We start from the raw sequence: 57,671 nt of genomic DNA, 5'->3' as shown, positions 1-57,671 counted from the left end.
CCGCCCGTCGCGCTGTACGGGTCGGCCGGGGCCGTCGCCGCCCAGGCACTGCGCCGGATCGGGGCCGAACCCGCTCCGTCGGCCGAATCCACCGGAGCGGTCCGTGTGCTCGTCGGAGGCCGCGCCGTGGAGCTCCCGGGAGCCGCGCTGGCCTACCCGGAAGGGCTGCTGCTGGGATCCGTGAGCCCGGTCCGCTGACCGTGCGGGGGCCGCTCGGCCGCGCCCGGCGTGCACGATCCTGAGTACGCTGCTTGACATGAGGGACGACTCCCGAAAGCCCCGGCACACCGGAACAGATCCCCACCCCGCCGTCTGGACCGGCCGGGCCACCAACCGGGCCCAGTGGGTGCTCGCGGTCGCGGGCGCGGCCTGTCTGGCGCTCGGGGTCGAGCTGGCCGTCAGCTCCAGCTGGACCGCCGGGACCGTCGCGCTGATGATGTCCGTGGTCGGCTGTGTCGCCGCCGGACTCCTCATGCTGTTCGGCACCCTCGCCTTCGTGAACGTGGCCGTCCGGATCGACCGGGACGCCCTGGAGGTGCGCTGCGGCCACATGGGCGTGCCCCGCCGCCGGATCCTGCTCACCCAGGTGGTGGGCGTCGATTTCGTCCCCGAGGTCACCCCGCGCCAGTGGGGCGGCTGGGGCTATCGCTGGCGCCCCGAGCAGGGCACGGCCGTGGTGGTCCGCAGGGGCGAGGGCCTGGTGCTCCGGCTCGGCGACGGCCGGACGTTCACCATCACGGTCGACGACGCCGAGGCGGGCGTACGGTTCATCCGCGAACGTCTGCGTCTGACCACGGGCGGCGCGGCGGCCGGAGCCTGACCAGGGGCACTTCCGGACGGGAGGGTCTCCCGGGCCCACAGCCGCCCACCGTAGACTCCGCCGGGTGAGCGCCACCATCACCCCTCTCGGAGCCGCGCAGCCGGTTTCCGCCCCCGTGTCCCGGAGACAGCGCCTCGTGCGACCTGCCGCCGCCGTGATCGCGGGCGTCATGCTCTACCTGAGCTTCCCGCCCCGCCCCTTGTGGTGGCTGGTCCTGCCCGGGTTCGCCCTGCTCGGCTGGGCGCTGCATGGCAGGCGGCTGCGGGCCGGGTTCGGGCTCGGACTCCTCGCCGGTCTGGGCTTCATGCTGCCGCTGCTGCACTGGACGGGCGAAGACGTCGGCCCGGTGCCGTGGCTGGCCCTCGCCACCGCAGAGGCGCTGTTCATCGCGGTCGGCTGTGCCGGGATCGCCGCCGTCAGCCGGCTCGCCTGCTGGCCCCTGTGGGCCGCCGCCGTCTGGGTGCTCGACGAGGCGGTGCGGGCCCGGGTGCCGTTCGGCGGCTTCCCCTGGGGAAAGATCGCGTTCGGCCAGGCCGACAGCGTGTTCCTGCCGCTCGCCGCCCTGGGCGGCACCCCGCTGCTCTCCTTCGCGGTGGTGCTGTGCGGCTTCGGCCTGTGCGAAGCGGTCCTCCGCTTCCGCGCGTACCGCCGTACCGGCGTCCTGCCGCGGGGCGCCGTCGCCGCCGCTGCCGCGACCGTTCTCGTGCCCGTCGCCGGGGCCTTCGCCGCGCTGCCCCTGGTCGATGCCTCCGCCGAGGACGGCACCGCGACCGTCGCCGCGATCCAGGGCAACGTGCCACGGCTCGGACTCGACTTCAACTCCCAGCGCCGCGCCGTCCTCGACAACCATGTGCGCCGCACCGAGCAGCTCGCCCGGGAGGTGAAGCAGGGCAAGGTCCCGCAGCCGGACTTCGTCCTGTGGCCCGAGAACTCCTCCGACCTCGACCCGTACCGTAACGCCGACGCCCGGATCCTGATCGACGAGGCGGTGAAGGCGATCGGCGTGCCCACCGTGGTCGGGGCGGTCGTCGCGCCCGACAGCGGAAACCTGCGCAACACCCTGATCCAGTGGAACCCGGACAAGGGCCCGGTCGACACCTACGACAAGCGCCACATCCAGCCGTTCGGCGAGTACATGCCGATGCGGTCGGTCGCCCGGGTCTTCAGCTCGGACGTGGACCGGGTACAGCGCGAGTTCGGACCCGGGAAGAAGGTCGGCGTCTTCGATCTGGCGGGCACCAGTGTCGGGCTCGTGACCTGCTACGAGGCCGCCTTCGACGACGCCGTACGGGACACCGTCACGCACGGTGGCCAGCTGATCGCCGTACCCAGCAACAACGCCACCTTCGGCCGCAGCGAGATGACCTACCAGCAGCTGGCCATGTCCCGGGTGCGGGCGGTCGAGCACAGCAGGTCCGTCGTCGTCCCCGTCACCAGCGGGGTCAGCGCGGTGATCCGCCCGGACGGGACGATCGTCCAGCAGTCGAAGCAGTTCACCCCGGACGCGCTCGTGGACGAGGTGCCGCTGCGGTCCTCGCTGACGCCCGCGACGCGGATGGGCACGCTTCCCGAAGGCGTGCTCGTGCTGATCGCCGCGGCCGGACTCGGCCTGGTCGCCCTGCGCACGGTACGCGCCCGGCGCGGTCGGTGACCGTCATCCGCACCACGTAGGGTCGGGGCCATGAGCACTCCTGATTTCATCCGTGAGATCCGCGCCACCGCGGGTCAGCAACTGCTCCTGCTGCCGGGGGTCACCGCCATCGTCTTCGACGACGAGGGCAGGGTGCTGCTGGGCCGTCGCACCGACACCGGCAAGTGGGCGGTCATCGGCGGTATCTGCGAGCCGGGCGAGCAGCCCGCGGCCACGGCGGAGCGCGAGGTGTTCGAGGAGACGGCGGTGCGCTGTGTGGCGGAGCGGGTGGTGCTCACCCAGGCCCTGGAGCCCGTGCAGTACGCGAACGGTGACCGTTGCCAGTACCTCGACGTGACCTTCCGCTGCCGGGCGACCGGCGGCGAGGCCCGGGTCAACGACGACGAGTCGCTGGACGTGGGCTGGTTCTCGGTGGACGCGCTGCCGCCGCTGGACGAGTTCGGCCTGTTCCGGATCAAGCAGTCCCTGACCGACGAGCCCACCTGGTTCGAGCCCACCGCCCAGCCGTGAGCGGCACCGTCCGCCGGGCGGGCCGTGCTCACGGCCCCCGCCCGGCGGACGGTGTTCAGGCGGTCCGGGCGTCCGCCGCCGGTGTTCTGGAGCCGTCCGGGTCGGTGGCCGCCGCCCCGATGTCCGCGAGATCCCGGTGCCGGGTCTCCCGGGCACAGCCGACCGCGAGCAGGGTGATCAGGGCCGCGGCGATGACGTACAGCGAGACCGGCGTCGAGCTGCCGTAGTCCGCGAGCAGCGCGGTGGCGATGAGCGGCGCCGGGGCACCGGCCGCGACCGAGGAGAACTGCGCGCCGATCGACGCGCCCGAGTACCGCATCCGGGTCGCGAACATCTCGGAGAAGAACGCCGCCTGCGGGGCGTACATCGCGCCGTGGAAGACGAGCCCGACAGTGACGGCGAGCAGTACGTTCCCGAAGCTCCGGGTGTCGATCAGCGCGAAGAACGGGAACGTCCACGCCCCGACGCCGAGCGCGCCGGCCAGGTAGACGGGCTTGCGCCCGATCCGGTCCGACAGCGCTCCCCACATCGGGATGACCGCGAAGTGCACGGCCGAGGCGATGAGTACCGCGTTGAGCGCCGTCTGCTTGCTCAGGCTTGCTGCCGTGGTCGCGTAGACGAGCACGAACGCGGTGATGACGTAGTAGCTGATGTTCTCCGCCATCCTGGCGCCCATGGCGATCAGCACATCGCGCCAGTGGTGCCGCAGCACGGCCACGAGCGGCATCTTCTCCGTGGCCCCGGCGGCGGACGTGCGCGCCTCGGCCTGGGCCAGCGCGGCCTTGAAGACCGGTGACTCGTCGACGGAGAGCCGGACCCACAGGCCGAGGAGCACCAGGACACCGGAGAGCAGGAACGGGATACGCCAGCCCCACGCCGCGAAGGCGGAGTCGGACATCAGCGCGGTGAGCGCGGAGAGCACCCCGGTGGCGAGCAGCTGACCCGCCGGGGCGCCGGTCTGCGGCCAGGAGGCCCAGAAGCCGCGCCGCCGGGCGTCCCCGTGCTCCGACACCAGCAGCACCGCACCGCCCCACTCACCCCCCAGCGCGAAGCCCTGCACCAGCCGCAACACGGTGAGCAGCACCGGGGCGGCGGCTCCGACGGTGGCGTGGGTCGGCAGCAGCCCGATGGCGAACGTCGCCCCGCCCATCATCAGCAGGCTGATCACCAGCAGCTTCTTGCGGCCGAGCCGGTCGCCGTAGTGCCCGAACACCAGGGCACCGAGCGGCCGGGCGGCGAAGCCGACCGCGTAGGTGAGGAAGGACAGGAGGGTGCCGACGAGCGGGTCGGACTCGGGGAAGAACAGCTTGTTGAAGACCAGGGCTGCGGCCGAGCCGTACAGGAAGAAGTCGTACCACTCGATGGTGGTGCCGATGAGACTCGCGGCGACGATGCGTTTGAGAGAGCGGCTGGTAGACGGGGCGGATGCCGAGGCAGCCATGAACACCACTTCCGGGCGGTTGGCGGGGACGGTCTCGTGTCGCCACACCGTAGGAATGGGCAGGTCAGAGGCACATGTGGCGGGACACCATAGTTCTCGGTCCAGGTGTGCGCGGGGCCACTATGACAGGCACGCCGAGACTGCTTCGAGGACCGAATGGAAGGCTGGCAGGCGCCTGTCAGGATTGCGCTGTGAGGCATGGTTCATCGCCCTGCTGCTGACTCCCGTACTGACTCCCGTACTGACACCTGTGCAGACACCTCTGCGGACTCCCGTGCTGACTCCTGTGCTGATGTGGTGCTGACCTGAAACCGCATGTCAGCCCCCCGGCCTGACGAAGCACTACTGCCCTCGACGTCTGGTCAGGGGTGGCCAGGGGTGGACGATCCGGCCTTTCTCTCCCCCTCCAGGAGCGGCCGTGCATCCTGTTCAGGAGGTCACCGAGGGCGGAGAGGACGCGGAACGGGTCAAGCAGTCGGGTGCGGGTGGCGCATCCCCCGTGAGAGCTACAGGAGCTGTCCATGCGCGGGTGATTCGCGGACGCCGGTGGACTCCTAGCGTGGTCGTCAGGTCGCCGAAGGCGCGACCTACAGGGGAGGCGACCATGGGCACGACGTCCGTCACACGGCACGGCACAGGCTGCGGCCCGGACAAGGACCGCGACGGACGCGACGGCCACGGCGGACGCGACGGCCACGGCGGACGAGGCGGCCACGGCGGACGCGGCGGCCGTTTCGGCCGGATCGCGCGCTCTCCGCTCGGCTGGATGCTGACGGGGATGGTTGGCGTCGGCCTGGTCTCGGGCCTGACGGCGACCGGACCCGGCCCGGTGCCGGCGCTGGGCGCAGCCGCCGCGGTGGCCGTGTACTGGTGGGTCATGCGCCGTGTCGCACGACGTTCCACGCCGGAGACCGCCCGGCACGGGGCCAGCCGGGAGGCGCTGCTCGGCGGCGGGATCGGCCTGGGCTTCATCCTTGTGTCCGCTCTCCTGATCACCGCGTTCGGAGGCTACTCGTTCTCCTGGGCGGGCAACGGCTTCATGCCGGTCGTCTGGACCACGGCCGTGGTGCAGATCGGCGCCGCGGTCACCGAGGAATTGCTGTTCCGTGGTCTTGCCCTGCAGGCCCTGGAGCAGCTGTGGGGCAGCCGGGCCGCCATCGTGATCACCTCGCTGTTCTTCGGTGTCGCCCACCTGGGCGCCCCGGGAGCGAGCGCGTGGGGCGGACTGGCGATCGCCCTGGAGGCGGGCGTTCTGCTCGGAGCCGCGTTCCTGTGGCGGCGTAACATCTGGTTCGTCGCGGGTCTGCACTTCGCCTGGAACACCACGGAGCAGCTGCTCGGCATTCCGGTCTCCGGACACACCCCCGAGGGGCTGTTCACCGTCGGCATCCACGGCTCCACCCTCCTGACCGGCGGCAGCTTCGGCCTGGAGACGTCGGTTGTGCCCGTCCTCATCGGCGTGGCTCTCGCCGTCCCGATGCTTGTCCTTGCCCACCGGACCAGTGGGATCAAGTCCCCTCGACGCACGGGCCGCTGAGACAGGCCGGCTGGAGGAAACAGAAGTGATGTCCCGTCAGGCGCCCTGGAGCCTCCCGCTGCTCCGGGCGCCGCTCGACTGGTGGCAGGAGCGGGACGCCTTCCTCAAGGACGGCATCCTCGCCCTGACGCTCACCTTGCTGGCCTTCGTGCCGACACTGTCCAACCTCGGTGCGCAGATCGGTGATCTGCCCGAGCGGCCGGGGAACGTGCTGAGCGTCGGGCTGGTTCTGGCCCAGACCCTGCCGCTGGCGGTCCGCCGCAGGTGGCCCGCATCCTGTCTGACCGGCGTCGCGGGCGCGTTCGCCGTGCACCAGGCGCTGGGCTTCACGACGACGTCCGCCAGTGTGGGGCTGTATCTGGCCCTGTACTCCGCCGGGGCTCATCAGGTCCGCTTCCGCCACGGTCTGGCCGTCGTGGCGAGTGTGGGCTACGCCGTGCTGGCCATCGTCCTGGACCGCCTCGGCTCACCGCAGTCGATACCGGACTACCTCGCGTTCTGTCTGGTCCTGGCCGGGGTCTGGCTGGTGGGGAGTACGGTGCGCACGCGGCGGACGGAAGAGGCGAAGCGGCGGCGGCTGGCTGCCGAGATGGCCACGGCCGCCGAGCGGGCGCGGATCGCCCGCGAGCTGCACGACGTGGTCACCCACCACGTGACGGCCATGGTGGTCCAAGCCGACGCGGCTCAGTTCCTGCTCACGTCCGCGCCGGAACGCGCCGGCGAGGGACTGACAGCCGTCAGCGACACCGGCCGTCGGGCGCTGACGGAACTGCGGTATCTGCTCGGCGTCCTGGAGGCGACCGGTGAGTCGGCGTCTGAGGACCTGGCAGGTGCGGGCCGGGCACCCGCCCTGGGACGGGTGGGTGACCTGGTCGAGCAGGCCCGCAGGGCGGGTCAGCCAGTCGAGTACAGCGAGCACGGCGAGCGGCGGCCACAGAGCGTGGACGTGGAGCTGGCCGCGTACCGGGTGGTGCAGGAGGCCCTCACCAACGCCATGAAGTACGTGACCGGGAAGCCGACACGGGTCCTGCTCCGGCACGGTGACGAGCACATCGAGATCGAGGTGACCACCGACGGACCCGTCGCCGCACCGGGCACACGGAAGGCGGGCCCTGCGGGCGGACGAGGGCTGGCCGGGCTGCGTACACGGGTGCGGATGCTCGATGGTGAACTGGAGGCCGGTCCCCGGCCCGAGGGCGGGTTCGAGGTCCGCGCCACGATTCCGTCCAGGCCCCTTCAGGAGTGACCCCGTGAGCGATGCGCCGCCACCGATCCGTGTGCTCGTCTGCGACGACCAGGCGCTGGTGCGGACCGGCTACGTCACCATCTTCTCCGCGCAGCCCGACATGGAGGTCGTCGGGGAGGCCGAGAACGGCCACGAGGCGGTTCAGGCCGCGCGGCGGCTGCGCCCCGACGTGGTCGTGATGGACATCCGGATGCCCCTGCTCGACGGCATCCAGGCGACGCGGCAACTGGCCGGTCCCGATACCGAAGGCACGCCGAAGGTACTGGTCGTCACCACGTTCAACGTCGACGCCTACGTCTACGACGCGTTGCGCGCCGGAGCGAGCGGTTTCCTCCTCAAGGACGCGCCTCCGGCGGAACTGGTCAACGGCATCCGGACCGTCGCCCGGGGCGAGGCCCTGCTGGCACCCGCCGTCACCCGCCACCTCATCGGCCGGTTCGCCCAGCATCTGCGACCGGCCGACACCTCCCGGCCGGCCAGACAGGACGTCGTGCGGGCACTGACCCCCCGCGAGCTGGAAGTGCTCCACCTGATCGCCGAGGGGCTGTCGAACGCGGAGATCGCCGCGGCGATGTTCATCACGCCCGAGACCGTCAAGACCTATGTGTCGCGAATCCTGGCGAAACTCGGCCTGCGCGACCGCGTCCAGGCCGTTGTCCTCGCCTACCGGGTCGGACTGGTGCCCGGTACGGCGTGAACCGGCACGGCCGCGCGCCCGGGGTGCAGCGCCGCCCACCCGGCAGACCGGGCGAAGCCCCCGCCTGTCCTTGGCGATCTCCCTGACAGGGAAGCACGGGCTGGAGCCCGGCCCGCGACTGCTCTCACAAACGGTCCTTGGAACCCGTTCTCACCCAGAAGCGGGACGGACCCCCTTCCGGGACTTGCATGACGCGAAAACCCGGACCGGCTCACTGCGCAGATCGCTGGCGGCGCGGTCGCCTCCGCCAAGGCGGGCGTCCTGGTTCAAGGCGGTGTCCTGCGGGGTGAGGCCGGGGCGTAGTCGGTGCCAGGACGGGGGCGTAGGAGTCCGGCGCGGATGCGGGGGTGGAAGGGGCAGGTGCTGGTGGTGCTCTTCTGTACGTGCCGGGCGAGGGCGGTGCGTTTGCGGTCGGTCCATCCGGTGCCGACGCTGCCTGATGGGGGAGTCAGGTACGGGAACTCTCTGCATGCCTCACGCCCCCGAAGCTCTGTGCGGGGTTCCGACGTGCTGCGGAGCGGTATCAGGTCAGGTCGGTGCGAGGGTCGATAGCCCAGTGGTTGGTCTGGAGGACCCGACCGGCGAAGGGCACGTCTTGCTTGCCCAGGAACCGGAAGCCGAGGGCGCGGCAGATGCCGTTGGACGGGGCGTTGGCTGTCGCCTGAAACGCATGCATCAACCCCCATCAGCCGTCGTCGCGGGCCAGCTCAAGCAGCGTGCGGACGCCCTGCTTCCCGGGCCCCCGTCCCTGGTACTCCGGCAGTATCACCCAGCCGATCTCGGAGACGCGCTCGCCGTCTGCGCCGTGGGGCCACAACGTCACGGTTCCCGCTGTGACAGGCGAAAGATTCGATCAAATGATCGCAGCGTCATCCTTTCGGGGGTGGCTGTATGGATACGCGGCAGCGTGCTGGCTGGTAGCGCGATGATCGTCTGCGGCGCGGGACGGTTCGGCTGTCGAACCGGTGGAGCCGCATCGCGCTGCCGACTCATGTTCGTCTCCGAATCCGGGAAACCGCAGGCGTAGTCCACCCGGGCAGATGCACCTGTTCGTCCAAGTGGCGACTGCCGGGGGTGCGGTGGTGTTCAGCGCCGCAGGGTGCGTGTCGAAGAGGCGGCACCTGTTTACGGGGGATTCGCCGACCGGACGTACCTGCAGAGCCTGGTGGACGGGCCCGGCCGGTCGGGCGTGGGCCGGGTACGCATGGTGCCGCTGTCTCTCTGGAGGCCGGGGCGCTCTCACCACCGCAGAGGAGCACGGATGCACCTGATTCCCTCAGAGCAGGAGAAGCTGCTGCTGAGCGTGGCCGGGATGCTGGCCAGCTATCGCAAGGAGCGTGGCGTCAAGCTCAACTACCCCGAGGCGGTGGCGTACATCAGTTGTTGGGTCATCGAGGAGGCACGGGCGGGCAACTACACCGTCGACCAGATGATGAGCGATGCCGACGTTCCCCTGGAGCAGCGGAAGGGGGACACCCAGGGCCGGGGCGAGAGCGTCCTGACCACCGACGACGTCATGGAGGGCGTGCCCGAGATGCTCGACATCCTCCAGGTCGAGGCGACCTTCCCCGACGGGCGCAAGCTCGTCACCCTCTACGACCCGATCCGCGCGCCGAAGCCCGCCCCGCTGCCCGCTCCCATCCGCTGAGGTCAAGTGCCATGCCCTACTTCCAGCCGCTGGCCCCGAAGCCTCCGGTGACCACGCCGGTCACGTGTCCGGGCACGTGCCCCTGCTACTCGGCCCATCACTGCCAGGAGGCGGAACCCGTACCGCCCTCGTCCCTGGACCCGGACCGGTCCCATGACTTCTCCCAGTACAAGGTGGGAGGAGTGTGGGTCAGGAACCCGTCCGCGGTGCGTGTGCTCAACGCGCAGAGCGACAAGGCCGTTGTCTATGTGGTCAACGTCGGTGACCGTGACATCCAGATCGGTTCGCACTTCCATCTGGCCGATGTCAATGAGGACCTGCTGTTCTTCACCGACCTGGACACCGCCACCGAGGCCGAGGCCGTACTGACCGACCCCCAGCGCCTGCGGTCCGAGCAGATCGCTGCGGCCCGCGCGCTGGCGTACGACCGGTCGAAGACGCCGGGGAAGGCACCTTGGGGGTGCCGCCTGGACATCGCTCCGGGGGACTCCATGCGGTTCAGCCCCGAGAACGCGCCCAGCGAGGCGATCGAGGTCGTGCCCATCGGCGGGAGGCGGCATGTGCCGGGCCTGCGCAAGGACAAGCCGGCTGACGACGTCGCTCTCGACTGACAGGGCCCTCGTACACCCAGCTGGAGGAATGCAATGGCGAACATCACCCGCGAGCAGTACGCGAAGTCCTACGGTCCGACGGTGGGCGACCAGGTCCGCCTGGGGGACACCAATCTCTGGATCGAGGTCACCGAAGACCTGACGTTCGGTGGGGACGAGGCGATCTTCGGCGGCGGCAAGACCATCCGCGAGTCGATGCTGCAGGGGACGGTCACCAGTGCGCAGGGCGCCCCCGACACCGTGATCACCAACGTGATCATTCTGGACGTCGCCCCCGCTCTGGAGCGGGGCAACGGCAGTTCCATCGTGCGTGCCGACGTCGGGATCAAGGGCGGCAAGGTCGTCGCGGTCGGCAAGGCCGGCAACAGCGACGTCATGGACGGGGTCACCCCGGGCCTGGAGATCGGCCCTTCCACGGACGTGATTTCCGGCGAGGGCAAGATCCTCACCGCGGGTGCCGTCGACACCCACGTGCACTACATCTCCCCCTCGGCCGTCATGGAAGCACTGTCCACCGGGACCACCACGCTGATCGGCGGCGGTGTGGGACCTTCCGAGGGGTCCAAGGCGACCACCGTGACGCCTGGCCCGCAGCACCTGGTGAACCTGCACCGCAGCTTCGACGACCTGCCGGTCAACGTGATGCTGCTGGGCAAGGGCAACACCGTCAGCAAGGCCGGCCTGGACGAGCAGGCACTCGCGGGCGCTGGCGGTTACAAGATCCACGAGGACTGGGGAGCCACTCCGGCAGCGCTGGACGCCGCGCTGAGGGCCGGGGAGGAATGGGGGCTGCAGGTCACCCTGCACGCCGACTCCCTCAACGAGGCGGGCTTCGTCGAGACCACCCTCGGCGCCATCGACGGGCGCGGAGTCCACGTCTTCCACGCCGAGGGCGCAGGCGGTGGGCACGCCCCCGACATCCTGAAGGTGGCTGCCGAGCGGAACGTCCTGCCTGCCTCCACGAACCCGACGCTCCCGTACACCGCGAACACGGTGGCCGAGCACATCGACATGCTGGCCTCCGCCCACCACCTCGATCTGAGGAACGAGAACGACCAGGCGTTCGCCGACTCCCGGATCCGCTCCACGACCATGTTCGCCGAGGACGTGCTGCACGACATGGGAGCGATGTCCATCACCTCCTCCGACGCCCAGGCCATGGGCCGTATCGGCGAGGTCGTGACCCGCACCTGGCAGGTCGCCCACGTCATGAAGGAGTGGAGCCACAAGACCTTCAAGGACACGAACTTCTTCTACGGTGCCGGTCAGGGGCAGGGCGACAACGCCCGGGCGCTGCGCTACGTGGCCAAGTACACCATCAACCCCGCCGTCGCCCACGGCATCGACGAGTACGTCGGTTCCGTGAAGGAGGGCAAACTCGCAGACCTCGTGCTGTGGGATCCGAGGTTCTTCGCCGTACGGCCCGAGATGGTCATCAAGGCCGGTGCCATGGTGATCGGCAACTTGGGTGACCCCAACGGTTCGGTGTCGACTCCGCAGCCGACCTTCCTGCGGCCCGCGATGGCTGCCGCGATCGCCTGCCGGCTGTCCTACTCGTTCGTCTCCGAGAAGGTGCTCAACCCGCCTTCCGGCACCGACCCGTACAGCTCGGTGAAGGGCAAGGGCGTGTTCAAGGACTCGTTGAAGGACACTCTCGGCCTGCGGCGCGAGCTGAAGGGCGCGAAGCCCGTCAAGGACGTCGAGAAGGCGGACATGGTCTTCAACGACGGGCTGTTCGGCATCGACATCGACCCGGCCACGTTCAAGATCGCGGTGGAAATCCCGGGAGTCGACCCGTCGGAAGGACACAGCCTCACCCGGCACAAGAGCCGAAACGGTTTCTGGTACCTCGACCAGCCAAAACCGCCGAAGAGCCTGCCGCTCACCCAGCGATACCTGCTGTTCTGAGGCCCCGGTGAGCACCTCTCCGCTCCTGCTCGCCCTGCTGGGCGACGCCCGGCTCCCGTCCGGGGGACACACACAGTCCGCCGGTCTGGAGCCGACGTTGCGGGCCGGTATCGCACCCGCCGAGGTGCCCGCGTACCTGCGTACCCGCCTTCGCACCGTCACCCGCGTGGAGGCGGGCACCGCCGTCGTCGCCCGCGCGGTCGCGGGAAGCGGCGGCGACCTGTCCGACGTCGAGGCCGCCTGGGCCGCCCGGACCCCCAGCCCGGCGCTGCGGGCGAACGGGCGGCGGCTGGGCCGCGGGTACCTACGGGTCCTGCAAGGGCTCTGGCCCGGCCCTGTCGATGCCCGCGCACGCACCTGGTCACGCCCCGTCGTTCTCGGCCTTCTCGCACACCGCGCCGGAATGGACCCGGCCGACGTGGCCCGTCTCGTCGGGTACGACGACGCCCAGACGGTGACCGCGGCCCTGCTCAAGCTCGAACCGCAGGACCCACTGACCATCGCGGCGTGGGTGAGTGAACTCCTCCCGGACATCGAGGAGATGGCCGACGAGGTCGCCCTCCTGCGCCTCCCGGAACAGATTCCCGCCCACGGCGCTCCCCTGATTGAGCGCTGGGCCGAGACCCATGACGCCACCACAGAGAGGCTCTTCAGTGCCTGAGAACGCCACTGCCCCCGCCCGTGCCATGCGCCTGGGCGTAGCCGGCCCCGTCGGCACCGGGAAGAGTTCGCTCATCGCGACGCTGTGCCGGGCGCTGTCCGGCGAACTGCGCCTGGGCGTCATCACGAACGACATCTACACCGACGAGGACGCGCGCTTCCTCAGGAGCGCCGGGGTGCTGGACCCCGAACGGATCCGCCCGGTGGAGACAGGCGCGTGCCCCCACACGGCGATCCGTGACGACGTGACGGCCAATCTGCTGGCGGCCGAGGACCTGGAAGCCGACTTCGGCCCCCTGGATCTCGTCATCATCGAGTCCGGCGGCGACAACCTCACCGCCACCTTCTCGCCCGCTCTGGTGGACGCCCAGCTGTTCGTCCTGGACGTCGCCGGCGGCGGTGACGTCGTACGGAAGGGCGGTCCCGGCATCGCCCGCGCCGACCTGCTCGTGATCAACAAGACCGACCTGGGCGAGCACGTGGGCGTGGACGTCGAGCGCATGACGCGCGAGGGGCGCAACGTACGGCAGGGTGCTCCGGTGGTCGCGCTGTCCCGGCACGACGAGGCGTCCGTGCGGCAGCTGACCGGCTGGGTCCGCGACACCCTCGCCCACTACCGCACCGGCGAGCACACCCCGGTCGATCCGGGCCCCATGGCCCCGCACTTCCACGCGGGCCAGGACGGTGAGGAACCCCACGTGCACACCCACGCGCACGGCCAGGATCCGGCGCGTGCAGGGCAGAGCGCGTGACAGGACCGACCCGCCTGAGCGTCGGCCGCACGGGCAGCCGCAGCCGCGTCCACCGCACGACCGGGCATCTGACGGCGCGGATCATGGAGCAGGACGCACACGGCGCCCGGGTGGGCCTGCTCGCCACCCAGGCCCTGCTGCTGTCCGGCGACGACGTCCGTATCGAGGTGGACGTCGCTCCAGGTGCCTGGCTCGACATCGTGGAGACGACCGGCACCGTGGCGTACGAGGGCGACGCACCGTCATCGTGGGCGATTGACGCCACTGTGGGCGACGAGGCGGTCCTGACCTGGGCGGGCAAGCCCTTCGTGGTCTCGGACGGGATCGCCACCCACCGCGACACCCGGATCCGGCTGCACGGCAGCGCCAGGGTCCTGATGCAGGAGAAGATCGTTCTGGGCCGTGCCGGACAGACCGGCGGGGATCTCACCACGTCCCTGAACGCGACGGACGACACCGGGCCGGTGCAGGTGGAGCACCTCGACCTGACCGGGCAGACTCGCGGGATGCCGGGCGTCCTCGGGAACCTTCGCTCCATGGACACCGTCACCGCCCTGGGATGGTCGCCCGAACCGCCCGGCGAGCCGGAAGCCGGCACCACCGGGCCTGGCGAGACCTACTTCCGTCTGGACCGGGCCGGGGCCGTGCTGCGCTGGATCGGAATCGGCCGGTTCCGCGACCGGCTGTGCGACCTCGCCTTCGCCGCCTGGTGCGAGGAGGCCATGCACGGTCACCGGTCCCGGGGCCACCTCGCTGCACGACGCCCGGGCCACGCCGGAACAGCCGGGCGAAGGGCTGTGCCGACGCCGACCGGCCTCCCCTCGCCGTCATCAGCAGCACCAGCAGGCCCGTAGGCATGCCCTCGGCCGACGGCGGGAACCAGCAGAGAATCGCCGGTTCGTGCTGTCGGCCCCCCGCGCAGGTGATCACTCCTGCCTGTCCGGATCGCGCTGCACCCGTACGTAGCCGCCGAGCATCCCGGGAAACGGGCCACGATGAGCAGGCCGATTGCTCCTGGACTCAGGAGGCCAGCAGAGCACAGGCACTGTTCCGCCGTCTTCGGGCCCCAGGTCGGTACGGACGCGGCGCGTCTGGACGGGGTGACGCCACCGCCCGAGAGAAGGACGGAGAAATCCGCCGCTGCCACCTCCACCACCACGTCCGGCTGCACCAGGACGACATCGAGCAGTTCCGTACTGCCCCACCTCTCCGGGAACGTCCCCCTCCCAAGGACGGGGACCGTCGGCCGACGCCAACCAGTCCGCCACGCTGCGCGCCGCCCGGCTGTTCAAGACGGTGCTCCGCCCGACGTACCGCAGGTGCCCGCCGATGCCGTACCGGCCAGCAGCAGGATGCGAGGGGAGGACAGCGGGCCGGACACCGCGCCCACGATCGACTCCGTGGTTTCCCTGACCCGGTACTTGCGCCAGGCCCGGCGGCCTCGGCTGGTTCCTCGCCGCGGGGGCCGTCGTCCCGGTACCCGAAACCGTGGAACGGCGTGGTGCGGCTGCTGGACGACGATGAACTCGGCAACCCCACCGATCTCGCGGCCGTCCTGCAAGTCCTGGCTCGACTCCGCCACCACGGGTGAGATCTTCCCCCGCTCCGAGGGCTGCGGCGCCGTCGTGAAGTCCCGCTACCACGCCCTGGAGCACCTGCGCCAGATCCCCGCCGACGAGGTACTCGCCCGCCACGAACCCAAAGCCGGCCTGAACAGCCTGCTGGACCACCGCGGGTGCCGCACGGGACGGTGGGACGCACTCGGGACGGCTTCCTCCAGCTTGTCGAGCTTCACGCCCTTCTCGGCTTCGCTGAACCTGATCCTGGGCGGCATGCGGACATCCTGCCGCGCCGGGCGGAGGCCGGCAGGGGTCTCATGAACCCGGAGAACACGAGATGGCCCCGATGCCCGGAGCAGGGCCATCTTCGGTGGCTGTTCAGGAAGCGTGCATGTTGCCGGAACGGGGAGCCTCCCGGTAGGCGACGCTGCGCACCATGGACGCGGGCACGATGTACACGTCCCGTTCCCCACCTCTGTTGCCCGGGGCAGGGACGACGTGGAGGAAACCACCCTCGACGGCTACCTCCACGTTGCTGAAACTGGCGAGCTTGTTGTGTGTGGCTCTCGGGTCGGGGATCAGGCGCTCGGCGAGTTCGAGAGTGATGGCTGTGCGCCATTCGAGCTTGCTCATGGGAAGGCTCCTCGCGTGTTCCGGTGTACCTGGTGGTGGTGCTCCGGCGTGTGGGGTAGCCGGGTCGGGGTCAGCGTCACACAGTGCGCTGACACTCGGGCCGGATCAGACGGATCAGGTCACCTGCTCCAGGTGCCGCGGACGGCGGCGGTGGTGAAACCGGGCCCGAACGCGACCAGCGGACCCTGGGCGCCGTCGTGGGGCGGGGCGGTGTGGGTGCGGGCGAGGATGTCGAGCACGGACGCTCCGCCGGGGTTTCCGCTGTCGGCGAGGGACGCGGAGGAGTGGTGGGCGTCGATGTCGCCGAGGCCGACAGCGGTGGTGACGTGCTTCTCGGGCCGTCCGCCGCGGCGGGTCTCGCAGGCTGGCTCCGGCAACAGCGGTTCCGGATCGGATGGGGGGCTTCGAGGGTGGGCGCCCCCCGGGTGGGCGCCAGGCGGGCACGCAGGGCGGTCGTAGAAAGCATCCGCCGGTGGCCGTGCCCGAGGACGAAGGGCTTCCCGCACGCCGGGCAGCGCACGATGCGCTCGGTCTCGACGCCCAAGCGGTACCAGAGGCAGAGGGCCGTCACCTGCGGGAGCTGTTACTGGGCGCCCTTCGGACGCGTGAGCTGGCGGAAGAACTCCCAGCAGTGACCGGTGATCCGGACGAGATCGGCTTGCTTCCCTCTGCCGGGGCCGCCGACGGCCAGCAAGGCTTCGTCCCTCTTCGCTCGCCGGGCGGCGATGTCGCGGTTGTCGTCCTCGGCGATCGCTCGCACGTCTTCTTCGGTCTCCTGCCTTCGTTGGTCGTCTCCGCAGTGGCCAGCCGCGTCTTGAGGTCGGAGACCTCGGCTTTGAGCCGGGCGGTCCGAGCTTCGCGCGGATCGGGGATCGCCCCCGCATGCTGCGGGGCCTGCGGGCGGCGTACGCGCTCGACGCGGAGGTGAATATGCCGACGGGGGCAGGTCTGACGGGGGAACAGCCGGTCAGAACAGCGTCACGGCCAGTGGCGGTCGGGCCCGCGTCGATCGGGCTCGGCCACCAGGGCTCACATTTCGCAGACAGATAAGAGGCGCGCTGGTGGCAGTGGTGAGCGCGGCGGAGGCAAGCACGGCAGCGGCCTCGGCGGCAAGGTGATCAGCGGCACCGGGATCTTGGTGACCCGGCGTGCATCCGGCAGGGCTGGAAGGCATGGAAACGCGGCTGCGACACCGTGCGGGCCCTCGCCGAGCGCCTGACCAGCGCGGCCTGCAAGGGTGGGCCCCATCGAGCGCAGACCGCACCATATATGGGGGCATCATCATGGGTAAACAGCGCATCACCGTCTGCCTGTCACCTGTCGGTCATGACGGGCTGAAGCAGGCGATCGGACAAGCCATGGCCCCCTTCTGGTACGACCGTGAGGACCGCCCTCACCCGGACTGGGTGGGCGAGTGGAGCTACTGGTTCGTTTCCGGGGCGGGCTGTCTCTTCGACGTACTGACCGGCCACGAGGACGACCCCCGGCTGGTGCGGTGCGACGACTGGACCCAACTCCCCGAGGACCTGCCGCCCTCCCGCTGCCACGGCGGCCCGCGCGGCGTCCTCGACTTCGACACGCCCCGCGCCGCCGAGGCCCGCCGGGCGGCCGACACCTGGACGGCGTATCACGCCTTCGCTGACGGCTACCCGCCCGCGCTGCCTTTCCGTCACTTCGCAGAGCGGGCCAGGAGTCTGGAGCCGGACCACGCCAGGGAGGCCACCGTGGCCGCCTTCCGTGAACAGCCCCTGATCCAGGCGATCGAGGCTGACCCCGCCCTGGAAGAGCGGTTCACCTCCGACCCGGTCCTCCACTTCGACGAGGACCTGGAAACCTACGTGACCCGCCATGTGGCTGACGTGCTGCCCACTCCCGCCCTGCTCACCCTCGACGGGCAGTGGGTGGAGGCCGGCGGCCTCGACTACAAGCGGATGTTCAACGCCTACCTGGACGGCTTGCCCGGCGACACGATGGTCGTACGGGTGCTCTACCACTCGTGACGGCTCAGTGACCCGAGCCAGAGGTCCGCCAGAAATAGGGGGTGACTCTGCCGAGGTTTCGTCGTCATCGGCGCTGGCTCCGTCGGCCCCGTAGGCCTCGCCGTCGCGTCCTGCCTCGTCGGCAGGAGCCCGCGCCCCTTGGTGCTCGAAGCCGGAGACGCAGAGGGGGTCGCCGTACGCGACCGGGCGCAGGTCAGGCTTTCCCCTCCTGGGGCGAGGCTGCTCGACCCGGCTCCCGAGAGCCTCCTCATGGCGAACGACAGGCGGCACCCGGCTGGCACAGCCCTTACCCAACCGGCGGCGAATGGGTCGACGTCTCCCGCCCGCCGTCCGCCCGCCGCCGTACAGCGTTCGGGACAGCCCTTAGGGTCTGGCTCATGACCAGTGACGGAGTAGTGGTGGATGAGGCGGTCCGCGCGGCGTGGTACGCCTACCGGGTCCTGGAGAAGCGGACGCCCGCTGAGGAGCGCCAGCAGGCGCAGCAGCGGGTGAAGGCCGCGATGGACTCCGTCGGCCGTGAAGAGGTCTCCCGGGGCACGGTGTTCCTGGTGGGGGTCCTGACCGGGTACCTGATTGCCGAGCCGCCTGGCGGCGGGGATCAGCTTGACCCGCTCGGCGATCTCATCCCTGCCGTGATCCGCCGGCTTCCTTCCTTCGAGCTGGCCGATCCGGAGCAGGTGCCGATGGCCACCGGTGTCCTCATGGCCGCCGCCATGGGCATGGACACCGTGGCCTGGCGCGACCAGTTCGGGAAGATCCCGCCGGAGGAGGCGATGGTCCACGGCTTCGTACTGTGGCTGCTCGCTGACCTCTTCGACTCCCTGGTCAAAAGGCCCGGGGCCATCGACCAGTTGATGCGCGAGACCTTCGAGGCCATGGGCGTCCAGGGCCACTGACGCCGCCGTGATGCCCGGGCCCGCCCGGGCCGGGCGGGCGACCTGGTGGTGCGCGGCGAGCGCGCGGCGGTAGCCGTTCCGCGTCGCCCGGCCGCGCGTACGTGAGCAGTTCGCTGGTCTTCGGGGGCTGGAGCGGGTGGAGGCGGCTGGAGGTGCCAGCCTCCACCTCGAAGACGACGGGCTCCTCGATCCCGGCCTCGTCCAGGACGAGGTTCAGCCAGGCCGACCTGGACGCCATCGCGTTGGACGCCGGGGAGCCGGACGAACTGCTGGTCGTAGAGCTGCTGTGCTGATCCGAGTCCTCAGCCCGAACCGGCGACCAGCGCCTCGCCGAGCGGGGTGCGCCGGTAGAGCACCGATCGTCCGGACCGGGCGCGGGCGAGCAGTCCCGCGCCTCGCAGGATGGCGAGGTGGTCTCCTACCGCGCCAGGTGTCATGGCGAGGCTGCGGGCGAGGTGGCTGGTACTGGCCGGGGCGTCCAGCGCCAACAGCAGCCGGGCTCGGGACCGGCCGACCAGAGCGGTCAGGGAGTCCGGACGGGGGACGCTCTCCTGTTCGTCCCACAGGGCGGCGGTGCCGCGGGCACGATAGACCAAGGTCCTGGGCCAGGGGTCTTCCAGGTGGGCGGCGATATTCGCGACGAAGACCGAAGGGATCAGCAGGAGCCCGTCGCCGGGGAGGCGGACTGTTCCGACGTGAGGGAAGTGGCCGATCTCGATACCGCCAGCTTGCCAGGCGATGCTCTGGTGCATGCTCTCGATGGCCGTGACCCATCCGTGTTCGCCGATCACACCCACCCGGTGCACGATGTCGCGCTCACAGATCGCCCGCAGTTGCGGCCAGTCCGTGGCGAGCAGCTCGTGCCAGGCCTGGTCCATCGCCTCGGCGATCCTGGAGACGGCGTCCGTCGAGTCCAGCACCGCGCGTACGCGGGGATCACGGGCGGACGGGCCGGTCGCGTTGGTGGCGATTTCGTGGCGGGCCGCTTGCAGCGGTGTGGCCCGGATCATGGCCAGGTCGTCTGCCCAGGTCTGGTTGAGGCCGCGCGGGGGCGGGGCGACGAAGTTCGGTCCGCCCCCGCGCGGGGTGTGCAGGGCGAGAGCGGCGTTCAGTTCGCTCTCGCGGCGGAGCCGTTCGAAGGTCGGCAGCAGCCGGGCGGCCCAGGCTCGCGGCAGCGGCCTGTCCTGGCCGGCGAGTGAGCGCAGCAGGAAGCAGAGGTCCAGCGCGGGCGACAGTGCGAAGCGGCTGCGCAGCAGGCCCTCGACGGAGACTTCGAAGCGCAGCACCCGGGCATGCTACCGCGGCACGTCTGTTCCGATTCGTCCAGCGACGAATCATTGGTGAGTGGCGTGGGCGCGCGCCGAGGCTGGGTGTCATGACTCCCCCCGCCGAGCCCACGCAGGGCGACCACCGTGCCACTTATCGGGAGGTGCTGGCCGAGCCGCGATTCCGGCTGCTCTTCTCCACCCGCACCGTCGCGATCACTGCGGACGCGCTGCGGATCACCACGTTCTCGGTGCTGGTCTTCTCGGCCACTGGCTCCGCGCTGCTGAGCGCACTGGCCTTCGGAATCGGCTTCATCCCGCAGCTGTTCGGCTCGCTGCTGCTGGGCTCACTGGCCGACCGGCTGCCGGCCCGCGCGCTCATCACCGGTGGCTACGCCGTGACGTGCGCCGCCGCCCTGCTGCTCGCGCTGGTGCGGATGCCGGTCGCGGCGAGCCTTGGTGTGGTGGCGCTGGTCGCCCTCGCCACACCGGTGTTTCACGGCGCGTCGAGTCGGCTGGTCGCGCAGTCGCTGGAGGGCGACACCTATGTACTGGGCCGTTCGCTGAACAACATCGGCGCCTCCGGAGCGCAGTTGTTCGGTCTGGCGCTGGGAGGTGCGGCCGTCGCGGTAATCGGCCCGCGCCGGGCGCTCGCGGTCAGCGCCGCCCTCTACCTCGGCTGCGCGCTCGCTGTCCGCATCGGGCTGCCCCGGCTGCAGCTAGGAGAGTCCGGCGACACACCCGGCAGCGCCCGGGGCGATGGCGGCACCGCCCGGGCAAGCCTGCGCGGTGCTGGCCTGCTGCTGCGCAAGCACACGGTGCGACGGCTGATGCTGGCCCAGTGGCTACCCGTCGCGTTCGTAGCGGGCGCGGAAGGCCTGATCGTCGCCTACGCGGGAGGACGCCACTTCGCGCCCGGCAGTTACGCGGTGCTGATGGGCTGTCTGCCGGTCGGCATGCTGGTCGGCGACCTGCTGGTGGGCCGGTTCCTACGGCCACTCACCCGGGAGCGACTGGTAGTCCCGTTGACTGCGCTGATGGGACTGCCGCTGGTCGGCTTCGCTGCCGAGCCAGGAGTGGGCGCCTCGTCCTGTCTGCTGCTGCTCTGCGGCTTCGGATTCGCCTACGGTCTCGGCCTGCAACGGCCCTTCCTGGACGCCCTACCGCAGAATGGCCGGGGCCAGGCCTTCGGTCTGCTCGGTTCTGGCAGCATGACGCTGCAGGGCGTCGGGCCAGCCTGCTTCGGCTCGGTGGCCGCAGGCATCGGAACAGGCGGCGCAATCGCTCTGGCAGGCGGCGCGGCGGCGCTTACCGCTGGCTGGATCCTCACCTGGCACCCGCCCGCCTCCCCGGTCCCCGTCCCGGACGAATCAACGGGATCAGGCAACGGCACCGAACAACGTGCGCGTAGTTTTCCTGCGCAGTAACCGTCGTAGGTCGGGGCGGCCGCGAGCCGTCAGGCACCCCACCCCCGCGCCGACGCATATCTGACAGACAGTCATGTCCGGTAACTCATGCGGAGGCCGCTGAAGTCGCGGGGCCGGAACACAGTGGTGGGCAGCCCCGAGCCGATGCGCTCGCCCATGCCGAGACGGAAGGTGCCGTACGGGTTGGAGTTCGACCAGAACAGCGCGGTCAGCCCGCGCCGGTTCTCGTCCCTCAGCTTCTTCGCCCAGGCGCTGGTTCGGCAGGACGTGCTGCACGAGCAGGGTGGTCACGTGTTCTCCGGACTCCGGGCATCGGCGGCCACGCCCGTGGTGGTAGGTCACGTCTGGCCCTCTGTGGCTGTGACGGTGCGGTCGGTGGCGTCGGGGGAGTGCGGGAATGCCGAGGCTCACGGCCGCGGCGCCACGGTTGCCGGTCCGCATCGGCGCGGCCCTGCAGGCGACTGCGTGAGCGCGATCGCGGAGCGCTCGGCCCTTACGGAATGGACGCTGCCCGGTGCCATGCGGGTACGCTGCCGAGCCTTGTCCCGGTGGAGGCCGCGCGTCTTCACCACCGCGCGGGCAGTGAGGTCCTCCGGCAGGCGAGGACGACACCGCTCAGCTCCGACTTCGTGCTCACGCCCTCACCCCCGTGAAACGTCGCTGGTCACCAGGCACAAGACCAGGACTGCCTTCGGACGAAGCGAGACCTGCTGGCGCAGATGATCCAGCCGCATGGCCAGCAGATAATCCCTCCGCATGGGTCCGTGCGGGACGGATGAACCGCACGGCGAAGGGCCTGCGCAAACTGGCTCAGGCCGGGGCCGCAGGGCCGCAAGCTCTCGCTCTCTTCGTGCCCGGCGCCGGGTACGGGCCTGCTTGACCGGCGCCGGTGCGCTGTCCGGTGCGGGTGGTTCAGGGAATGCGCTGAGAGAAAGTTCCCGCAGCGCCCGGTCTGGCCGGATGGACGCCGTGTTGCCCCGCGCGGCGGGCACCTGGCCGCCGCGCGGGGCGAACACGCTGTTTCGCCTGCAGGTGCTGCTGGTTCCGTCAGAGAGCCGAGGATGACGATCCCAGTACCGATGGGTCCGCTATGGCTTGACGTACTGCCACACCAGCCAGCCGAGCGCTCTTTGCCCGCTGGCGTTGGGGTGAAACGACTCGACCTGCCGGGAGAGGGGGCGGATGCCGTTCACCCACGCCGGGTCGCCGCAGGTCTCGTGATTGCTGAAGGAGGCAGAGGGGTCGACGAAGTCGTAGCCGTACTTTCTCGCCTTGGCGGCGAGTACCGCGTTGAGAGTGCTGGCGGCACGGCGCAGCACCTGATGGGTGCTGCCCGGCCAGGCTCCGTCGGCAAAGCACAGGGGCGTGGACTCGGCCTGGACAACGTGCGGGTAGCCCACCACGACCACCTGGGTGCTGACGCTCTTCCGCATGGTGATTCTGTGGAAGAGCTTCTCGATCCTTCCGGGAAGGATGGCCTGGTACTTCCTGGTGATCGTGTTGATCTTCTGGTTGCACGCATCAGTGCGGTGTCCGGGTCTGTTGTCCGGGATCCCCTGCCGCTCGCTGGTGCCCAACGTTCCCGGAAGCCGGGCGGTCGTCCCTCACACGCCTGGGCCAGACCTGCGTGGCCTGGACGTTCAGAACGGTTTCGCCTGTTCCCGGCGTGGGTTGGGAAACGTCGATGGATTGCTCCGCCGAGGTGGCGCCGGGCTCGCGGGTCCGGCGCCCTCCCGTTTCTTCGCTTCCTGCTTTCTGCTTCCTGGCCCGAGGACCGGGAAGTCCGACAGATGCTCCGCGGGCGTTATGGGTCTCCCCGCCACCACTGGCGACCGATCCTGCTGGGCGCACCGTCGAGCCTGTGCCACCCGCGCCAAGCACGGCGAATGACACGTGTACGACGACATCCGTGAGTCCGCTCCGGCACGGAGGAAGGTCTGCGGCCGCTCGGCGATGTCGGGACGATCAACTCCACCTCGATGGGCGGAGCGTTCAGTTCAAGTTGCTCGACCACGTACCGGATGCTGGACAAGGACCCGTACTGGGCGGACTTCTCCCCGTTCACGCACTGCGATGCCTCCAGAACAACCGTGCCTGCACGGTTGCCGAGCCGTAGCAGACTACTGACTGCTGGTGGGGCACAGCATCAAGCTCCCGCCGCGCCCCACCAGCCACACGCCGCGTTCAGAAGGAGGAATCAGCGATGACCGGCAATCTCGCATGGGTAGCCGATGCCTGGCACAGCGCGAAGCTGAATGCCACCGACCTGTACATCACCTGCGCCCGCGGTCTCAGCCCTCAGCAGCTGGCCGAACGGATAGCCGACCACGGACCCGTCAAGGTTGGCCCCGCTCTCACCATCCAGGAAGCGTCGCGCATGGTCGACCTCGCGCGAACCTACTGCGTCGGCCGCATCGGCCAGAGCGGTGACTGGTCATTCATCGTGGAGTGCGGAGGAAGCGAGGGATGGTCCCTCGACCCGGCAGTGTCCCGCGGCGGCGCCGACGTGCTGATACTCGACCCACGGCCGGATGATCCCCCCTCCTTCTTCACATACCTCGCCGACGGCGAGCTGTGCCTGCACTTCGAGTTGGGCTTCGGCTACGCCCCTGCCGGAACCCAGCCCGGCCTGCTACGCCCAGCGCTGGAAGCTGCCGGGGTCATCCCAGGGGAGGAACGCATCGAGGACCAGCTCGGCGAGGACGAGAGTGAGGAACTCTCGCCTCTCGAAGAGAAGCGCCGAGTGCTGAAGATAGCCGGTGACCACTTCGGGCTCTCACTACCCCAGCACGTGATCGAGAACGGGCGGCTTCCCGCCGTGGTCACCCGCACGTCACCTCCGTCGTCCTGGTGACCATGAGCAGGCCCCGCTTCCCGTGTGCGGGACGTCACGACATACGGGCGGGGTGGTGGGACGCAGCGGGCAGGCGTCAGCGGACCCGCAGCGTGGAAACGGATCCGGGGCGGCCAGCAGATCGTGGACAGCTGCGAAAGCGCCGTCACACCGCGCCAGGTCATGTACCGCTTGGTCTTCGAGGGGGTCCTGCCGCCCCTGTCCGTCGGTGTGCCGACGCCTCTCCTCCCGCCCCGCCCGGAGCCCGCGGGACATGGCCTGGTCAGGCACCGGCCGCCAGCGGGCGGGGTCTACGCCATGGCCAGCGGCCACCGCACGATCTTCGTCTGTCCACACACCGAACGATGATCACGCGGTGGCCGTACGCGTTCCTGGCCAGGTACGGCCACAGGATCGCGAAACCAGACGGGAGCACTAGGGCCTCTCGTTTGGATCATGCCGGGCTCGCGGGGGCTGGCACGCACATCTGCCGCGTTGTCGTCAGTCACCGACGCTCCGCGTCGGCTCCTTCCTCCGCCTTGCAGCTGCACGCACCAGCCCCCGCTCCCTGATCCAGCCTGATCCAAACGAAAGACCCTAGCCGGGCGGTACCTGGGCCGAGTACCTCCACGGCCCGTCGGTCACGTCATCGACTGCCGCCGGTGCGGAAAGCCACCTCGAGCTCTTCGCGCCCGATCCGCTGGTACAACTCGTCGATCGGCGGCCGCTCCAGCAGGCCGGTGGCGTCTGCGAGTTCGCGCTCCTGCCCGAGCAGCAACGGACCGCTCATCGGGGCGTCGTCGTAATCGTAGAACACCTGTGAGCACCCGATGCGCTCGGCCGCGAACCGGGTGCAGAAGATCTCCGGCTGGATGCTGGTCACTTCCTGGAACCTGTCTGCGAACTCGAAGGCCCGCTTCATGTACTCTCGCAGCCGCCCGGTTGACACGTCGACGTGCCGCATCAGCCGGTAGCGCCGCAGTGGCTGGGAGCCGCGCGGAGAGGCGGTGGGCTCCTGCGAGGTCTGGTCCTTGTAGTTGAGGAAGAAGTCGTCGCGGTCGAGCAGCACCAGCAGTTCGTCGCGCGGCTCCTGCCGCACCAGCTGGGCCGCCTCTTCGGCCAGGTCGAGGTACTGCGCGTCGGAGAGCAGACCGGCGAGGAACAGCTCCTCGTACTGGGCCAGGCTGTCGAAGTCCGTGAAGACCTTGACGTCACCCGCTTCCTTGGGCGCGTGGCGGACCGCGAACACGTCCGGGCGGATGTCCGTGTGCTCCGCCACGTGCTCGGCGGTGCGCACGGTCAGTGCCAGTAGCTCGTCGAGCCTGGTCGGTTGGGCTTTGATGGTGCGTGTGACACGGACCCTCATGGTGACCTCCGAAGTGAGGGGGTGGATGGGCGAGACACGCCGATTCCGACGTGCCGATAGACGCTCAGCCGCGCGAGTGCGCGTTCTGATCGAGCGGCGAATCGGTGTGGGGGCGACCGAAGGCGTTGCGTCCGTGCGAGGTGTCGCGACCGCACAGCAGAACGCAGGTGTGGTGTGAGATGTCGAGGTTGGAACCGTCGGTGACCTCGCCGCGCAGGCGGCCCGGGTACACGACCGTGTCCGCCCGGGTCACCCGGCCGTTGATGGCCAGGCGCCGCCGGTCCGACCGGTTCTCCGACGATCCGTGCATGGTTCGCTCGGTGAAGATGACGAACTGTCCCTTGCGCATGGGCATGGACACGATGTCCTGCTGCGCCTCGTCGAACTCCATGGTGACGGCGCCGACTTCCCGCGACAGGGTGTCGAGGATCCGGGTGCGTGCCTCGGCCAGCGTGAGGTGTTCGATGTCCACACCGTCGAACACGCGTGAGGTATCGACGTCGAGCACGAGCGAACAGTCCCGGGCCCGCTGCACGAGCGTCTGCGGATCGTCGACGGCGAGGAACGGGTCGTGCCAGAACTCCGACTTGGTCATCGCCGTCATCTCCACGGGGAAGCGGCGGCGGTGACTGCGACGGGCGAAGCGGATCGGTCCGCGGTCAGCCTCGACGTCGTCCAGGGCGATCCAGACGGTCAGGTTCCACAGTCCGCTGGCCGCGGCCGGCGTCGGCTGCAGTCCAGGCACGTCGTTGCCGATCTCCTCACCGTTGAAGGCCCCCCACTCCTGATGCCAGCCGAGCTGCCCTTCGCTGGCGGCCTTGCGGAACACCTTGGTACGCCACAGGACCAGGTCGTCGCCGAGCAGCGAGACCAGCGGGCCGACGACCGCCGGGTCGGTGAACAGAGCGAGGATGTCGGCTTCGACCAGATGCCAGTCGCGCACAGAGAAGCGCCCGTACAGTGGGTGCCGCGCGCGCGACTCGGTCACTGTGTCGAGCCGTGCGGCGACCCTGTCGAGCAGGTCGTGGGGCACCGATCCGTCAACGGGTCCGAAGTAGCCGTCGCGCCAGAACTGGTCGACCTCGGCGGGGGACAGGCTGGGCGCCACCCGGTCGAGCACCGGCCGGACGGGCGGGGCGTCTCGGCCGAGGACTGGGGAGGGGTGCTGCTGCATGAGGCCTCCTGGGCGGGGTGAGGGCAAGGGCGCGCCGACGCGGCTGGGCACGGCGGTCATCCGATCGGTTGATCTGAGGCCAGGGCGCTGAGCGCGACGTTGATCTGCCGTCGGCCCGCGTACGGCTGGCGAGCGTGCGCGACCGCGACGTTGTCGAGCATCAGCACGTCGCCGTGCTGCCACGGGAACGCGAACGCCGCCTCGCGCATGACGGCGATCACCTCCTCGACCGCCGAGTCGGGAATCGGGCTGCCGTCGCCGAAGGTGACCGAACGCGGCAGGCTGTCCGGGCCGAACAGGTTGAACAGGGCGGCCCGGGTGTCCGGGTCCAGGCTGGCGGGATGGTGCAGGAGCAGCTGGTTGAAGAACGTCGGCTGTCCGCTCGACGGGTGGGCGATCACGGCTGGCCGCAGACCGGTGGTCTGCACCACGGCCCCGGCCTCCCAGGTGGGCGTGACACCGAGATCCCGGCAGCGAGCCGCCACAGCGTCGGGGTGGTCGGTGCCGAAGAACGTTCGCCATGGAACGTCCAGGCCCGGCACGAAGCGCCGCACGTAGCGCAGCCCGCGCGCCTCGAACGCCGCGCGCAGCGGCCGGGACAGGCGCTGCAGCACGACTGAGGCAGGCACGAGCGGGGTGGCACCCCCTTGCTCCGACGGCTGCTCGCAGTGGAACCAGATCCGCTGCGGCGCTCCTGCCAGGTGTGCACCCTCATTGTGGAACAGGATGGCCCGGTCCGCAGGGTAGGGCGTGGCGGGGCGGGCGAACTGGCACGACGGCAGCGGCTCGGGCAGATCGCCGTAGCGCTCGTGGAGCTGGCCGCCGGCGGCCAGCACCGATGACTCGAAATCGCCGGCCCCGGCCACGGCGAAGCCGCGGAACAGCACCGCCGGGAATTGCCGCGCCGTGTCGAGCAGCCACGGCCGGCGGCCTGCCAGCCAGGACCCGAGCGGCACCCCTTCCCGTTCCGAAGGTGCGGTGACGACCAGCGGGAACCCGTGTTCGCCGTCGGGCGGGGGGCCGGTCCGGACCGCTTCCAGAGTGAAGTCAGCGTCGACGCTCATGGCATGCTCCCAAGGGATCGCGGGGGTTCCTGGCGGGGCGCGTCGGCGCAGACCTCGCCGGTGAACGCGTGGCGGAACTGGTCGAGCAGAGCCTGGGCGTGGGCCGGTTCGAGGGCGCGGTAGCGCAGGGAGCAGCGCAGGCCGCCGTTGGCCGCGAGCACCGACAGGCGTACCCGGGTCGTGAGCGGCGGGAGCACATCGGTGCGCAGTGGGGTCGCCTGCACCCCCGGCAGGTCCGGAACGCGCGGCAGCTCCTCCTGCAGGCTCAGACTGGCGTCGACAGCCGGCTTCCCGGGCTCGTGGCGCCACCCGAGCGCCCGGGTCAGGACCGGCGTCGGTACCGGGTCTCGGGACAGCAGGCCGCGCAGCGCCCCGCTGGCGCTGTGGACCGCGCCGGGGCCGTCCAGGTCGACCCCGACCGGCAGGTCCACCGCGAGCGGGCCGACCACGTCGGTCAGCTGCGGCCAGGACCGGGCGGCGCTGGCCACCCCGACGACGAGCCGACGTTGCCCCGTCACCTCACCCAGCGCCGCGGCGTAGGCGCCCAGCAGGCCGGCGAAGACGGTGGCATTGCGGCCCCGGCATGCTTCGCGCGCCGACGCGAGCAGGCCGGGTCCGACGAACGTTTCCAGCCGCCCCTCGCTGGCGGGGGCGGGCGCACCGTCCGGCCAGCGGATCAGCGGGTCGTAGTCGGCCAGCGCCGTGCGCCAGGCCGGGAGCCGCGCCCACCGGCCCGCGTCGGCCTGGCGCCGCTCCTCCGCGGCCAGGTCCGGGTACTGCAGCGGCCGGGCGAGGCCGGCACTGACTCCGGCGACCCGGGCGGCGTACCCGGAAGCGAGGTCGGTGAGCACGATGCGGGCGGACGCGCCGTCCACGGCAATCGCGTGCAGGCGCAGCAGCAGGACGTGCTCGGTGGGGGAGATCCGGACGAGCTCCGCGCCGAGCGGTCCGCCGTCGCGCAGGTCGAGCGGCGCCCGCAGACCGGACCGCAGCGCCGCGAGCACGTCGGCAGCCACCGCGACGGAGGCCCGGCTGACGTGGAGGACGTCGCGGCCGGACTCGACGATACGCTGCCGTACCCCGCACGCATCCTCGGCAATCCTCGTCCGCAGCACGCTGTGCCGATCGAGCACCGCGGTGAGGGACTCGGCCAGCGCCTCGATCTGCAGCCGGCCCCGAAGCCGCACCGCGAAGCCCAGCTGCGCCGACTGCGCGGCGTTCGCGCCCTGCCGGTGCCACAGTTCCTCCTGCCCGAACGACAGCGGCGCGGCGGGGCCGTTACCGGTCGCCGCGCTGGCGGGTACCGGCGCGAACGCGGCGCGCTCCGGTGCTCGTAGCTGCTGCCGGACCGCCGCCGCCAACCCGGCGACGGTGGGGGTGCGGAACACGGCCTGGACCGGCAGATCGACGCCCGTCGCGGCCCGGATGCGCGCTACCAGCTGTGCCGCCAGCAGCGAGTGCCCGCCCAGCCCGAAGAACTCCGCGTGCCGGTTGGTGACCGGGAGACCGAGCAGGTCCGCCTCGATCTCGGCCAGCTCGGCCTCAAGGACGTCCAGCGGCGGCTCGGCGGCGGGGTCGGCCAGCTCGGGATGCGGGGAGGGGACCGGTAGCGCGGCCGGATCGGTCTTGCCGCCGGGTACCGCGGGCAGGGTGTCGAGGAAGACGACGGTGGTCGGCACCATATGCCGCGGCAGTCGGCGTTCGAGATGCTGGAGCAGCGCCGGGCGCAGCTGGCGCGCGAGCGAGGCCAGCATCGGGGCGTTGGTGTCGACGCCCGCCCTGGGCGCGGCGGGCGCGGATACGGGGAGGATCGGATCGTCGCCAGCCCGGTCAGCCCGCACGAACACGGCGTCCAGCGAGCCGTCCGGCTCGCCGGTGAACAACACGTTCACCCGGTAGCCGTGTTGCGCCCCGAGGCGCCACAGCTCCTCGGGATGTACGGCAGGCCCCCCGTCGGCCGCCTCGGCGTCGGCGAGCACCGCTGCCAGGCGGCGGCCATCGTGCCGAGGTTCGGCCAGCAGACGCTGTACCCGGGCCCACCGGTCGGTTCGCGCGTTGGCCAGCGGCCCGACGCGGATCACCTCCGCGCTGCCGGTGGCCAGCACCTCCGCCAGCTGGTCCGGTGCTACCGCAGCCAGCGCCGGACCAGCTGGCGAAGGCCAGCCGGGCTCGGGCGTTCCGCGGCGCAGGAGCACGTCGTAACGGAAGTCCGTCAGCTCGTTGGCGCGCCAACCGCGCTTGACCGACACCTGCACGTCGACGGGTTCGCCCAGCGATCCGCCGAGCGAGGTGAAGAAGGAGGGGGCGACGGTCAGCTCGTCTTCCGCAGCGGCGCGGAGCGTGGCAGCCTGCCGCACGTCGGCGGCCAGGGTGTCGGCCTCGGCCTCGGCGAGCTGCAGGGACAGCTGGAACAAGCTGGACAGGTGCCAGGCGCGGACGTCGCCAACGAAGACGTGCCCGCCCGGCGCGACGGCGCGGAGGGCGTCGGCGAGCGCCCGGCGCAGGTAGGACCGGGAGGGGAAGTACTGCACGACCGAGTTCAGGATGACCAGGTCGAAGGGCGCCTCGCCGGCGACGCCGGCCAGGTCGGTGGCCGCGCCGAGGCGGACGTCGACGTGGTCGAGCCCGCGCCGTCGGCACGCCTCGGTCACCCGTTGCACGGCTCGGGCCGAGATGTCCAGCGCGGTGTAGCGGCGGCAGTGGGCCGCAAGCGGCAGGGTAAGCAGTCCCATCCCGCAGCCGACCTCAAGAATGGCGGCGGCCGGCACGGCCCGGATGCGGGCGAGCGTGGCGTCGAGCCACTCGTCCATGTCCTGGCGCGGCAGGGGCGCTCCAGTGGAGGTGCTGTCCCAGCCGGTGAAGTCCCGCGCGGCGTCGGCGCTCGCGCCCGCCGAAGTGTAGACAGTCTGGAATGATTCGGCCCAGTCCCGCACCCGGGCGGTGGCCGCGGCCGAGTCGGCCTCCGGCTCGTGGGGCATCACGTAGGCGACCAACTGCGGCTGCCCATGGGCCACGGACGCCGTGACGAGGGCTTGTGCCACCTTCGGGTGGGTCGACAGGACGCTTTCGATCTCTCCGAGTTCGACGCGCATCGCCCGGATCTGCACCTGCCGGTCCAGCCGCGAGACGAACTCGAGCTGGCCGTCGTCGTGCAGGCGCACCTTGTCGCCCGAGCGGTAGTAGACCGTGCTCGCGTACCGGGTGCGGACGAACCGGCTCGCGGTCGCGTCGGGGTCGTTGAGGTAGCCCAGAGCCAGGCAGCGCCCGCCGATGTACAGCTCCCCGGGAACACCGATCGGGCACATCCGGCCGGTGCCGTCGAGGACCAGCACCTCGGTGTTCGGCAGGGGGCGGCCGATACGGACCTGCCCGTCCCACGAGCGTCGGTCGCAGGTCCAGGAGGTGGCGTTCACGACCGCCTCGGAGGGCCCGTACTGGTTGCTGAAGGCGATGTCGAGGCGGCCCAGCACCAGCTCCGGCACGTCGGCCGGCACGGCCTCCCCGCCGGTGATCACGTGCCGCAGCACGCTGTGGTCCAGCGCCCGGGCCAGGAACAGCCCCCTGAGCACCGCGGGGATGGTGTCGATGACGGTGATGCCCTGGGCGACGACCAGCTCGGCCAGCCGGTCGCCGTCACCGAGGTCGGACAGCGGGGCGAACACCACCGTGGCTCCGGTGGCCAGCGGCCACAGCAGCGACATGATGCCGCCGTCGTAGTTGAACGAGTAGCAGTGCAGGAACCGGTCCGTGCCGCTCAGCGGCGGCAGGACCTGCTGGTTGGCCCGGATCCGGTCGCACAGTGCCGCGGCCGGCACGAGCACGCCCTTGGGCTGGCCGGTGGATCCCGAGGTGAAGGTCAGGTACGCCGGAGAGCGGGCGTCCGACGGGGGGCGGTGTGGCGGGTGGTGGGCGCCGCCGGGCCGTGACCACGCGATCGTGGCGCAGCCTCGGCCCTCGAACATCTCGTTCGCCTCCGGCCCGGTGACCACCGTGCCGATGCCCGCCTCCCGGATGAGGAGACCGAGCCGACCGGACGGGTACTCGGGGTCGAGCACCACGAACGCGGCGCCGCAGCGCAGCACGCCCAGGATCGCCACGGCACTCGCCGGCCCGCGCGGCACGCAGACCCCCACCCGGTCTCCGGCGACGACGCCGCTGGCGCTGAGCGCCGCGGCCAGCGCGCCGGAGGCGCGCCACAGCTCGTCGTACGAGAGCCGGTCGCCGCCGTGGGACAGGGCCACCGCTCCGGGACACTGCCGGACCTGATGCTCGATCAGGTACTCGACGCGTTCGCCGTGGGTATAGGCGGCCGCTGGCCCGGTTCCGAGCAGTCGTGCCTGCCTCGCCTCGTGCGCGGGCATCAGCGGCAGCCGGCTGATAGCCGTCGTGGGCCGGTCCACGAGGTGCAGGAGCAGGCTGACGTAGCGGTCGGCGAGCCGGGTGGCGGTGCTGCGCCGGTACAGGGTGGTGCTGTACTCCAGGGCGAACCGCAGCTCGCCGCCGCTCTCGCGCGCCTCCAGGCTCAGGTCGAACATCGCGCCGCGGCGCGGCAGCCGGACCCGCGAAGTGGTCAGGCCAGTCAGTTCCGGTTCGTCCATCGGCGCGTTCTGCAGGGCGAACAGGACCTGGAACACCGCCTGGTAGGTGCTGTCCCGGCCTACGTCGAGCAGTTCGAGGAGTCGCTCGAAGGGGAAGTCCTGGTGCGTCTGCGCGCCGAGCACGCTGGTGCGTACCCGTTCGAGGACGGCCCGGAAGCTCGGCTGACCGGACAGCTGCGCGCGCAGTGGCACCGCGTTCACGAAGAAGCCGATCAACGGCTCGACCTGCCGGTGGTGCCGGTTGGCGAGCACCGTGCCGACCACGAACTCGGTCTGTCCGGACAGCTGGTGCAGCAGCACCTGGAGGCCGGCGAGCAGAACCATGAACAGGGTGGTGCCGCAGTCCTCGCCCAGCCGCGTGAGTGCCCGCGTCGTCGCGGCGTCGACGGTGAACTCCAGCGTCTCCCCGGTCCACCGGGCGACCTCGGGGCGGGGAAAGTCGGTGGGCAGCCGCAGGACCGGAGGCGGCTGGCCCACGTGGTCGCGCCAGAACTGCCACTGCCGGTCGTGCACCGGTCCGCGCAGCCACTCCCGTTGCCACACCGCGTAGTCGGTGTAGTCGATGGTCAACGGGGTGAGCCGCACGGGAACGCCGCTGACCCGAGCGGTGTAGTGCGCGGCCAGCTCGGCGACGAGGACCCCCATCGACCACCCGTCGGCGACGATGTGGTGCATCACCACGACCACGAGATGCTGGGCCGGGGCCAGCCGCAGCACCAGCAGCCGCAGCAGCGGGCCGCGGGCGAGGTCGAACGGGCGGGTGGCCAGCTCGGCGGCGTGGCCACGGGCGGCTTCGTCCCGCTCGTCGGCGGGCAGGTGGGTCAGGTCGACCAGCGGGACCTCGACGGCCGCGCCGGGCGGGTCCACCACCTGCGTCGGTCGGCCCTCGACATCTACGAACCGGGTGCGCAGCGATGCCTGGCGGGTCATCTCGTCGCCCACCGCACCGCGGAACGCCGCGAGGTCGAAGCCTCCGGACAGGCGGATCGCGTGGGCCATCGTGTAGACCGGATTTCCTGGGTGCAACTGGTCCAGAAACCACAGCCGCTCCTGCGCGAACGACAGGGCCACCGGGTCGCCGGTGCGTCGGCGCGGGATGAGCTCCGCGTGGTCGAGGTCGCCGCCGCGCCGGGACTGCACGACCCGGGCCAACCCGGCAACGGTCGGGGACTCGAACAGGTCGACCAGCTTGACGTCGACACCGAACAGCTCACGCAGCCGCGACACCAGCTGGGTTCCCAGCAGGGAGTGCCCGCCGAGTTGGAAGAAGTTGTCGTGCTGGCCCACCCGGTCGATTCCGAGCAGCCGCTGCACGACGCGCGCCACGTCGATCTGCGTGGGGGTGGTCGGCGCCGCGAACGGCACGTCGAGTTCGGGCCGTTCGGGGTACTGGTCGGTGAGTGCCCGCCGGTCGAGCTTGCCGTGGGGCATCCGGGGCAGCGTCGGCAAGGCGATGACCTTGGCGGGTACCATCGCGGACGGCAACCGTTCGGCCACGTAACGGCGGGCGTCGGCGGCGGTCGCCGCAGCGTGCTGGGCCCGCCGCGGAGCCGTGGTCCAGCACTCCGCACCGGCCTGCGGGGAACCGGGGGCCGAGCCTGCCCGTGCGGGTCGCTGGGGCGCGCCGTCACCGGGCCACCCGGCCGGTGGGCGCAGCACGTCGAAACGGTCCGCGTCCTTGCTCACCAGCAGGATCGGCGGCGGGTCGCCTCGCATCTGCTCGATGAGCGCCCAGGGGTCGACCGCGTCAGCATCGTTGGCTTCTCGCAGCTCGCGGCGCAGCTCGCCCACGGTGAGGTCCTCAGCCGCGGCGCTGCGCAGGCGCTGGTGTGCTGCCACCTCGGCGCGCAGCCTCGCGTTCGGCACTCCGGTCACCCGGAGCCCGTCGGGGCTGGCGCGCAGGCAGCGTACGAGGTCGCCGTCGCCGGCCAGGCCGTGGTAGGGGACTGACGGCACTGGCGGGCAGGGCGACCCGAGGCGGATCGTGACGTCGTACCGGAACCTGGTCAGCTCGTTGTGGATCCTGCCAGGCTTGAGCTCCGCCTGGGCCCAGCCGCCGCCGCGCCCCGCCCAGTCGGTGAAGAAGCCCGGATCGACCAGCAGTTCCCGCTCCGTCCACGACCGGTAGGCGATCCGGCGGTACACGTCGGCGCACCGCGCCCCGTCGGGCGCGCGGCGCAGCGCGACCGACGCGAGCAGAACCTCGCCGAGGCGGCGGTCGCGGACGTCGCCGACGAACAGCGCGCCCGTGGGGCGCAGCATGGCCCGCGACCGGTCCAGGACACGCGCCAGGTACGACCCGCTCGGGAAGTACTGGATGACGGAGTTGAGCACCACGGCGTCGAGCTCGTCGATGTTCAGCCCGCCGAGGTCATGCGCGGCCCGCTCGTGCAGGTCCACGTGGTCGAGGCCGAGCGAGCGCAGCTGCCGCCGCAGGTGGGCCAGCGCTGGCGCGGAGAAGTCCAGCCCGACGTAGCGGCGGCAGGCGGGCGCGAGCCGCAGCAGGAGCAGGCCCGTTCCGCAGCCGAGCTCGAGAACGTCGCGCGCGTCGAGTCGGCGGACCCGCGCGAGCGTACCGTCGATCCATTCCCGCATCTCGTCGTCGGGGATCGGCTCTCGCCGGTAGCTGTCGCGCCAGCCGACCGTGTTGGTGAGTTCGTCGGGACCTTCGGGCTCGCCGCAGTAGAGCGCGTCGAACGTGTGCCGCCAGGCCCGCAGCACGCCGACGCGCTTGGCTGCGCTGCCGTCCCGGTCGCCATCCGGCGGATCGAGCGGGGGATCGGGGCGGTCAGCGGCGACGATGTACGCCTGCAGCCGACTCTGCCCGGCGCCGTCGGGGACGCTGACGACCGCGGCGTCGGCCACGTCCGGCGCGCTCCGCAGCACGTGCTCAACCTCGCACGGCGCCACCCGCACGCCGCCGACCTTCACCGTGCTCTCGTCCCGGCCGAGGAATTCCAGCGCACCATCGGCGCGGTAGCGCGCCCGGTCGCCCGTCACGTACATCCGCGCCCCGGGCACACCGCAGAAGCCGTCCGGCACGAACTGGGCGGCGGTCAGAGCCGCGTCGTTGAGGTACCCGCGGGCCACCCCGGCGCCGCCGATGTGCACCCGTCCCGGCATCCCCACCGGAACCGGGCGGCCATCGTCGTCGAGCAGGTACACCAACGTGTTCGGGATGGGCTGACCGATCGGAACCCGGGGTCCGGACATCGTGGGGTCGATCCGGTGGAAGGTGGCGTCCACGGTGGCCTCGGTGGGTCCGTAGACGTTGTAGAGCCGGGCCGGGGACCGGCGGGTGAACCGGAGCGCGAGGTCGCGCGACAGGTTCTCCCCGCCGCACATCACCGCGCGCAGAGCGAGGGCCGTGTCGAACGCCGGTTCCTCGACGACGGTCGACAGCACCGACGGAACGCAGTGGAACGCCGTGATCCGCTCGTCGCGCAACATCTCGGCGAGGGCGCGGGGATCGCGTTCCGCGCCGGGCGGCGCGAGGACGAGCGTGCCGCCGCTGACCAGCACCGGGTACAGCTCCCGTGCCGAGGCGTCGAAACCGATCGGAGTCTTGAGCAGCACCCGGTCCGCGGCGGTCATCGCCAGCTCCGTGGCGATCCAGGTGACCACGTTGGCCAGCGCGCCGTGCTCGACCAGCACGCCCTTTGGCCGTCCGGTGGAGCCCGACGTGTAGATCACGTAGGCGAGGTCGCCACCGCCGACCGGGCGCCGATCGCCCGGAGCCGGGGTACCGGTGAGCTCGCCGACACCGATCCAGGTGCGCGGGGCGTCCGCCTCGCCGGACCGGTCCGTAACCACCCAGCGGGGCGCGCAGTCGGCCAGCAGGCCGCGCACGTAGGGCTCGGGGTATCCGGGGTCGACCGGCACGTACGCCGCTCCGGTCGCCAGCACCGCCACCAGCGTCATGATCAGTTCGGGACTCCGCGGCAGGCGCACCGCGACGAGATCACCGGGTCCGACCCCCCGTGCCTGCAGCCCCGCCGCGACGCGGCCGGCGCCCGCCATGAGCTCCCGGTAGCTGATCTTCGTATCGCCGTCCTGCACGGCGGTTGCCTGCGGGGTGGCGCGGGCCTGCGCCGCGATGAGGCCAGGCAGGCAGCCTGCGGGCCGGTGCGCCAGCGTGCGGTTCCACTCGACCAGAACCGTGCGCCGCTCGGCCGCGGTCAACAGGTCGTACGCGGTGACCGGGCGCCACGGGTCCTGGCAGGCCAGGCCGAGCAGCCTTTCGAACTGCCGCGCCAGGCGTACCGCCGTGGTGGTGTCGAACAGGTCGAGGGAGTACTCGATGGCGCAGTCGAAGCCGTTGCCCTGCGGTGTGGCGAACAGAGTCAGGTCGAACTTCGCGTCGTCACGGTCGACCTGCAGCGCTGTCACGTCCAGCTCGCCCATGGCGAACTGCGGCGCCGGCGCGTTCTCCATCACGAAGAGCACGTCGAACAGCGGGTTGTGCCCGCTGGACCGGGCCAGGTGCAGCCGGTCCACCAGGATTTCGAACGGCAGGTCCTGGTGCGCCAGAGCGTCCACCGCCCGGGTCCGGACCCGCGCCAGGAGCTCGGTGAACGTCGGCGTGCCGCGCACGTCGGCGCGCACGGGCAGGGTGTTGACGAAGAAGCCGATCAACGGCTCCAGGGTGACGTCGGTACGGTTGGCCACCACCGTGCCGAGCACGAAGTCGTCCTGGTCGCTGAGCCGCGCCAGCAACGCCTGCAGTGCCGCCATCAGGACCATGTACGGCGTGACGCCGTGTGCAGTGCACAGCCGGTGGACCGCGGTGCTGGTGGCCGCCTCCAGCGCGAACCGGTAGGTGCCGCCACGGCTGGAGCGGGTCGGCGGGCGCGCCCGGTCGGCGGGTAGCCGCAGGGTCGGCGGAAGGCCGTCCAGCTGGGACTGCCAGTAGCCGACCTGGCTCTCCAGCGCCGCGCCCTGCAGCCATCCCCGCTGCCACACCGTGAAGTCGGCGTACTGCGCTGGCAGCGGCGGCAGCGGCACCGGACGGCCCCGCGCGAACGCCGTGTAGATCGTGGAGAGTTCGGCCGCGAAGACGCCCAGCGACCAGCCGTCGGCCACGATGTGGTGCAGGCACACCGCCAGGATGTGGTCAGCGGGCCCGAGCCGCACCAGCCGCAGCCGCAGCAGCGGGGGGCTGGTCAGATCGAAGCGGCTTCGGGCCAGCTCGGCGCAGGTGCGGCGCGCCTCGTGTTCGGCCGTCGCGGGGGGCAGCGCGCTGACGTCGATGCGCGGGATGTCGACGGCCGCGCTGGGCTGGATCAGCTGCACCGGCTCGCCGTCGCGCAGCGGGAATGTGGTGCGCAGGATCTCGTGCCGCGCCAGGACCGTGCCGACCGCGCGCTGGAGCAGGCGCTCGTCCAGGGGGCCGCGCAGTCGCAGCGCGGATGACATGTTGTAGCTGGTGCTGTCGGGGTCGAGGCGGTGCAGCAGCCACAGCCGGCGCTGCGGGAACGACAGCGGAAGGCGCAGGCCGCCGCTGGCGTCGGGCTCGATCTGGGTTCGGCTCATGGCGTCGTCCCGTGGTCGGTGGGCCGCTGGGCTGGCCGTAGCGGTGGCCGGGCGGCCCCGCTGGCCTGCTTGGCACGCGTGACGGCCTGCGCGAGGCCCTGCACGGTGGGCAGTTCGAAGACGTCGCGCACCGTGAGCGGCACACCGAACATCTCCTCCAGGCGTGCCACCAGCTGCACGGCGAGCAGGGAGTGGCCACCGAGACGGAAGAAGTCGCCGTCGTCGGGGACCGGTCCGGTGCCCAGAAGGGCGGCGAAAAGGGCGGCGATGCGCTCGTGGGGGCGCCCGTCGGCGTCGTGGGCGGGAGGCGGCGCGGGCTGCCGGCCGGGCGGATCGGGCAGCGCGGCCAGGTTCACCTTTCCATTGGCCTGGCGCGGCAGTTCGGCCAGCGGTACCCACAGCCGGGGCACCATCTCCGCGGGCAGCCGGTCGGCCAGAAAGCGCGGCAGGTGGGTCAGGTCGTCCCCGTGGCCGGCCTCCGAAACCACGTAGGCCACGAGCGCCGCGTCTCCCGCCACGGTCGCGGGGACCACGGCAGCGGCCGCCACGGAAGAATGCCCGAGCAGCGCCCGCTCGACCTCCTCCGGTTCGATCCGGTGTCCCCGGATCTTCACCTGCCGGTCGACGCGTCCCAGCAGCTCCACCGACCCGTCGGGCAGCAGCCGCCCGCGGTCCCCGGTGCGGTACTGGCGCGCCCCCGGCTCTCCCTGAGGGTCGGGCACGAAGCTGCGGGCGGTTAGCCCGGGCCGGTTCCAGTAGCCGAGGGCCACCCCCGGGCCGCTGATGACCAGTTCGCCCGCCGCGCCCGCCGGCACCGGTGTGGTGAGCTCGGGGTCGATGACCGTGATCCGGTGACCGGCGACCGGGTGGCCGATGGGTACGAAAGGCGGGTGCGGGCGTGCGTCGTCGGTCCAGACGGTGACGTCGACCGTGGCCTCGGTCGGCCCGTACACGTTGTGCAGCGTGGCGGGACACCGTGCGCGGTGCCGCGCGAGGACAGCCGGGCTGAGTGTCTCCCCGCCGCACACGACGTGCCGTAGCGCGCCGGGCTGGAACGTGGGCCGGTGCAGAAGCTCGTCGTAGAGCGACGGCACCGCGTGGAGGATCGTGACGCCCGCGCGGAGGACCAGGTGGTTGAGCTCGTCGGGGTCGACGCGAGGGCCGGGCGGGGCGAGGACGACGCACGCGCCGGCGACCAGGGGCGCGAACAACTCGCGCACCGAGGCGTCGAACGACAGCGGGGTCTTCAGCAGCACCCGGTCGGCCGGGGTGGTCGACAGGTGCTGGTTGAGCCAGGCGACGAAGTTGGCCACACTGCTGTGGCGGCACACCACCCCCTTGGGGGCGCCGCTGCTGCCCGACGTGTAGATCAGGTAGATGGGGTCGTCGCCGTGGGGCGTGGCGGGTGCTGCCCGGTCGTCGGCCGGGGCGCGCAGCAGCTCCTCGACCGTCGCCGTGTGCGGCTGCGGAGGGTCGGCGCACCCCGCGCGATCAACCAGCAGCAGGGCGCACGCGGCGTCGCGCGTGAGCCCGCGCAGCCGCCGGGCGGGCAGGTGCGGATCGAGGGGAACGTAGGCCGCGCCGGCGCGCAGCACCCCGAGGATCGCGGCCACCGCCGCGACCGACCGGTCCAGACAGACGCCGACCCGGTCACCCCGGCCGATGCCCCGCGCCCGCAGCGCCTGCGCGATGCGCACGCTGTCCTGGGCGAGCTCGGCGTAGCTGACCGTCCGTCCGTCGTGTTCCAGAGCGGGGGCGGCTGGCGTCCGGCGCACCTGGGCGTCGAACAGCGCGGGCAGCGTGTCCCGTTGCGGACGGGCTGGGCTGACGTCGGCGTCGGGCGGGGTGGGAGCGTTCTGCGCGGTGGCGGCATAGACGGCACCAGGTCCCGGGTCGATGTCGAGGGTCCGCACGGCAGCGTGGGGTGCGTCCGTGACCAGCTCCAGCAGCCGGACGAACGCGTCGGCCAGCCGCCTCACCAGCGCTGCGTCGTAGAGGTCGCTGCTGTACTCGAACTCCAGCAGCAGATCGCCACCCGCACCCGCCAGCGGGACGGCGTCGCGGCAGTCGGTCACAAACAGCGTCAGGTCGACCTTGGCCGTGCCGGTCGGGTAGGGCGCCAGCGAGCAGTCGACGTCGGCCAGGCGGACCCGGCGGGCCGGCACGTGGAAGACCAGCATGTGCTGGAAGAGCGCGTGACGGGACAGGTCGGGCACGCCGCCGAGGTCCCGCACGAGATGGTCGAAGGGCAGGTTCTGGTGCTCGTGGGCGTCGAGGCAGACCGTGCGCATCGCCTGTGCGAGCTCGTGGAACGTGGGTTCGCCGTGCAGTTCGGAGCGGATCGGCAGCCAGTTGACGAAGAACCCGAAGGTGCGCTGGAACTGGCTGCCCGGTCGATTTGCGATGGCGGTGCCGAACAGCAGCCGGTCCCGGCCCGACCAGCGGTGCAGCAAGAGCCCGTACGCGGCCGTGAAGAGCACGGCGAGGGACACCCCGTGGGCGCGCGCGGCCCGGCGCACCGCCGCGTCGAGGCCGGGGGACAGGCGCACCGCGTGGCGTCCGCCGCGATCGGTGAGCTGGCGTGGCCGCAGCCGGGTTCCGGGCAAGTCGAGCTGGCGAGGGAACGACCCGATCCGGTCACGCCAGTGCCGTTCGTCGGCCGCGTGGGCGGCGCTGGCGGCGTAGGCGCGCTGCCACTGCCCGTATGCCGCGTAGTCGGCCACCTCGTCCGCCGGCTGGCTCGACGACCCGCCTGGCGCGCCCGCCAGCCGGGCCGTGTAGTCGGCGGAGAGCTGGCGCGTCGCCTCTGCCAGCGACCATCCATCGCAGATGCTGTGATGGAACGCGGCCACGATCGCGATGTGGTGGGGGCCCAGCCGCAGCAGCTCCCAGTGCCACAGCGGAGCGCGGGACAGATCGAAGCCCCGCCCTCCGATCGCCGCGCAGCGCGCCTCGTAGCGCGCCGTTCTCTCGTCCGGCGTGAGCCAGCTCAGGTCGACGACCGGCATCGGCACGCGCAGCCGGTCGGCCACCACCGCGACCGGCCGTCCGTCCTCACGGGCGAAGCAGGTGCGCAACGAGGCATTGCGCGTGACCACCGAGGCCGCCGAACGTTGGAGCACGCCCACGTCGACGGGGCCGGTGAGGTGCAGCGCTGACGAGACGTTGTAGGCCGCGCTGCCGGGGCGCAGCGCGTCGAGGAACAGCAGCCGCTCCTGGCCGAACGAGGGGGCGTAACGGTGGGGCGGCGCCGTCGCCGGGGACGGCGCCGGGGCGGGCTGCTGCCCGGCGAGCCGGGCCAGCAGTTCGGTGCGGTGCTGGGCGAGGGCGGCGCGCAGCGGGGCGTCCAGGGCGCCGGGCGGCCCGCTCACCACCAACCGGCCGTCGCGGCTCGCCAGCCGTACGCTCGCCCGGGTCAGCGCGGCGAGCAGCTCGACGAGCGTCATACCTCGATCACCTCAACGAACGCGCCGTGCCGCTCGGCCCCGTCCGGCCGGCTCGCGGCGGCGAGCAGAAGCCCGGACAGCAGCGCCTCGGACAATCCGCCGACCGTCTGTTCGCTCAGCAGCAGGTCCCGGATCGGGACCGCCACGCCGTAACGCGCTTCGAGCACGTTGCGCAGCTCGAGAGCCATGAGCGAGTCCAGCCCCAACGTGGTCAGCGTGGCAGTCGGCTCGATCTGCGCGGCGGGCAGTCCGCTGATCCTGGAGATCAGCTCGGCCAGGGAGGCCAGGACCGCGGCCTGCTGCTGCTCGGTGGGGATCCGCAGCAGGTCCGGCAAGGCCGGATCGGTGCGGGTCGGGGCCGCCGCGGTACTGGTGCCGGCAGAGGCCAGGTGGTCAAACGCCCGGCAGTGGCGCAGCGCCAGCCGGCGCACGGCCTGCCCTTCGGCGTTGCCGCCGAGCACGAGCGGGCTGCGGGTTCCGGTGGTGAGCAGGGCGGACAGGTGGCGAAGCCCGTCGGCCTCTGACAACGCCGTGACCCCCTGGGCACGAAGCCAGTCCGCGGTGCGCTCGCCAGCCGCCATTCCGCCGGTGGCCCACGGCCCCCACGCGATGGCCACCCCGGTTGTGCCGCGCGCGCGGTGCGCCAGCACGAAGCTGTCGGCGAACGCGTTGGCGGCGGCGTAGGCCACCTGGCCCGGCGAACCGGCGACGGCGGCGAGGGAGGTGAAGCAGACGAACACGTCGAGCGGAGTGTCCGCGGTGACCTCCGCCAGCGCCATCAATCCGGCGCACTTGGGCCGCAGCGCCGCCGACAGCGCCGCCCCGTCGACGGTGGCGTAGGTCGCGTCGGCAAGCACTCCTGCCAGGTGGAACACGCCGGCCAGCGGGGGGCAGCCGGCGTCGCGGCTGACGTCGAGGGCCTCGCGCAGGCTGATCGGGTCGGCGACGTCGGCAGCACAGCGGTACAGCCTGGCGCCGAGGTGCTCGGCCGCCTGGTGGTCGGGATGGCCGGGGTCGACCGGGCGGCGGCCGACGAGGATCAGGTGACGTGCGCCAGCGGCGGCCAGCCAGGTGGCCAGCCGTCCGCCCAGCCCCCCACAGGCGCCGGTGACCAGGTACGCACGGTCGGGGTCGGGCCGGAACGCCGCGACTGCTGGGCCGGACACCTCCCTGAGGCTGGGCCGCCACGGCTCGCCCCGGCGCACTGCCAGCTCGGGCTCGTCGTGGCGCAGCAGCCGGGCGACGGCCTCCGGGCGCACCGGCTCCGCAGGGTCCAGGTCGAGCAGCGTCACTCGTAGCGCTGGGCACTCGCGGTCCAGGGTGCGGCCCAGCCCCCACAGCACGGCTGTGGCCGGTGTCGGCGGGTTGCGGTCCTCCGGCAGAACCTGGGCGCCCCGCGTGACCAGGCGCAGCTCGGCCGCGGGCGAGGCGATGTCGGCGGCGGCCCGGGCCAGGCCGACGGCGACCGCCGCCGCCACCTCGGCCTGGTGCTGGACGGTGTGCGGCGAGCCGGGCCGCTGATCGGTGAGGACGCACGCGAGAGCGTCGACGCGGGGGTGATCCGGACCGTGCCGGGCGACGATGGCGGCGCGGATCGCGTCCGGGTCGATACCCGCGCCGGCCGATGCCGCCTGCGGCAGCGCCTCCAGCAGGCACGACAGCGGGTAAACGGTCGTGGTCGCCCCCGGCGGGAGGTGGCGGCGCACCCCGTCGGCGAGCTTTACGTCATCGGCGACGAGCAGCCAGGACTGGGCCGGGGCCGGGCCGGTCGTGTGTGCCGGCTCCGGCACCCGCTGCCAGCCCCGGTCGTAGGCGCGGCCACCGGCATGGTCGAGCGCCAGCACCGCCCGCGGCCGGTCGAACTCCACTCCCCGCGCCTCGATCACGACCCGTCCCTGCTCGTCGAGGCCGCGCACGTCGCCCCGCCAGGCGTGCGCCGATGTCTGACCGGAGCGGTCGAGCACCGCGTGTGCCCAGATGCAGGGGGCGCCGGTCGGAGTAATCGTCAGTTCGCCCATCCGGCGGGGCAGGCCCAGGGCGTACCCGCTCGCGGCGTGCGCGGGCGCCAGCGCGATGGCCAGCAGTGCGAGCAGGCAGCTGTCGAGGGTCGCGGGGTGCAGCCCGTAGGCGTACCTCGCGTCGTCGCGCCTGTCGCCTGGCGGCGGGCGTAGGCGGGCGACTGCCGCGCGGTCCCCCGCCCAGATCCGCTCGACCGCCCGGAACCGCGCGCCGTAGTCGGCGCCCTGCTCGCGCAGCAGCTGGTAGAAGTCCCGCTCGTCGAGCGTGAGCGGAAGGCCGGACAGCACGGCCGCCAGTGACGCGGGGGCCGTGGTGGCCGGGGCGCCGGGACGCCGAGCGGCCTGCGGAGCGGGTGGTGTCCCCAGCGCCTCCCGCACCCGGCCGAGCCCGGACAGCGTGGCCATCACCTCGTCGCGATCGGCGACGAAGTCGAGCAGGCACGCCACCTCGTCCACCCCGATCCCGTCCAGCCTGTGGGCCAGACGGGTGCATGATTCCGGCGACCCCATGAAGGACAGGTGGTCGAAGACCCGGTTGAACTGGTGGGTCACCAGCGTGTCGAGTTCGGCCGGGGACAGCCGGTCGACCGCGATCTGCCGGCCGAAGGCGGCGGCGGCCCCGGCCAGCAGCCCGGCGTTTGCCCGCAGGTACCGGTGGTAGTGCGGCTCGGCGCGGCGGCGCGCCCGCGGCTCCGAGTCGTCCAGCAGCGTGTGCAGCATGACCGTCACCACCCCGGCGCCGGGATCGTGACCGGCGTCGGCGCGGGCCTTCCGGTAGGTGCGCACGCAATCGGCGAGCCCGTCCAGGCCCAGGTCGACGAGGTAAGTGAGCACGTTGGCGCCCAGCTCGCCGGCGAGCCGGAACGTCTCCGGACTCCGGGCCGCGGTCAGCCAGGTGGGCAGCTCCGCCTGGAGCGGGGTAGGAAACACCCGCACCTGGATCGGCTGACCGGTTCCGGAAGTTCGGCTCAGCCGCTCCCCGCGCCACAGCAGCCGGGTGGCCGCCAGCCCCTGCCGGGTCAGCGCGTGGCGATCTGGGTAGCCGGAGGGCGCGAGGGCGAAGTCGTCAGGATTCCAGCCGGAGGCGAAGGAGACGTCGACCCGTCCGCCGGAGAGGTTGTCGACGACGGACCACTCCTCGGCCACGCGCAACGGGTCGTGCAGCGGCATCACCACGCTGCCCGCGGCGAGCCGGATGCGCTGGGTCTGACCGGCCAGCGCGGCGGCCAGAACCGCGGGGTTGGGATGCAGCGCACCGAACGGCACGAAGTGCCGCTCGGGTAGCCAGACCCGGGTGAACCCGCTCGAGTCGGCGAACCGCGCCGCCTCCAGCACGAGGTCGTATCGCCCGCGGGCCGCCCCGTCCTCTCCGGACGCGCCGGATTCCCCGGAGGAGAAGAACATGATGCTGAAATCCATCGGCGAGCTCCTTCAACCTCATGCCTCAGGGCGGGCGAGCTCGTCGGCCCGCGCCACCCGGCCCTCGACGTTGACCACTTCCGCCGCTGGCCCGGCCGTCGCCTCGCCCGCACTACGGATCTGAAAGGCGAGTGAGCCGTCGGTCTGCGCGCTGAGCCGTAGCCGTACCCGGGCCGAGCCGTCGTCGAGGATGAGCACACGGCGGTACTCGACGTCGTGGAAGCGCAGCCCGGCCGTGCCCAGCCGGTCGCGGGCGGCCGCCGACACCGCTTCCAGCAGCGTGACGCCGGGAACGACGACGGCGTCGTGGACGCGGTGGTCGGCCACATACGGCAAGCGCCGGGTGTCGATCACCAGCTCCCAGTTTGTGCCTTCCGTGCCGAGCGGTCGCAGCAGGCCGGCCGCTGAGGCCAGGTCCGTCCGGCGCGCGCCGGTGGCTGGGGCAGCGGCGCGGTCGTCCGGGCGGTCGGCCAGCCAGAACGGCTGTCGATGGAACGGATAGGTGGGCAGGCTGGGGAGCCGGTTTCCGGCCATGGCGGGCACCGCCCCGAGTTCGATCGGCACACCGGTGGTGAACAGCAGCGCGAGCGCGTCCAGCAGCCCGCTGCCCTCCGCCGCGCCCGCTGCGGTGGGCAGTTGCGGCCCGGTCCCGCCTGCTGGCGTCGTATCGCCCAGCTGCAGCACCACGGAGGCGCCGCGGGCCCGGAGCCAGGCGAGGGCGTCGGCGTCGCCGTCCGCACGCCGAGGGTGCCACAGTTCGGCCCAGTCGGCCTCGTCGCGTGAGCGGCCCTCGCAGGAGCCGGCGTAGCCGGAGACGAACAGGGGGGTTGCCGGGGTACGCAGCCGCCCCGTCGCCCCGCGCCGGTCGGTCTCGACGCCGCGCGCTCGCAGCATCGTGAGCGCCAGCCCGTCGTGCGCCGTGAGGGCGTCGGCGGCCACCATCGCGAGCAGGTTCCCGGTGCCCGCGCCCGCCACCAGGTCCGGACGGACCCCCCAGGCGCGCCAGGCGGCAATGAGCTGGTAGAGAGTGCGAAACGCGACGACCTCGGCATCGGTCGTGGCTGACGCGCCGAGCCGCTGGCCGGCGGCTGCCGCGGCGGGGACGGAGGCCAGCCAATCCGGCGCGCGGACGCCCGTCAGACTTCCTACCAGGAGTCCTACGCGGGGACGGTCGCCCGAGGAGCGCCTGACGCAAGCGGCACTGTTGCTCGGAGTGTCCGAGACGATCGCCTCAGCCATCGCCTCGGCCGACGGCGCGCGTACGGCCATCCGGTGGCCGAAGGCGGCCCGCCCGGCAGCCATGGTGTGGCAGATGTCGCCGAGCGCCTCATCGGGGTGTGCTTTGAGGTAGGCCGCGTGTCGTTGCGCGAGGGCCGCCAGCGACTGTTCGGTGCGGGCACTGAGCGCCAGCAAGCAGGGTCCGCTGCTGGCGGCGGGCCGTGTCGCGCCGGTGCCGGCGACGGAGGCCACCACCACGTGGCAGTTCGTCCCACCGAAGCCGAACGCGCTGACCCCGGCGACGCGGCGGGGGCCTGGGTGGCCCCAGGGCAGCAACTCGGTCGGCACGAAGAGCCGGTCGGTGACGTCGGGCACGTCATCGGCGAACCGTTCGAAATGCAGACTGGGCGGCACCAGCCCGGTGCGCACGACGTGTACCGCTTTGATCAGGCCCGCCATCCCGGCCGCCGCTTCGAGATGGCCGAGGTTGGACTTGACCGAGCCCACCGCGCAGCGCGCGCCAGTCGAAGGTGCTGACCGCAACACCTGAGCAAGGGCAGCCAACTCGACAGGATCTCCGGATGGGGTACCCGTTCCGTGCGCCTCCACGTAGCCGACCTCGCCGGGGTTGACGCGCGCGTTGGCCAGCGCGGTGCTCATGACCTCTGCCTGCGCCTGGGCCACCGGGACGGTGATGGCTGGTGCGGCGCCGACGTGGTTGGTCGCCGCTCCGAGAATGACGGCCCAGACCGGGTCGCCGTCTCGCACCGCGTCCGCCAGCCGCCGGAGTACGACCATCCCGCAGCCTTCTGCGCGCACGTATCCGTCGGCCGAACGATCGAAGCTTCGGCAGCGCCTCTGCGGGGACAGCATGCGGGCGCGCCCGAAGCTGGCTGAGGCCGTCGGGCTGAGGATCAGGTTGACGCCGCCAGCGAGGCAGAGGTCCGACTCGCCGAGTTTCAGGCTGCGGCAGGCCTGGTGGACGGCGACGAGCGACGAGGCGCAAGCGGCGTCGATGGTCATGCTCGGTCCACGCAGGTCCAGCGCATAGGAGATGCGGTTGGCGGCGAGACTCTTCGCGTTGCCGAGCGCCATGTACGGTCCTACCGGGTCGGATACCTTGTCCGCGAGCAGGCCGTAGTCATTCGTGGACAACCCCACGAACACGCCGACGGGTTGGCCGCGTAGCGTCTGCGCATCGATCGCGGCATGTTCCAGCGATTCCCAAGCCACCTCCAGCAGGATCCGATGCTGGGGGTCGACCGCTGAGGCCTCGCGCGGTGTCATTCCGAAAAAGGCCGGCTCGAACAGATCGACGTCGGGGAGGTAATTACCCGCTACCTCCATGTCGCGAAGTTCCGCGCGGCTGGTGCCAGGATTCCGATCACTGCTGTTCCGGCCCGCGGCGGGGGATCCCACCAAATCAGCACCGCAGCACAACTTTTCCCAGAAAACCTCCGGCGACGGCGATCCGGGAAACCGGCAGCCCATACCCACGATGGCCACTGCGTCAGGATCGGGCACGACTCGCCCCTCTCAGCGCGTGTACACAGGTACGCCAGCATCCGAGCGGAGCTCTGCGGCGTGTGCGTGATCTCGGTGTGCGTTCTCGCGGGGCCCGCAAGCGGGAGGCGGAAATCGAGGTCCGGGAGAATTCCAACGGGCCTGCGCCGCGCATGTCCCAGCCTCGCATTCGATGCCAGCAGGTCATGCCTGAGTCAAAGCCCAGCTCCTGTTCCTGAGGAAGGAACTCCCGTGGAGTCCGGTCAACCTCCCAGGGCTCGGGGCGGGCCATCACGTACCTCCTCGCCAGAGTGGATCCGCATCAGAAAATTCAGCATAGTGAAAGAATCCCCATTTGTTGGGATGCGCTGGTTCGGTGTCCGCGGTTGGCGGCGGAGGGCCTATCTGAAAAGAAACGAGTCACGGCGCGGCCTTCTCGTCTGCCCAACTCAAGGTGCCGAAGAAGGGGAACGCCGAACTCGAGCGGGCCAACAAGACCCTGATCGAGTCGTTGAGCGGAACCGGATTCGCCATGCGGACTGGATTCCCATGAGGCAACCCCAGGCTGACGGCACAGGTGACTGTCACACCGCAGGTGGCCCAGGGGTGCGAGTACGACCGCACTGTCAAGTGCCAGTGCCGATGCATTCCGCCGGAGGTGCGCCACTCAGGCCTGCAACCCCAAGATCACGTCCGGGACCGTTAATCCGGAAAGAGAGACCTGCCCGACGGAAGACAAGGGGCGTAGGCCGGTCGAGTGGTCTTGCCCATGGGCTTATCAACTCCTCCAGTCCATTGGGCCTGGAGGTTCTCGCTCTGATGGTCGAGGAATGAGGTCTTGCGCTTTCGACAACCGGGATATTTATCCACATACTGTCATCATCGGCACCCTACGGTGAAGCGAGGTTGACCCGTCGTGGACAGATCCACTGCACTGCAACTTGCGGCCGATGAGCTGGAGGAGCGCGAGCTCCGCCGCAGCCGCATCGAGATCATCGATTACCTGCCGAGTGATCCATCCAGGGGAGTGCTGGCACCTCCTGGAAGCGTCACGGTGTATATCACGCATGCGGGGGATCCTCTTCTGCAGCGCGTGCGTGACGCCGCGTCAGGATCGTCCGGTCTTGACGTCCAGCTCTCGCTGGAAATCCACGAAAGGCTGCGGGGACGGGAGCAGCTGACCTATTACCAGGCGTACCGGCTTCTCCGGGATACCGAGAGCTTCGCCAGTATCCGATACGGGTGTCGGACACTTGCGACCAACATCTTCCCACCCCCGGGCCCTCAGTTTATGGTGCTGGAGAACCCCTACAACGGCGGGCGCCTCGACCCTGATGAGCTCACCCTTGTTGAGCACCGGGTGCCGGGCAGCAAGGGCAGGCTCGCTGCGCTTGCTCTGCGACACACAGCGCCGATGACTGAGGTTGAGCGAGCGGCGGTCGAGCAGGTTCCCGAGGATCAGCTCGAGATGAACCTCAGCGTGCGTGGTGACTGCTGTGACAACCTGACGGACTACGCGTGGCAGCTCCTCACGGCTATTCAAGTTCTAGCGCCTCTCGAAACCGAAGAGGTCTCACTCTCCGAAGAAGAGCTCGAGCGCATGGGCCCCGCGGCGTCCGCCCGAAAGCTGCTCGACCGGCGACGCGAGCTGCTCGGGCACACCCACAGATGAAGGCCGCGCTATGAACTCACTCGCCGAATTAGTGCTCGCCCTCCTCTTCTTCGCCTGGCTGGTGGTGACATGCCTGTGCCAGGTGCAGTCGCGCTTGCAAGATCGGTTAAGACGGTCTGACCTGTTCGGCCTGATCCCGCGCTGGCATTTCTTCGCGCCGCGACCAGCGATGCAGGACTTTGTGCTCGTTTTCCGCGACCGGACGCCCAGTGGTGCACTCTCGCCCTGGCGGGAGACCCCCCACCCGCCAGTCAGTCATCCGCTTGTTCGCGCGGTGTGGAATCCTGGCCGCCGTCACATTAAGGCGGTTACCGACACCACTATTGAGCTCATGAAGCTGGTGGCCGAAGAGCGAAGCAAGAGGGAAATCGAGCTGTCCGTGCCCTACTTGGCGCTACTCAACCACGTCTCAGAGCTGCCTCGGCTGGATGAGGACTGCCTCACGCAGTTCGTTCTGGTGGCGTCACAGAGCTCGGCTGTGAAAAAATCCCCCACAGTCATCTTCGTCTCGTCATTGCATGCGATCGGCTGAGTGCGACCTTGGATTCTGCATTTGCCTTCCGCCTCACGGTCAGCCTGGCAGCTGTCGGTGTGGCCATCTCGTCGCTAGAGTACGTGGCTCGTCCACGATTGCTGGCCAACCATGCACTCGCCAGCTGGCCCGTGGCCCGGACTGGCCGACCCTGGAACGTGACGCCGACGGTCGGGAGAATGCTGGAAACGCTCTTCGCGTACCCAAGGTTCCTCGGGACAGTCACCCTGAGATTAATTGCCGCAGCCGCGCTAGTAGTCGGCCTGCCGCTCCCCCTTGGTGTCTCCGCAGCCCTCGTCGCGGTAACCTCATTGCTTCTGGCTCGGCGCTCGCCGTACGGAACGGACGGGGCAGACCAGATGACATTGATCATCTTTGTCGCCGCCTCGCTCGCCGAGATGATCGGCACCCCGAGGGCGCGTGAGCTTTTCCTGTGGTTCGTGGCAGCACAGGCATGTCTCGCCTACATCACGGCCGGCGTTGCCAAGTCCGTTTCCCCGGTATGGAGAGATGGCCGTGCTCTGCCAGGCATCCTCGGCACCAACAGCTACGGCCACCGCAGAATCGGACAGGTCCTCGCGTGTCATCAGAGAACGGCTTGGATCTTGGGGTGGGCTACCATCGTGCTCGAATGCGTATTCCCCTCCGCATTGCTGGGATTCCAGCCGCTCACCTACGTGCTGCTGGCAGCCATGCTGTCATTTCACGTGGCAGCGGCTTTTCTGATGCGACTGAATACTTTTTTCTGGGCCTTTACGGCAACCTATCCGAGCATCCTGTTCTGTGCCCTACGTTCATGAGCCTTTTCCATCTTGATCAGCTGGCGAGTGCGAGGGCGACGACGGCCCGGACGAGGGCGGTGATCCGGGTGGTGCTGCAGCGGATTTTTCGCAGGAGCCGTCAGCACCTGAGGATCGCCATAGCGCGTTCGCCGGGGCTGCGGATCTTGGCGTGGTCGCGGTTGTGACGTCGGCGCCAGCCGCGCAGGTGCCTTCCCCGGATCGGGACGCGTATCGCGGGGTCGGCACCCTGATACGCCTTGTCGGCCCAGCACTTGATGTTGTCGGCGGCGAGGGCGTCGGGGATGCCGCGGGTCCGGGCCGCGGTCAGGTCGTGGGTGGCTCCCGGCAGGGCGTCGGAGGCCCAGATCAGGCGTCCCGCGGGATCGGCGAGGACCTGCACGTTCATCTCGTGGTGCTTCTTCTTGCCCGAGCGGTACGGCCGGTCGGCGGCGATGCGGTCGATCGGGAAGACGGTGCCGTCGAGGATCACGTACTCCTTCCGCCGAACGGTCTCCATGGCCTGCTCCACGGTGGGCGCGAGGGCGGCGAGCAGATCGACGGCCTCGCGTATGTAGCGGTAGACCGTGGCGATTCCGATCCGGAAGCCCGTGGCGAGACGGGCGTAGGTATCGCCGCACCTCAGATGGGCCAGGACGGGCAGGGCCTGTCAGCCGCAGGCCAGGCGGCGCCACCGGGAACCGATCCGGCGCCGGTGGTCTGCGGGCAGGCCGACGAGGTACCGCAGGGTGCGGCTGGACAGATCGATGGCGGACGGGTAGACAAACACGCGAAGCTCCTGGCGGGCTGGTGATCTTGGTCGTGAACCGTCTACCAGGAGCTTTCTTCATGCCCACCGCCGGGGCTGCCGATCCGACCACCCGGCAGGTTGGAAACGGCTCACTGACCCTTCCGGAGGTCGTCTCCTGTACGGGGGCGACAGCCTTTGCCGCACTCAGGCTTCACGCCGGCACCGCGATGGAAGCAAGCGTGACGGGCTCGCTGGTCACCTTGCAGCCCGGGTTTTCGTCCAGCGGCCAGCTTCGAGAAGGCTCACCCCCGCTGAGCGAAATCCATGGCTCCGCATGTGCGGATTGCCAGGCGCACCGCGCGCGGGGAAGCGCCGGCGCGTGACGGGGTCCGAGAAGCGTGACGGGGTCAGGGAAGAGGGTGGCAGGTGATGTGGCTGCGTCAATAGAGTGACGGGATGGGACTCTTCAAGCGGAACAAGGCGACGTCCGGCGTGCTGCTCGTGTCCGACAGGGGCATCCAGCAGGTGAAGACCGCGTCGTACGGGATGGATCTCGTGCAGGAGGTCGCTCGTCTTCTCGGTTCGGAGCACATACGCTCCACCAAGCTCGGCGAGGAGCTCACCCTCTGGTACGCCGAGGACGGCCCGGGTCGGGCGCACTCCGGCCCGCCCAACCCCGTGGCCAGTCGGCTCGCGTCCGATCACGGCGTGGCGCCCGTCACCGGTCCCGCCGTCGTCACCGGTCCGCTGCTGTACGGCAACCCGTACCCGCTGGGCGCCGAGGAGATCACGCAGGTCTCGGGGCGTCTGCACGGATAGCCGCGGTTCAGCCGGCCATGGCCGCCACGATGCGGGGCAGGAGTACGGCGTTGGCGCTGCCGAGTGACACCCTCACCGCCTGCTGCCTGCCCCGCTCATGGATCCACACCAGGCCGTCCGCGACCTCGACGTCCGTGATCGAACCCCAATCGGCCTCCATGACCCCGCGCAGCGTGAGCCCGCCGCGGTGCACGCGCATCTCGCCGATGGTGAACGACCCGCCGCGCCGGATCAGGTTGAGATGCTCCGCGAGCAGCTGGGGTTCCAGGACGCGCTGCGCGAACTCGACCAGGGCCAGCCACGCTTCGGGGGCCTCGGCCCTCTTGCCGCCCTTGCTCCAGATCAGATTTCCCAGGCTCTCCGGTGAGTTCCCGTATCTGCCCACGCCGAACGTGTACGTATGGGTGTGCATGGAGGGGAACAGGAAGCCCTGGTGTTTGGTCCGAGAGACGGGATACCGGACCCACTCGATCTCCTCCCAGGCCAGCGAGTCACCGCCGTACGTGATCCGCTGCCGGTCGGCGACCACGTGTGTCGTCCAGCCGACCAGACTGTCCACGAAGGGGCGCTCGGGGGCCTCCTGGCGCGGGGGTGCGGATCGCGGAGGTGCCGTGTGCGGGGATGCCGTGTGCGGGGATGCCGTGCGCTGGCCGTTCGCCCCGGCATAGGCCCGAAGCCACGCCGGAACCTCGGCCCGCGGGTAGGCGGCGAGGTCGTTGCGGTAGTGCGTGGGGGCGAGCAACTGCCCGTCGGGGAGCCGCTCGTCACCGTAGTCGTACTGGGTGGAGACCTGGGCCTGGCCGCCGGGCCCCTTGGTGACGGCGACCATCAGACGCAGCCACGGTCCGGCCGGCATGGCGGCCGCGAGGTGGCGCTGGCGGCGTACGAGGAGGGCTATCTGCTCCGGCACCCGTGCCTCCACGGGCCGTTCGTGCTGCCAGAAGCGCAGATCGGCCGTCTCGGCAGAGACGGCGCAGGAGAATGCTGCCACCATGCGCTCCCACTGCTGTGGTCCGCACAACGCCAGCTGGCGGGCGATCTCGTCGGTCAGCGCGGTCACGCGGGCCGCCGTCACGTCCTCGGGCGGGGCGCCGACGACGGTGAAGTCGGTGATCGCGCCCGGCTGCCCGGACCGGGCATCGAGGCGCTCGAACTCCGCCTTGAGGTCGTTCATGAACGTCTCCTCGGCGGGCGGACGCCGTACGAAGGTCTCCTCCGCGGTGAACAGGGCGGCGGCCTGTTCGGGCGGGATCGCGGAGGTGACCTCCTTGATGCGCCCCGTGTCGCCGACCATGAACACCGAACGGCCGACGGGCATGTCGAGGAAGGCCATGGGATCGCTGTCGTCGACGTCGACGGGCGCGTATACGCTCCAGCCCGCGGCGAACCGATCCGCGACCAGGCCCTGGGCCGGGTAGTCCAGGCCGCCGGTGGCGATGTGCTCCTGGACCAGGGCGATGGCGCGCCGCTCGTCGATACGCCCGACCGCACCCGGCTGCGGGGCCCTGCCCAGCGGATGGCTAGGGTCCGCCCCGTCCGGGCCCGGGTAGTGGTGGGCGAGCTCGAACCACAGGCGCATCTCGTCGGCGGTCACCGCGTCGGTCCCGGGGCTCACAGCGTCCCACGTGCCTCCGGGATCGCGGGCGTAGAGCCCGACGGACTTCCCCTGGGAGACGGTCACGTACTCGCAGACATGGAGGTCTCCGTACGCGGCGACCATGGTGAGCGATGGCGCGGCGGGGCGCTCCTCGCGGGCGATCTCCCTGCCGTCCATGCGCGTCGCGGCCAGTACATGGCGGGGCATCAGCACCACTCCCTTGCAGACACGGGGCACGACCGTAGCCCAAGGCGACCATCATGGTGAAGAAGGGGGCCCGTTTCGGGCCGCCACCTCAAGCGGAAGCGCCGCCACAACACCACCCACGCCAAGATCCGCTGCCTCGGCGAGCAGGCCATGGTGCACCCTCAAGGGGTGGCGCCTCCTGCGAAGCTCCGCCGCAGCACCAACCGCATCACCGACGTCGTCAAGGCTGTCCCCGTCCCTCACCACGCATCAGCGTGAGGTTGGAAAACGCTCAATGACGCCCGCGAAGGTGTCGGCAATGGCCGAACTTTTACGTGAGCCGCCGGAGGCGGACACGGCCATCTCGATCGCGTCCGTGACGAGTTCGGTGCACATGTGGTGGGCGATCGACCAGCCCACCACCCTGCGCGAGCAGATATCGGGCACCATGGTCAGATAAAGCAACGCCGAACCAGCAGGTATGTACGTGATATCGCCGCACCACTTCCTGTTCAGTACGTCGGCGGCGAAGTCACGCATCACCAGCTCCGCGATGGACAGGGCCGTCTTGTCCGCGGTTGTCGTGCGCTTCTTCCGCCGCAGGTGACGGCCGACGACGTGATGGACGCGCATCAGCCGCGTCACCGGCTTGCGGTTCATGACGCGGCCCCAGAACCTGAGTTCGGCGCGGATGCGCGACGCGTCGTAGGCCCTGGCGTGCTCGGCATGGATGGCGCGGATCTCCGAGACGGCCACGGCTGTCCCTGTCTGGCAGCCGGCCCGGGTCTGGTCCGTGGTCTGGTGCCGATGGCAGCCAGAGCGGGGCGCACTCACCACCTGGCACAGCCGCTGCCCGCCGCAGGCGGCGCGGCGATCGGAGAGGAAGCCCCAGCGGCACTCCTTCACTTCACCTCTTTGGCGCGTGAGGCAGTGTCCTGGCGATGAACAGCGGAAACCTTTTGGGCCGAGCGATCACGCAGCCGTCGCTGTGCCAAGGTAAGGGGCGAAATGCTCGGCGACCTCTGCGGCCACAGCCACCGCGTCGAGCGTCCCGTCGACTTCGATGACGCGGATTCCGAGGCGGCGGGCGTTCTGTGCTGCGTCCACGGCGACCAGCCGGTCACGGGCGAGACGGTTGGCCTGGGAGCGGGCCGGGTCGGTGACGGGGACGTTGAGAGCTCCCGCGCGCGGGAGAGTCCGGAGTTGGTGCTGGCGGAAGTCCTCGGTAGGGACGAGGACGACCATGCGCCGGAGTGAGTCGAGCAGCGGCGCGACCAGCTCCGGTCGCAGCCCCCACCCCTCGGCGATCGCCGGCCGGCCGGTGAACAGTGCGCGCAGGTCGTCCAGCGCCCACTCGAAGCGGACCGGGAAGCCGGCCAGCGTCTCGGCAGCCATCTCCTCCGGGTCCTGGTCCAGCCAGACACGGTCGGGGGTGGGATCTTCCACGGGCTCGCCCAGGGCCACACGACGTGCGATCCGGCGATCCTGGTGGCCGCGGGCGTCGTGATAGTCGTAGTGATACACCGTCAATCCATGTTTTCTGGCGATGAGTTCGGCAACGGTGGTTTTGCCGGACCACTGTGCACCGCCGATCCACAACGCGCGCTGCAGGCCGCCATGTGGATCCCAGACGTCTGACATGCGTGTCCTCCCGTTGGAGAGCGGTGTAGACCCCCGCTCGGGAACGAGTTTCCTGGTTTGACAGCAAAAATTGCAGTCTTGTCTTCGCTGGACGGTTCGCAGAGAGTGGAAGGGGAGGGGGGATCGTTCCCCTCGCGCTTCTGGCCGTGGCTGCCGCCCAGTTGAGTCGTTGATACGACTACGGGAAGTGGAAGTGACCTGATGAATGCCCAGTGGGAGCGCCTGGAGCCGCTTCTGCCGGTGAGCAACGGACGTTGTGCCAGGTGACGGGACCATCGGCAGGTCGTGAACGGGGTGCTGTTCCGGATGCGCACGGGCGTGCAGTGGCGCGATCTACTGGAGTGGTACGGGCCGTGGAAGGCGGTGCACGAGTCGGTATCGTCGCTGGTCGGCACATGGAGTTGACCGGCTGGCGGAAGTGGTGTGCGAGGTGATGCGCTCGGCCGCTCGCGCGGCGGGTCTACTACCAAGATCCACCTGAGTGCGGACGGTCGGTGCCGGGTGCTCTCGCTGGTCATCACGCTGCCACGCCTTCTCTGCCCTCAGCAGCCTGTCGGTCTCAGCCCGCAGCCGGGTCAGCTCCTCGGCCCGGCCCTCCAGACCGTTCCCGCCACGAGCGATCGACGCGGGTACTCCGGCGTCCCTGCGGACCCACGCGCGCAGAGACTCGGCCGTGAACGCGAGATCCGTGGCCGCCGCCGCATAGGTGCACGTGCCGCCGCCCACGGGTGCAGGACGACGGCGTTTCTCCGGAACCCCTCCGCTTATGGAGACTGGCGTCCCGCCTGGGCAGCCCTCCTTGGACCATCAAGATCCATAGCCAGGGTGTCCACTCCCAGGGGGCCAGCCTCAACCCCGCGCTCGCCCACGAGCTGCACCGCAACTTCTGGAGGAGGACGGCGAGCCCGGCAAGGTTCCCGCGCACTGCGTCCTGTGCTCCACCGTGCTGCTCAGCGCCCTCGACCTCGTGGTCACCGGCCACGCCCCACGCCTGAGACGCAGATGCTCTTGGTCCTGCACGAGCGGATGGTCAACTCCCACCCACCCAGTGCCCTCGTCGGCGGGTACTGCGCCACCGAGGGCGTGGCCATCACCGAGACCGAAATCCTGCGGGACACCATTGGCCAGTACGGCGAACTGGCCATCGGTGCGAGCGGCGGCCAACTGCCGAAGCTCGACCACCACCGCCTCCACCTCGACGACGACCATGGTGCGGCCCAGGTCGACGGCCTCAGCGTCGAGGCCTCCCGCATCGCGGGCTGGCCGACGTGCTTCGGAAGAGTGAACTCTTCCACCTCGACCTTCCCCAGGCCCTCACCGGCTTCCTGGAAATCTCCGAAGGGATGGCACAGTGGTGGACCCAACTGACCCACTGGTCCCAGGAGATGGTCTGATGAACGCCACCCCCGCCGTGATCGAAGCCGCTCAGGAGCGCACCGGCGGTCACCCGTGCGGCTGATCCGCTTCACCGCCATCGGCCCCGGCGGCCCACCCCGCACGTGCCGTTGCGCGCACGGTGAGAAGCTCGGCGGCACCCCGGTGATGTGGTGGGCTGGCTTCGAACGGATGATCTGGCACGGCCTTCGACGACACCAGCAGCGCCGACCTCGTACCCGCCAACGCGCCCTCCCGTAACCTCGCGGTGAACTGATCGTCCGCGGTGCCGAACACCCAGAAAGCACGGTCGGCTGTGACACGCGAAGCTCCGGGGAGCCGACAGCCCTGACCTGCCGACCGCCGGGCCCGTCCAGCCCGAGACCTCCTGCGCCGCGTCCGGCACCACCGTCCGACCTCGTCAACCGCATCAGGAGACCCCGTCGTGCCAAGCCCGCACGCCACCACCGCATACGGCACCCCGCGCCGCGTCGCGATGCCCTGCACCAGCGACTTCACGCGCGGCCTTGTAGGTCCCGGCGTGCGTTGTTCTCGCCCGCTCAACTCCGGCGGCTCGCTGACCGCTTCGACCTGATCGACGTCCACGACGACGAGGCCAGGGCCGTTCAGGTCAATGTCCTGGCGATCACGCCCGGCACGGTCGTCGCCAGCGGCGACCGCATCGCCGACCAGCCCCCGGGTATCGAGATCCTCACCGTGGACTACTCCGAGGTCACCCAGATCCCCGGCTCTCTGTACCGCACCATCTTGCCTCTCAACCGCTCCTGAGCCGCACCGCGTCCCCGCCAGCCGCGCTGCCCGAGCCCGTCCGCCCCGACCCTCGGAGCTCCCGTGTCCGACCCGCTGCCGCCCCTGCTTCTTGCTGTA

The 57,671-nt window shown here is 70.8% G+C and carries 43 protein-coding genes and 4 pseudogenes (2 of these 47 cut by a window edge); 28 read left to right on the top strand and 19 right to left on the bottom strand.

Annotation, left to right across the window (positions count from 1 at the left end; all coding sequences use genetic code 11):
• From ACFVWY_RS05845 to ACFVWY_RS05830, 4 genes are all read left to right on the top strand, one after another.
• Positions 1-198: the end of a glutamate racemase gene (locus ACFVWY_RS05845; RefSeq protein WP_389867680.1), read on the top strand. It extends 591 nt beyond the left edge of the window; the window shows 198 of its 789 coding nt (coding positions 592-789); its start codon lies beyond the left edge, outside the window; the stop codon is at positions 196-198.
• A gap of 58 nt (positions 199-256) precedes the next feature.
• Positions 257-820, top strand: a complete 564-nt coding sequence (locus ACFVWY_RS05840; protein WP_389867679.1) for a hypothetical protein — start codon at positions 257-259, stop codon at positions 818-820.
• 64 nt (positions 821-884) lie between these two features.
• Positions 885-2,471, top strand: a complete 1,587-nt coding sequence (gene lnt / locus ACFVWY_RS05835; RefSeq protein WP_389867677.1) for an apolipoprotein N-acyltransferase — start codon at positions 885-887, stop codon at positions 2,469-2,471.
• Positions 2,472-2,501: 30 nt separating this feature from the next.
• Positions 2,502-2,981 carry an NUDIX domain-containing protein gene (locus ACFVWY_RS05830; RefSeq protein WP_389867675.1) on the top strand — a complete coding sequence of 160 codons (480 nt, stop codon included), beginning with the start codon at positions 2,502-2,504 and terminating at the stop codon, positions 2,979-2,981.
• A 55-nt stretch (positions 2,982-3,036) separates the two neighbouring features.
• On the opposite strand, the gene ACFVWY_RS05825 is transcribed toward ACFVWY_RS05830, so the two are convergent.
• The gene (locus tag ACFVWY_RS05825) at positions 3,037-4,422 is read right to left on the bottom strand and encodes an MFS transporter (protein ID WP_389867673.1); all 1,386 of its coding nucleotides are present in this window, start codon (positions 4,420-4,422) and stop codon (positions 3,037-3,039) included.
• A gap of 604 nt (positions 4,423-5,026) precedes the next feature.
• Here ACFVWY_RS05825 and ACFVWY_RS05820 point away from each other — a divergent pair.
• The 3 genes from ACFVWY_RS05820 to ACFVWY_RS05810 are packed head-to-tail and all read left to right on the top strand — an operon-like array spanning position 5,027 to position 7,902.
• Positions 5,027-5,959, top strand: a complete 933-nt coding sequence (locus ACFVWY_RS05820) for a CPBP family intramembrane glutamic endopeptidase (protein WP_389867671.1) — start codon at positions 5,027-5,029, stop codon at positions 5,957-5,959.
• A 28-nt stretch (positions 5,960-5,987) separates the two neighbouring features.
• On the top strand, positions 5,988-7,205 hold the full coding sequence (locus ACFVWY_RS05815; protein ID WP_389867669.1) for a sensor histidine kinase: 1,218 nt from the start codon (positions 5,988-5,990) through the stop codon (positions 7,203-7,205).
• 4 nt (positions 7,206-7,209) lie between these two features.
• On the top strand, positions 7,210-7,902 hold the full coding sequence (locus ACFVWY_RS05810) for a response regulator (RefSeq protein ID WP_389867667.1): 693 nt from the start codon (positions 7,210-7,212) through the stop codon (positions 7,900-7,902).
• A 523-nt stretch (positions 7,903-8,425) separates the two neighbouring features.
• Here the strand turns inward: ACFVWY_RS05810 and ACFVWY_RS05805 are convergent.
• Together ACFVWY_RS05805 and ACFVWY_RS05800 are read right to left on the bottom strand one after the other, a co-directional pair.
• Complete coding sequence (locus ACFVWY_RS05805) at positions 8,426-8,578, bottom strand: hypothetical protein (RefSeq protein ID WP_389867665.1); 153 nt, start codon at positions 8,576-8,578, stop codon at positions 8,426-8,428.
• Positions 8,579-8,587: 9 nt separating this feature from the next.
• On the bottom strand, positions 8,588-8,725 hold the full coding sequence (locus ACFVWY_RS05800; RefSeq protein WP_389867663.1) for a GNAT family N-acetyltransferase: 138 nt from the start codon (positions 8,723-8,725) through the stop codon (positions 8,588-8,590).
• Positions 8,726-9,163: 438 nt separating this feature from the next.
• Between ACFVWY_RS05800 and ureA the strand changes: the two genes are divergently transcribed.
• From ureA to ACFVWY_RS05765, 7 genes are all read left to right on the top strand, one after another.
• Positions 9,164-9,550 carry an urease subunit gamma gene (gene ureA / locus ACFVWY_RS05795; RefSeq protein ID WP_389867661.1) on the top strand — a complete coding sequence of 129 codons (387 nt, stop codon included), beginning with the start codon at positions 9,164-9,166 and terminating at the stop codon, positions 9,548-9,550.
• Between the two features lie 11 nt (positions 9,551-9,561).
• Entirely contained in the window at positions 9,562-10,161 is a 600-nt protein-coding gene (locus tag ACFVWY_RS05790; protein ID WP_389867659.1) for an urease subunit beta, read from the top strand.
• Between the two features lie 33 nt (positions 10,162-10,194).
• Positions 10,195-12,069: an urease subunit alpha gene (gene ureC / locus ACFVWY_RS05785; protein WP_389867657.1), complete on the top strand. Its 1,875-nt coding sequence runs from the start codon at positions 10,195-10,197 to the stop codon at positions 12,067-12,069.
• A gap of 7 nt (positions 12,070-12,076) precedes the next feature.
• Entirely contained in the window at positions 12,077-12,730 is a 654-nt protein-coding gene (locus ACFVWY_RS05780; protein ID WP_389867655.1) for an urease accessory protein UreF, read from the top strand.
• Positions 12,696-13,481 carry an urease accessory protein UreG gene (gene ureG, locus ACFVWY_RS05775; protein ID WP_389867653.1) on the top strand — a complete coding sequence of 262 codons (786 nt, stop codon included), beginning with the start codon at positions 12,696-12,698 and terminating at the stop codon, positions 13,479-13,481. The genes ACFVWY_RS05780 and ureG overlap by 35 nt, the downstream gene beginning before the upstream one ends.
• Complete coding sequence (locus ACFVWY_RS05770) at positions 13,478-14,335, top strand: urease accessory protein UreD (protein WP_389867651.1); 858 nt, start codon at positions 13,478-13,480, stop codon at positions 14,333-14,335. Before ureG ends, ACFVWY_RS05770 begins: the two co-directional genes overlap by 4 nt.
• A 666-nt stretch (positions 14,336-15,001) precedes the next feature.
• Positions 15,002-15,361, top strand: coding sequence for a hypothetical protein (locus tag ACFVWY_RS05765; RefSeq protein ID WP_389867650.1), 360 nt, complete (start codon positions 15,002-15,004; stop codon positions 15,359-15,361).
• Positions 15,362-15,418: 57 nt separating this feature from the next.
• Here the strand turns inward: ACFVWY_RS05765 and ACFVWY_RS05760 are convergent, their stop codons facing one another.
• The 3 genes from ACFVWY_RS05760 to ACFVWY_RS05750 all read right to left on the bottom strand — a co-directional run bounded on the left by ACFVWY_RS05760 (position 15,419) and on the right by ACFVWY_RS05750 (position 16,433).
• Positions 15,419-15,673, bottom strand: coding sequence for a hypothetical protein (locus ACFVWY_RS05760; RefSeq protein WP_389867648.1), 255 nt, complete (start codon positions 15,671-15,673; stop codon positions 15,419-15,421).
• 119 nt (positions 15,674-15,792) lie between these two features.
• On the bottom strand, positions 15,793-16,050 hold the full coding sequence (locus ACFVWY_RS05755; RefSeq protein WP_389867646.1) for a hypothetical protein: 258 nt from the start codon (positions 16,048-16,050) through the stop codon (positions 15,793-15,795).
• Positions 16,051-16,256: 206 nt separating this feature from the next.
• Positions 16,257-16,433, bottom strand: a complete 177-nt coding sequence (locus tag ACFVWY_RS05750; RefSeq protein ID WP_389867644.1) for a hypothetical protein — start codon at positions 16,431-16,433, stop codon at positions 16,257-16,259.
• Between the two features lie 523 nt (positions 16,434-16,956).
• Here ACFVWY_RS05750 and ACFVWY_RS05745 point away from each other — a divergent pair.
• The 3 genes from ACFVWY_RS05745 (at position 16,957) to ACFVWY_RS05735 (ending at position 18,862) form a co-directional block, all read left to right on the top strand.
• The gene (locus ACFVWY_RS05745) at positions 16,957-17,673 is read left to right on the top strand and encodes a hypothetical protein (protein ID WP_389867642.1); all 717 of its coding nucleotides are present in this window, start codon (positions 16,957-16,959) and stop codon (positions 17,671-17,673) included.
• A gap of 377 nt (positions 17,674-18,050) precedes the next feature.
• Positions 18,051-18,569 (top strand): hypothetical protein, encoded by a 519-nt coding sequence (locus ACFVWY_RS05740; protein ID WP_389867641.1) that lies wholly within the window; start codon positions 18,051-18,053, stop codon positions 18,567-18,569.
• 152 nt (positions 18,570-18,721) lie between these two features.
• Positions 18,722-18,862, top strand: a complete 141-nt coding sequence (locus tag ACFVWY_RS05735; protein ID WP_389867639.1) for a hypothetical protein — start codon at positions 18,722-18,724, stop codon at positions 18,860-18,862.
• Positions 18,863-18,871: 9 nt separating this feature from the next.
• Here the strand turns inward: ACFVWY_RS05735 and ACFVWY_RS05730 are convergent, their stop codons facing one another.
• Positions 18,872-19,855: an ArsR/SmtB family transcription factor gene (locus tag ACFVWY_RS05730; RefSeq protein ID WP_389867638.1), complete on the bottom strand. Its 984-nt coding sequence runs from the start codon at positions 19,853-19,855 to the stop codon at positions 18,872-18,874.
• 89 nt (positions 19,856-19,944) lie between these two features.
• Here ACFVWY_RS05730 and ACFVWY_RS05725 point away from each other — a divergent pair, with 89 nt between their 5' ends.
• Complete coding sequence (locus ACFVWY_RS05725) at positions 19,945-21,261, top strand: MFS transporter (protein ID WP_389867637.1); 1,317 nt, start codon at positions 19,945-19,947, stop codon at positions 21,259-21,261.
• 1,088 nt (positions 21,262-22,349) lie between these two features.
• Here the strand turns inward: ACFVWY_RS05725 and ACFVWY_RS05720 are convergent.
• Positions 22,350-22,838 (bottom strand): hypothetical protein, encoded by a 489-nt coding sequence (locus ACFVWY_RS05720; protein ID WP_389867635.1) that lies wholly within the window; start codon positions 22,836-22,838, stop codon positions 22,350-22,352.
• Between the two features lie 626 nt (positions 22,839-23,464).
• On the opposite strand from ACFVWY_RS05720, the gene ACFVWY_RS05715 reads away from it, so the two are divergent.
• On the top strand, positions 23,465-24,115 hold the full coding sequence (locus tag ACFVWY_RS05715) for a DUF6461 domain-containing protein (protein WP_389867633.1): 651 nt from the start codon (positions 23,465-23,467) through the stop codon (positions 24,113-24,115).
• 625 nt (positions 24,116-24,740) lie between these two features.
• Here the strand turns inward: ACFVWY_RS05715 and ACFVWY_RS05710 are convergent.
• The 7 genes from ACFVWY_RS05710 to ACFVWY_RS05680 all read right to left on the bottom strand — a co-directional run bounded on the left by ACFVWY_RS05710 (position 24,741) and on the right by ACFVWY_RS05680 (position 47,453).
• Positions 24,741-25,460, bottom strand: a complete 720-nt coding sequence (locus ACFVWY_RS05710) for a hypothetical protein (RefSeq protein WP_389867631.1) — start codon at positions 25,458-25,460, stop codon at positions 24,741-24,743.
• Positions 25,461-25,524: 64 nt separating this feature from the next.
• Positions 25,525-26,634 carry a phytanoyl-CoA dioxygenase family protein gene (locus tag ACFVWY_RS05705; RefSeq protein ID WP_389867629.1) on the bottom strand — a complete coding sequence of 370 codons (1,110 nt, stop codon included), beginning with the start codon at positions 26,632-26,634 and terminating at the stop codon, positions 25,525-25,527.
• Between the two features lie 56 nt (positions 26,635-26,690).
• On the bottom strand, positions 26,691-27,698 hold the full coding sequence (locus ACFVWY_RS05700) for a TauD/TfdA family dioxygenase (RefSeq protein WP_389867627.1): 1,008 nt from the start codon (positions 27,696-27,698) through the stop codon (positions 26,691-26,693).
• Positions 27,695-37,828: an amino acid adenylation domain-containing protein gene (locus ACFVWY_RS05695; protein WP_389867625.1), complete on the bottom strand. Its 10,134-nt coding sequence runs from the start codon at positions 37,826-37,828 to the stop codon at positions 27,695-27,697. The genes ACFVWY_RS05700 and ACFVWY_RS05695 overlap by 4 nt, the downstream gene beginning before the upstream one ends.
• Entirely contained in the window at positions 37,825-41,274 is a 3,450-nt protein-coding gene (locus ACFVWY_RS05690; protein ID WP_389867623.1) for an amino acid adenylation domain-containing protein, read from the bottom strand. The genes ACFVWY_RS05695 and ACFVWY_RS05690 overlap by 4 nt, the downstream gene beginning before the upstream one ends.
• Entirely contained in the window at positions 41,271-44,711 is a 3,441-nt protein-coding gene (locus tag ACFVWY_RS05685) for a MupA/Atu3671 family FMN-dependent luciferase-like monooxygenase (protein WP_389867621.1), read from the bottom strand. Before ACFVWY_RS05685 ends, ACFVWY_RS05690 begins: the two co-directional genes overlap by 4 nt.
• An 18-nt stretch (positions 44,712-44,729) precedes the next feature.
• Positions 44,730-47,453, bottom strand: coding sequence for a type I polyketide synthase (locus ACFVWY_RS05680; RefSeq protein WP_389867619.1), 2,724 nt, complete (start codon positions 47,451-47,453; stop codon positions 44,730-44,732).
• An 895-nt stretch (positions 47,454-48,348) separates the two neighbouring features.
• Between ACFVWY_RS05680 and ACFVWY_RS05675 the strand changes: the two genes are divergently transcribed.
• The 3 genes from ACFVWY_RS05675 (at position 48,349) to ACFVWY_RS05665 (ending at position 50,436) form a co-directional block, all read left to right on the top strand.
• Complete coding sequence (locus ACFVWY_RS05675; RefSeq protein ID WP_389867617.1) at positions 48,349-49,104, top strand: hypothetical protein; 756 nt, start codon at positions 48,349-48,351, stop codon at positions 49,102-49,104.
• Between the two features lie 10 nt (positions 49,105-49,114).
• Positions 49,115-49,636, top strand: a complete 522-nt coding sequence (locus ACFVWY_RS05670; RefSeq protein ID WP_389867615.1) for a hypothetical protein — start codon at positions 49,115-49,117, stop codon at positions 49,634-49,636.
• Between the two features lie 179 nt (positions 49,637-49,815).
• Positions 49,816-50,436 (top strand): hypothetical protein, encoded by a 621-nt coding sequence (locus ACFVWY_RS05665; RefSeq protein WP_389867613.1) that lies wholly within the window; start codon positions 49,816-49,818, stop codon positions 50,434-50,436.
• Between the two features lie 16 nt (positions 50,437-50,452).
• Here ACFVWY_RS05665 and ACFVWY_RS05660 read toward each other — a convergent pair.
• Positions 50,453-51,205 (bottom strand): annotated as a pseudogene (locus ACFVWY_RS05660) (transposase family protein).
• 417 nt (positions 51,206-51,622) lie between these two features.
• Here ACFVWY_RS05660 and ACFVWY_RS05655 point away from each other — a divergent pair.
• Positions 51,623-51,985, top strand: a complete 363-nt coding sequence (locus ACFVWY_RS05655) for a hypothetical protein (RefSeq protein ID WP_389867611.1) — start codon at positions 51,623-51,625, stop codon at positions 51,983-51,985.
• 7 nt (positions 51,986-51,992) lie between these two features.
• Here the strand turns inward: ACFVWY_RS05655 and ACFVWY_RS05650 are convergent, their stop codons facing one another.
• Complete coding sequence (locus ACFVWY_RS05650) at positions 51,993-53,789, bottom strand: hypothetical protein (RefSeq protein ID WP_389867609.1); 1,797 nt, start codon at positions 53,787-53,789, stop codon at positions 51,993-51,995.
• 96 nt (positions 53,790-53,885) lie between these two features.
• Here ACFVWY_RS05650 and ACFVWY_RS05645 point away from each other — a divergent pair.
• Positions 53,886-54,047 (top strand): annotated as a pseudogene (locus ACFVWY_RS05645) (IS5/IS1182 family transposase); the annotation flags it as partial.
• Positions 54,048-54,107: 60 nt separating this feature from the next.
• Here ACFVWY_RS05645 and ACFVWY_RS05640 read toward each other — a convergent pair.
• Both ACFVWY_RS05640 and ACFVWY_RS05635 read right to left on the bottom strand, forming a co-directional pair.
• Positions 54,108-54,719: pseudogene (locus ACFVWY_RS05640) on the bottom strand (DDE-type integrase/transposase/recombinase); the annotation flags it as partial.
• A gap of 21 nt (positions 54,720-54,740) precedes the next feature.
• A complete protein-coding gene (locus ACFVWY_RS05635) occupies positions 54,741-55,409 on the bottom strand; it encodes a hypothetical protein (protein WP_389867607.1) in 669 nt (222 codons plus the stop codon).
• 201 nt (positions 55,410-55,610) lie between these two features.
• Between ACFVWY_RS05635 and ACFVWY_RS05630 the strand changes: the two are divergent.
• The 4 genes and pseudogenes from ACFVWY_RS05630 to ACFVWY_RS05615 form a co-directional block, all read left to right on the top strand.
• A pseudogene (locus ACFVWY_RS05630) lies at positions 55,611-55,931 on the top strand (transposase); the annotation flags it as partial.
• A 480-nt stretch (positions 55,932-56,411) separates the two neighbouring features.
• The gene (locus tag ACFVWY_RS05625) at positions 56,412-56,777 is read left to right on the top strand and encodes a hypothetical protein (protein ID WP_389867755.1); all 366 of its coding nucleotides are present in this window, start codon (positions 56,412-56,414) and stop codon (positions 56,775-56,777) included.
• 552 nt (positions 56,778-57,329) lie between these two features.
• Positions 57,330-57,572, top strand: coding sequence for a hypothetical protein (locus ACFVWY_RS05620; protein ID WP_389867605.1), 243 nt, complete (start codon positions 57,330-57,332; stop codon positions 57,570-57,572).
• A 63-nt stretch (positions 57,573-57,635) separates the two neighbouring features.
• On the top strand, positions 57,636-57,671 hold the 5' portion of the coding sequence (locus tag ACFVWY_RS05615; protein WP_389867603.1) for a cation:proton antiporter. The gene runs 1,245 nt beyond the window's last position; 36 of the gene's 1,281 nt are visible here — the first part of the coding sequence; it begins with the start codon at positions 57,636-57,638; its stop codon lies off the right edge, out of view.

It is taken from the genome of Streptomyces sp. NPDC058195, from assembly GCF_042883525.1.
Lineage (GTDB): Bacteria > Actinomycetota > Actinomycetes > Streptomycetales > Streptomycetaceae > Streptomyces.
The sequence above is the reverse complement of the archived record's forward strand: the minus strand, read 5'-3'. Positions and strand labels throughout refer to the sequence as shown.

Excerpts from the sequence above, each read along its gene's own strand:
- ureG (WP_389867653.1), top strand. The coding sequence starts at position 12,696 with ATGACGCCACCACAGAGAGGCTCTTCAGTGCCTGAGAACGCCACTGCC.
- ACFVWY_RS05665 (WP_389867613.1), top strand. The coding sequence starts at position 49,816 with ATGCTGGAAACGCTCTTCGCGTACCCAAGGTTCCTCGGGACAGTCACC.
- ACFVWY_RS05635 (WP_389867607.1), bottom strand. The coding sequence starts at position 55,409 with ATGTCAGACGTCTGGGATCCACATGGCGGCCTGCAGCGCGCGTTGTGG.
- ACFVWY_RS05790 (WP_389867659.1), top strand. The coding sequence starts at position 9,562 with ATGCCCTACTTCCAGCCGCTGGCCCCGAAGCCTCCGGTGACCACGCCG.
- ACFVWY_RS05740 (WP_389867641.1), top strand. The coding sequence starts at position 18,051 with ATGACCAGTGACGGAGTAGTGGTGGATGAGGCGGTCCGCGCGGCGTGG.
- ACFVWY_RS05840 (WP_389867679.1), top strand. The coding sequence starts at position 257 with ATGAGGGACGACTCCCGAAAGCCCCGGCACACCGGAACAGATCCCCAC.
- ACFVWY_RS05625 (WP_389867755.1), top strand. The coding sequence starts at position 56,412 with ATGCTCTTGGTCCTGCACGAGCGGATGGTCAACTCCCACCCACCCAGT.
- ACFVWY_RS05685 (WP_389867621.1), bottom strand. The coding sequence starts at position 44,711 with ATGGATTTCAGCATCATGTTCTTCTCCTCCGGGGAATCCGGCGCGTCC.
- ACFVWY_RS05655 (WP_389867611.1), top strand. The coding sequence starts at position 51,623 with ATGGGACTCTTCAAGCGGAACAAGGCGACGTCCGGCGTGCTGCTCGTG.
- ACFVWY_RS05805 (WP_389867665.1), bottom strand. The coding sequence starts at position 8,578 with ATGCATGCGTTTCAGGCGACAGCCAACGCCCCGTCCAACGGCATCTGC.
- ACFVWY_RS05690 (WP_389867623.1), bottom strand. The coding sequence starts at position 41,274 with ATGACGCTCGTCGAGCTGCTCGCCGCGCTGACCCGGGCGAGCGTACGG.
- ACFVWY_RS05710 (WP_389867631.1), bottom strand. The coding sequence starts at position 25,460 with ATGAGGGTCCGTGTCACACGCACCATCAAAGCCCAACCGACCAGGCTC.
- ACFVWY_RS05830 (WP_389867675.1), top strand. The coding sequence starts at position 2,502 with ATGAGCACTCCTGATTTCATCCGTGAGATCCGCGCCACCGCGGGTCAG.
- ACFVWY_RS05825 (WP_389867673.1), bottom strand. The coding sequence starts at position 4,422 with ATGGCTGCCTCGGCATCCGCCCCGTCTACCAGCCGCTCTCTCAAACGC.
- ACFVWY_RS05650 (WP_389867609.1), bottom strand. The coding sequence starts at position 53,789 with ATGCCCCGCCATGTACTGGCCGCGACGCGCATGGACGGCAGGGAGATC.
- ACFVWY_RS05695 (WP_389867625.1), bottom strand. The coding sequence starts at position 37,828 with ATGAGCCGAACCCAGATCGAGCCCGACGCCAGCGGCGGCCTGCGCCTT.
- ACFVWY_RS05820 (WP_389867671.1), top strand. The coding sequence starts at position 5,027 with ATGGGCACGACGTCCGTCACACGGCACGGCACAGGCTGCGGCCCGGAC.
- ACFVWY_RS05745 (WP_389867642.1), top strand. The coding sequence starts at position 16,957 with ATGGGTAAACAGCGCATCACCGTCTGCCTGTCACCTGTCGGTCATGAC.
- ACFVWY_RS05765 (WP_389867650.1), top strand. The coding sequence starts at position 15,002 with ATGAACTCGGCAACCCCACCGATCTCGCGGCCGTCCTGCAAGTCCTGG.
- ACFVWY_RS05760 (WP_389867648.1), bottom strand. The coding sequence starts at position 15,673 with ATGAGCAAGCTCGAATGGCGCACAGCCATCACTCTCGAACTCGCCGAG.
- ureA (WP_389867661.1), top strand. The coding sequence starts at position 9,164 with ATGCACCTGATTCCCTCAGAGCAGGAGAAGCTGCTGCTGAGCGTGGCC.
- ACFVWY_RS05715 (WP_389867633.1), top strand. The coding sequence starts at position 23,465 with ATGACCGGCAATCTCGCATGGGTAGCCGATGCCTGGCACAGCGCGAAG.
- ACFVWY_RS05705 (WP_389867629.1), bottom strand. The coding sequence starts at position 26,634 with ATGCAGCAGCACCCCTCCCCAGTCCTCGGCCGAGACGCCCCGCCCGTC.
- ureC (WP_389867657.1), top strand. The coding sequence starts at position 10,195 with ATGGCGAACATCACCCGCGAGCAGTACGCGAAGTCCTACGGTCCGACG.
- ACFVWY_RS05700 (WP_389867627.1), bottom strand. The coding sequence starts at position 27,698 with ATGAGCGTCGACGCTGACTTCACTCTGGAAGCGGTCCGGACCGGCCCC.
- ACFVWY_RS05815 (WP_389867669.1), top strand. The coding sequence starts at position 5,988 with ATGTCCCGTCAGGCGCCCTGGAGCCTCCCGCTGCTCCGGGCGCCGCTC.
- ACFVWY_RS05725 (WP_389867637.1), top strand. The coding sequence starts at position 19,945 with ATGACTCCCCCCGCCGAGCCCACGCAGGGCGACCACCGTGCCACTTAT.
- ACFVWY_RS05670 (WP_389867615.1), top strand. The coding sequence starts at position 49,115 with ATGAACTCACTCGCCGAATTAGTGCTCGCCCTCCTCTTCTTCGCCTGG.